At 57.8% G+C, this 47,517-nt stretch carries 35 protein-coding genes and 6 pseudogenes; 11 read left to right on the top strand and 30 right to left on the bottom strand.

Translation table 11 applies throughout. The annotated features are described in order from the left end of the window. From EOA79_RS00995 to EOA79_RS34220, 11 genes and pseudogenes are all read right to left on the bottom strand, one after another. Window positions 1–182, bottom strand: a 182-nt coding sequence (locus EOA79_RS00995) for a M24 family metallopeptidase (protein WP_164750689.1), incomplete at its 3' end; no start/stop codon positions are given. Between the two features lie 301 nt (window positions 183–483). Continuing rightward, entirely contained in the window at window positions 484–1,257 is a 774-nt protein-coding gene (locus EOA79_RS00990; RefSeq protein ID WP_127217158.1) for a hypothetical protein, read from the bottom strand. 514 nt (window positions 1,258–1,771) lie between these two features. Continuing rightward, on the bottom strand, window positions 1,772–3,535 hold the full coding sequence (locus EOA79_RS00985) for an ABC transporter permease subunit (RefSeq protein WP_127217159.1): 1,764 nt from the start codon (window positions 3,533–3,535) through the stop codon (window positions 1,772–1,774). Between the two features lie 19 nt (window positions 3,536–3,554). Next, a complete protein-coding gene (locus EOA79_RS00980; RefSeq protein ID WP_127217161.1) occupies window positions 3,555–4,652 on the bottom strand; it encodes an ABC transporter ATP-binding protein in 1,098 nt (365 codons plus the stop codon). A 151-nt stretch (window positions 4,653–4,803) separates the two neighbouring features. Continuing rightward, a complete protein-coding gene (locus EOA79_RS00975) occupies window positions 4,804–5,898 on the bottom strand; it encodes an ABC transporter substrate-binding protein (protein WP_127214868.1) in 1,095 nt (364 codons plus the stop codon). A 61-nt stretch (window positions 5,899–5,959) separates the two neighbouring features. After that, complete coding sequence (locus EOA79_RS00970; RefSeq protein ID WP_127214870.1) at window positions 5,960–7,123, bottom strand: M20 aminoacylase family protein; 1,164 nt, start codon at window positions 7,121–7,123, stop codon at window positions 5,960–5,962. 839 nt (window positions 7,124–7,962) lie between these two features. Next, window positions 7,963–8,958 (bottom strand): succinylglutamate desuccinylase/aspartoacylase family protein, encoded by a 996-nt coding sequence (locus EOA79_RS00965; protein WP_127214872.1) that lies wholly within the window; start codon window positions 8,956–8,958, stop codon window positions 7,963–7,965. Between the two features lie 274 nt (window positions 8,959–9,232). Next, window positions 9,233–10,393, bottom strand: a complete 1,161-nt coding sequence (locus EOA79_RS00960; protein WP_128292696.1) for a Xaa-Pro peptidase family protein — start codon at window positions 10,391–10,393, stop codon at window positions 9,233–9,235. 225 nt (window positions 10,394–10,618) lie between these two features. Next, window positions 10,619–10,804: pseudogene (locus tag EOA79_RS34230) on the bottom strand (TOBE domain-containing protein); the annotation flags it as partial. Window positions 10,805–10,955: 151 nt separating this feature from the next. After that, complete coding sequence (locus tag EOA79_RS34225; protein ID WP_348627831.1) at window positions 10,956–11,234, bottom strand: hypothetical protein; 279 nt, start codon at window positions 11,232–11,234, stop codon at window positions 10,956–10,958. 592 nt (window positions 11,235–11,826) lie between these two features. Beyond that, window positions 11,827–12,090, bottom strand: coding sequence for a hypothetical protein (locus tag EOA79_RS34220; RefSeq protein WP_348627832.1), 264 nt, complete (start codon window positions 12,088–12,090; stop codon window positions 11,827–11,829). 1,259 nt (window positions 12,091–13,349) lie between these two features. On the opposite strand from EOA79_RS34220, the pseudogene EOA79_RS00945 reads away from it, so the two are divergent. Next, window positions 13,350–13,583: pseudogene (locus EOA79_RS00945) on the top strand (helix-turn-helix domain-containing protein); the annotation flags it as partial. A gap of 355 nt (window positions 13,584–13,938) precedes the next feature. On the opposite strand, the gene EOA79_RS00940 reads toward EOA79_RS00945, so the two are convergent. The 11 genes and pseudogenes from EOA79_RS00940 to EOA79_RS00885 form a co-directional block, all read right to left on the bottom strand. Beyond that, window positions 13,939–15,381, bottom strand: a complete 1,443-nt coding sequence (locus EOA79_RS00940; RefSeq protein WP_245456950.1) for an amidohydrolase family protein — start codon at window positions 15,379–15,381, stop codon at window positions 13,939–13,941. A gap of 467 nt (window positions 15,382–15,848) precedes the next feature. Then, the gene (locus tag EOA79_RS00935) at window positions 15,849–16,637 is read right to left on the bottom strand and encodes an ABC transporter ATP-binding protein (RefSeq protein WP_127214876.1); all 789 of its coding nucleotides are present in this window, start codon (window positions 16,635–16,637) and stop codon (window positions 15,849–15,851) included. A 277-nt stretch (window positions 16,638–16,914) separates the two neighbouring features. Beyond that, window positions 16,915–17,010: pseudogene (locus EOA79_RS00930) on the bottom strand (IS3 family transposase); the annotation flags it as partial. A 735-nt stretch (window positions 17,011–17,745) separates the two neighbouring features. Next, window positions 17,746–19,128, bottom strand: a complete 1,383-nt coding sequence (locus tag EOA79_RS00920; protein WP_127214880.1) for a PLP-dependent aminotransferase family protein — start codon at window positions 19,126–19,128, stop codon at window positions 17,746–17,748. Between the two features lie 60 nt (window positions 19,129–19,188). Continuing rightward, a complete protein-coding gene (locus tag EOA79_RS00915) occupies window positions 19,189–20,622 on the bottom strand; it encodes an NAD-dependent succinate-semialdehyde dehydrogenase (protein WP_127214882.1) in 1,434 nt (477 codons plus the stop codon). Between the two features lie 228 nt (window positions 20,623–20,850). After that, window positions 20,851–21,750: a dihydrodipicolinate synthase family protein gene (locus EOA79_RS00910; protein WP_127214884.1), complete on the bottom strand. Its 900-nt coding sequence runs from the start codon at window positions 21,748–21,750 to the stop codon at window positions 20,851–20,853. A gap of 6 nt (window positions 21,751–21,756) precedes the next feature. After that, window positions 21,757–22,602: an amino acid ABC transporter ATP-binding protein gene (locus EOA79_RS00905; RefSeq protein ID WP_127214886.1), complete on the bottom strand. Its 846-nt coding sequence runs from the start codon at window positions 22,600–22,602 to the stop codon at window positions 21,757–21,759. Further along, window positions 22,602–23,255, bottom strand: a complete 654-nt coding sequence (locus EOA79_RS00900) for an amino acid ABC transporter permease (protein ID WP_127214888.1) — start codon at window positions 23,253–23,255, stop codon at window positions 22,602–22,604. The genes EOA79_RS00905 and EOA79_RS00900 overlap by 1 nt, the downstream gene beginning before the upstream one ends. 11 nt (window positions 23,256–23,266) lie before the next feature. Beyond that, window positions 23,267–24,238, bottom strand: a complete 972-nt coding sequence (locus EOA79_RS00895; RefSeq protein WP_127214890.1) for a proline racemase family protein — start codon at window positions 24,236–24,238, stop codon at window positions 23,267–23,269. Between the two features lie 2 nt (window positions 24,239–24,240). Then, on the bottom strand, window positions 24,241–25,014 hold the full coding sequence (locus EOA79_RS00890; protein WP_245456952.1) for a transporter substrate-binding domain-containing protein: 774 nt from the start codon (window positions 25,012–25,014) through the stop codon (window positions 24,241–24,243). Window positions 25,015–25,179: 165 nt separating this feature from the next. Beyond that, a complete protein-coding gene (locus EOA79_RS00885; protein WP_127214893.1) occupies window positions 25,180–26,415 on the bottom strand; it encodes an FAD-binding oxidoreductase in 1,236 nt (411 codons plus the stop codon). 892 nt (window positions 26,416–27,307) lie between these two features. Between EOA79_RS00885 and EOA79_RS00880 the strand changes: the two are divergent. The 7 genes and pseudogenes from EOA79_RS00880 to EOA79_RS00850 form a co-directional block, all read left to right on the top strand. Then, window positions 27,308–28,956: pseudogene (locus tag EOA79_RS00880) on the top strand (MFS transporter). A 1,193-nt stretch (window positions 28,957–30,149) separates the two neighbouring features. Continuing rightward, window positions 30,150–31,109: a hypothetical protein gene (locus tag EOA79_RS00875; RefSeq protein WP_127215275.1), complete on the top strand. Its 960-nt coding sequence runs from the start codon at window positions 30,150–30,152 to the stop codon at window positions 31,107–31,109. 123 nt (window positions 31,110–31,232) lie between these two features. Beyond that, complete coding sequence (locus tag EOA79_RS00870) at window positions 31,233–32,198, top strand: ornithine cyclodeaminase family protein (RefSeq protein ID WP_127215274.1); 966 nt, start codon at window positions 31,233–31,235, stop codon at window positions 32,196–32,198. 120 nt (window positions 32,199–32,318) lie between these two features. Continuing rightward, complete coding sequence (locus tag EOA79_RS00865) at window positions 32,319–32,669, top strand: hypothetical protein (RefSeq protein WP_127215273.1); 351 nt, start codon at window positions 32,319–32,321, stop codon at window positions 32,667–32,669. A gap of 171 nt (window positions 32,670–32,840) precedes the next feature. Next, the gene (locus tag EOA79_RS00860) at window positions 32,841–34,100 is read left to right on the top strand and encodes an acetyl-CoA carboxylase biotin carboxylase subunit family protein (RefSeq protein WP_127215272.1); all 1,260 of its coding nucleotides are present in this window, start codon (window positions 32,841–32,843) and stop codon (window positions 34,098–34,100) included. A gap of 248 nt (window positions 34,101–34,348) precedes the next feature. Further along, window positions 34,349–35,572, top strand: coding sequence for an acetyl-CoA carboxylase biotin carboxylase subunit family protein (locus tag EOA79_RS00855; protein WP_127215271.1), 1,224 nt, complete (start codon window positions 34,349–34,351; stop codon window positions 35,570–35,572). 1,634 nt (window positions 35,573–37,206) lie between these two features. After that, window positions 37,207–37,352, top strand: a pseudogene (locus EOA79_RS00850) (transposase); the annotation flags it as partial. A gap of 303 nt (window positions 37,353–37,655) precedes the next feature. On the opposite strand, the gene EOA79_RS33365 reads toward EOA79_RS00850, so the two are convergent. Beyond that, the gene (locus tag EOA79_RS33365; RefSeq protein WP_245457022.1) at window positions 37,656–37,961 is read right to left on the bottom strand and encodes a transposase; all 306 of its coding nucleotides are present in this window, start codon (window positions 37,959–37,961) and stop codon (window positions 37,656–37,658) included. Window positions 37,962–38,247: 286 nt separating this feature from the next. Between EOA79_RS33365 and EOA79_RS33360 the strand changes: the two genes are divergently transcribed. Further along, window positions 38,248–38,466, top strand: coding sequence for a hypothetical protein (locus EOA79_RS33360; protein WP_245457020.1), 219 nt, complete (start codon window positions 38,248–38,250; stop codon window positions 38,464–38,466). 73 nt (window positions 38,467–38,539) lie between these two features. On the opposite strand, the gene EOA79_RS00840 is transcribed toward EOA79_RS33360, so the two are convergent. The 3 genes from EOA79_RS00840 to EOA79_RS00830 all read right to left on the bottom strand — a co-directional run bounded on the left by EOA79_RS00840 (window position 38,540) and on the right by EOA79_RS00830 (window position 42,409). Next, on the bottom strand, window positions 38,540–39,379 hold the full coding sequence (locus tag EOA79_RS00840) for a hypothetical protein (RefSeq protein WP_127215270.1): 840 nt from the start codon (window positions 39,377–39,379) through the stop codon (window positions 38,540–38,542). Further along, window positions 39,372–40,628 carry a diaminobutyrate--2-oxoglutarate transaminase gene (gene ectB / locus EOA79_RS00835; protein ID WP_063169362.1) on the bottom strand — a complete coding sequence of 419 codons (1,257 nt, stop codon included), beginning with the start codon at window positions 40,626–40,628 and terminating at the stop codon, window positions 39,372–39,374. Before ectB ends, EOA79_RS00840 begins: the two co-directional genes overlap by 8 nt. Before the next feature lie 1,064 nt (window positions 40,629–41,692). Further along, window positions 41,693–42,409 carry an SPASM domain-containing protein gene (locus tag EOA79_RS00830; RefSeq protein WP_224571099.1) on the bottom strand — a complete coding sequence of 239 codons (717 nt, stop codon included), beginning with the start codon at window positions 42,407–42,409 and terminating at the stop codon, window positions 41,693–41,695. Window positions 42,410–43,128: 719 nt separating this feature from the next. Here EOA79_RS00830 and EOA79_RS00825 point away from each other — a divergent pair. Then, a pseudogene (locus EOA79_RS00825) lies at window positions 43,129–43,364 on the top strand (transposase); the annotation flags it as partial. A 16-nt stretch (window positions 43,365–43,380) separates the two neighbouring features. Here the strand turns inward: EOA79_RS00825 and EOA79_RS00820 are convergent. Both EOA79_RS00820 and EOA79_RS32555 read right to left on the bottom strand, forming a co-directional pair. After that, entirely contained in the window at window positions 43,381–44,127 is a 747-nt protein-coding gene (locus tag EOA79_RS00820) for a LuxR family transcriptional regulator (RefSeq protein ID WP_063169365.1), read from the bottom strand. Window positions 44,128–44,481: 354 nt separating this feature from the next. Further along, window positions 44,482–44,784: a hypothetical protein gene (locus EOA79_RS32555; RefSeq protein WP_127262113.1), complete on the bottom strand. Its 303-nt coding sequence runs from the start codon at window positions 44,782–44,784 to the stop codon at window positions 44,482–44,484. On the opposite strand from EOA79_RS32555, the gene EOA79_RS00815 reads away from it, so the two are divergent. Continuing rightward, window positions 44,764–46,566: an ABC transporter ATP-binding protein gene (locus EOA79_RS00815; protein ID WP_128292694.1), complete on the top strand. Its 1,803-nt coding sequence runs from the start codon at window positions 44,764–44,766 to the stop codon at window positions 46,564–46,566. The two genes, EOA79_RS32555 and EOA79_RS00815, sit on opposite strands and share 21 nt — an antisense overlap. A 597-nt stretch (window positions 46,567–47,163) precedes the next feature. Here EOA79_RS00815 and EOA79_RS00810 read toward each other — a convergent pair. Both EOA79_RS00810 and EOA79_RS00805 read right to left on the bottom strand, forming a co-directional pair. Further along, window positions 47,164–47,370, bottom strand: a complete 207-nt coding sequence (locus tag EOA79_RS00810) for an exopolysaccharide production repressor protein (RefSeq protein WP_082826584.1) — start codon at window positions 47,368–47,370, stop codon at window positions 47,164–47,166. Further along, window positions 47,367–47,517, bottom strand: a 151-nt coding sequence (locus tag EOA79_RS00805; protein WP_164748146.1) for a 4Fe-4S binding protein, incomplete at its 5' end; no start/stop codon positions are given. The genes EOA79_RS00810 and EOA79_RS00805, both read right to left, overlap by 4 nt.

Here is a 47,517-nt window from a genome sequence, read left to right as displayed (position 1 = left end):
CCAAGGCCGATGGAGTAGCCGCTCCTGGATTCCTTTCGCACGCCGTATGGTTTAAAGGCGCGCTGAAATGCTTGCGAAACTTCAGAGCACTTAACTCCCGGCCGTAGCGTTTCGACCTGCGCGAGGATGCCGTCCAGGGCGGCTTGATGCAGGTGCCGGGCCCGAGCCGTTGGCTCGCCCAAAAATACCGTCCGTGACAGGGCGCAGGCATAACGGTGTCAGAAGGCGCCAATCTCGAAATTGGTCTGACAGCCCATCTTATAGCTCGCGTCAGACACGAAAGATGCGGCGCATTGGTCGGGAGAGCCAACCGGCATGGTTGGGAATGGGTTCCCACCTTGGTCGAAGCCCGTTGCTTGATGGACAGGTTCCATTCGATGGTCAACAAGCGCCGCGACAAGGATTCGAGGCTGACATCGATTCCGCCGCCACAGTCCTCTACGCCGCCTACATCATACTCCTCGTAGGGCAATGGCCAAGCCCTCAAGAGTTTCGAACCGATCCTCTGTTGAATCCACTGAATGGCCTTCGAAACAACCCTTGCGCGAAGAACTCGATCATCGAAGTGAAGTCGTAGACTGGAAGATGGGTCGCCCGCTGCACTGCGGCGGCGAAAGGCGGCAGCTCGGAGCACTCCAGGAGCAGCATTCCTATGTCCGGCCTCTTCTTGACCAAGTTAACCGCCGTATCGACGGTTTCCTTCTCGACGGCATCGTAGTCGAAGTCCCGGCTCATGGTCAGCCACGCCCCCGCGAACACGGGGCAACCCTCGAGCCCGGCGATCGCCACGCGCTCGGAGTTGGAAGGCAACCCGGCTATCTCCAGCAGATCAGGCGTCAGCGAAGACGCGCTTGCCGTCACGATGCCCAGCGCCTTTCCTTGTGGAAGCACCCGCTCGAGAAATGGACCCAGCACAAGGCTAGACAGGAGCACGGGCACATCGACGGCGGCGCGAACCGCATCCTGGTAACGGATCATGAACCCGCAGTTGGACGTGATCAGCTGCGCGCCCTCGCGCACGAGTTCGGTCGCAGCTTGCACAATCACAGCTTCCGCTTGCACCGCCTCCGGCCCAATGATCCGGCTGAAGTTGACACCCGGCATCGTCATGTAGCGCGCCGGCACGGTCCATGTGCTGGCGTTCCCGACGCTACCCGGAACCAACGGCCGGTAGAAGGCGTCGCGGGAACGCTCGAACATCAGGATGCCTACTGGAGCGCCCTCGTAAGGCGGTTTGGGCTTCATCGCAGGCATCATGATGTCTCTTACTCCTTCATGAAGGTAAAGAACCGGATGCGCTCGCGCGCAATTGAGTTGGCGTAGCAGCTGCACAAGGCAGAAAATTATAGAGTTGCTCCCGCGTTGAACTACTGCAAAACCTGCACGTCTAGGACTTCGGCGCATAGTTGCTACGTTTCCGCAGATTACGATGAAAGCGGTTGACCTGCCTCCAGACATCGGATCGTTCTAAGCTGGAATTTTGCAACATGGGATCCCGCTTCTTCCGATCTTCCGACACTGGTCTCACAAATGGTATCCAGCTGCTCACAACGGTACGAAAATGCGGGGGTAGATCATGTTCCTCTCAAGGGCTGCTGCTATTGTCACGTCTCAGGTAGCAAAAGAGTAAAAGGACTGTCGCTCCGTCCCATCGAAGCCGAGCCATGGTGCTCAGGACACGGACGCGAGCGTCAGCCGACGTAGGTCCGTGATGTCGACCCTTATCGTGATGCATGGGTTACATGCCGATCAACGCATTAAGGATAGTGGCTTATCCCACTGGAACGGGCAGGGCGCTCGCCTTCGGCCTCGTGAGATAGAGGACGATTAGGCAGAGCACCGGCAGAAGAATCATTAGCGATGCCACTGCGGCAATTGTCGGATCGATCTGGTGGCGAATATCCTCCCACATCTTCATAGGCAGGGTGCGGATCGAGAAGCCGCCCACCAGAGACGTAATGACGACCTCATCAAACGAGTGAAGGAACGCGAACATGGCGCCGCCGATGATGCCAGGCCGGATCAGTGGCAGCGTCACCCTCATGAATGTCTGCAGCGGACTAGCCCGCATGCTCTTAGCCGCCTGCTCCAGCCGCAGGTCGAAGTTCGCTAGCGTAGCGGAAACCATCACCACGACATAGCCGATGGAGCCGATGGTATGCGCCAGGACGACGCCGGTCATCGAGCCGAGCAGCCCGAGTTTGACCAGCCCGAGATAGGTCGCGATGCCAACGACAATAACCGGAAATGTAATCGGCGTCAGCATCGCCATGGTCAAGAAGCTGCGCAGCCGCGGATTGGTGCGGTTAAGACCGTAGGCCGCGAGGGTGCCGACGATGGTCGACAGGATAACAACCACTATGCCGATCTGGATGCTGGCCCAGGCGGCTTCGTACCAGCCCGGATCGCCGAAGAAGGAGCGGTACCACTGCAGCGAAAGGCCCGAGGGTGGGAATTCCAAAGACCTTCCTGCGCTGAATGACATAATGACGACCAGAAGTTCCGGAAACAGCAGGTAGATCATGACGAGCGCGAGGAACACCGTGCCGACTATCTTCGACCAACGGCTATCACCGCCGGCCTTGTAGAGCTGTGCCGTCCAGCGCTTCGCCCGACGGGGAGCGAGAAACTCACCGATAACGCGTTTCAGCACGCCGAATGAACGCGACCGACCCAACCAAGGCTTCCGCGCTGGTTGAGCCGTGCGGCCCTGCGTACCAGAAAGATCAAGACCAAGCATGGAGAGCACGACGATGGCGACTGCCAGGAGGATAAAGGCCGAGGCGGCGACGCGCGCCATGTCAAAGGAGGTCTGGACCTGCGACGCGATGAAGGTCGATAGCATGGCGTCTCCCAACCCGCCAAGGGCGGCCGGGGTGATGTAGAAGCCGAGGCAGATCACAAAAACCAACAGGCAGCCACTGCGCACGCCCGGCATGCTGAGCGGGAAGAAAACGCGCCAGAAAGCGGTGGACGGCCGCGCCCCCATACTGCGAGCCGCCGCCATCAGCGATTTGTCGATGCCCATCATGACACTGACCAGAGGCAGGATCATCATGGGCAGCATGATGTGCACCATTCCGATATACACGGCCATGCGGTTGTAGATGAGCAGCAGCGGACTGGAGATAAGTCCGTAGTCGAGCAGCAGATTGTTGATCAGGCCGCGATCGCCAAGAATCACGATCCAGGCATAGGTTCGCACCAGTCCGCTGGTCAGATAGGGCACAAGAACGAGCACAATGAGCGCCATTCGCAGGTGCTTCGAGCCGGCCACGATCAGATAGGCCGTGGGATAGCCAATAAGGAGGCACAATACCGTGGCCACCACACTAATCTCAACAGTCTGGAAGAGAACGCGAACATTCGCCGGCTGGCCGAAAAACGTCTGATAGTTGACGACCGAAAACGCTGGTGCGTTAAGGCTGGTTAGGAATAGCAGGATAATCGGAATGCCGAATACAACGAGCAGGACGACGAGGGCAGGCCCAGTGAGCACGATGGGCATTCGGCCCAATGTCTGAAGCGTCTTCATCTGCATTCCCTCTCAGGCTTCACGCAGTGACAAAGCGAACGTCGCACCGCAGCCACTCGAGGCGTACCTCGTCGCCAGATCGGAAGATCGGCTGTCCCGCCGCGACGTGCTCGCGCACAATCAGCACACTGCTTCCGGCGCGCACATAATATTTCCGCAACGGGCCAGCATAGATCATGTCTTCGACAATGCCGGTGACGAGCTGGCGCTGGTCCGCATTGGCGCGATTCGGAGCCGTGGCAGCAGCAACGTAGATACGCTCCGGCCGGATCATGGGTACGGTACCGGACGGCGGCGTGACATCGGATTCGACCTTGAACCCGGGATTTTCGAGGATGTTTGCTTCGCCTAAGAAATTCGCCACGAATCGCGTCCTGGGCCGGTCGTAGAGGGCTTCCGGCGTGTCTGTCTGCTCGATTTCACCGGCGCGCATGACCACGATACGGTCCGATAGTGTGAGCGCCTCCTCCTGGTCGTGCGTCACACATATAGTGGTTTTGCCAAACTCCCTGTGCAGGCTCTTGAGTTCGCCTTGCATCTGCTCGCGAAGATTGCGGTCAAGGGCGCCCAGTGGCTCGTCTAGCAGGAGAAACGGAGGATCGGCGATCAGGGCTCGAGCAAGCGCCACGCGCTGTTGCTGGCCACCGCTCAGTTGCGATGGCATGCGGCTGCCAAAATCCTTGAGGTCGACGCGCCCAAGCATTCGATCGACCTGTGTTGCTCTCTCGGCGGCCTTCATGCCGCGCATTTCGAGCGGAAATTCTAGGTTCCGGCGCACCGTGAGGTGCGGAAACAGCGCATAGCTCTGGAAGACAATGCCCTGGTCGCGCCGGTAGGACGGCACCGAGCCGACCGACTTCCCAGCAATGAGGATGTCCCCCTCGGTCGGCGCTACGAACCCGGCGAGCAGCATCAGAGCTGTGGTCTTGCCCGAACCGCTTGGCCCGAGAATGGTCAGGAACTCGCCACGACGGACTGCAAGTGACAAGTCCTTGACCGCAGCGACCGCCCCATACATCTTGGTGACGCTGCAGAATTCAATCTGCGGCGGACTCGGAGTTTTCTCCAATGCTTCATCCTCGATCGGCAGGGTGATGTTTTTGAGGTGCAAGGTCACGATAGATCCTCGAATACGACCGGGACTCGGCCGCCAGACGCACTGCATCCCAATCGCTAGGGCGCGGACGGGGCGGCTCCAAAGGTTTCGAGATCGGGAAGGCGGTCGACTGGTTCCTAGCCGCCTTCACCACATCTCGGTTGATCGGGGATTACCGTAGAAGCCACTCGTTCCAACGCTGGTTAACCCGCTCGTTGTTTGTCATGCCGTCTGATCCCACCTCAGCGTACCACTTGGCGTCTATTCTTATGCTGGACGCCAAGTAATCGGGGTGGCTAGCGAATTTTCGTCCGATATTCTCTGGCACCAGTTTGTACGCGTTTCGGTTCGTTGGACCGTAAGGCATGAGCTGCAAAAAGGCTGCCTGCCTGTCCGCGCGGGTGATGAATTCAAGGAATCTCTGTGCGTTTTCCGGATTTGGGCTGCCCTTCGGGATGCACCAGCTTTCCCAAGTCATTTTTTGCTGGTTTCGATTGATCTCAATCGGCGCGCCTTGGTCGATCAATGCAGTCGCCCGGCCATCGTAGGAGTCCGCCAGGTCGACAGCCTGATCGTGCAGCATCTGCTGGAGCTCGGACCCGGTCTCATACCATTTGCGGATATGCGGCTTGATCTTGTCCAGACTCGCGAAAGCTCGATCCAAATCCAAAGGATAAATTGCGTCAGCAGGCACACCATCCGCCAGCAGAGCTTCCTCCAGCGGAGGCTGTACCAAGCCGGGCAATGTACGAACTCCGGGATACTTGGTCATATCCCAGAACTCAGCCCAAGTAGCTGGCCGCGGTTTGCCAGCTGGGAACTTCTCGGTGTTGTAAACCATGCATAAGGCGTAAACAATCGACCCGATACTGTACGGAGTTTTGGCGAAGTCCAACATCGCGTCCAACTCGTCTTTTTTATAGATGGAGAAATCAATTTTTTCGAGGTAGCCCTTCCGTTCAGCTTGGAGTTGCGTGGAAGGGCCAATGGGGATGACATCAACCGAAACGCTGTTGGTCGAAACCATCAGCTCAACCTTGGCCATGCTGGCCTCTTCGAGAATCGGGGTCACTTTAATTCCGGTCTCGGCTTCGAACGGCTTTACATAGGCTTCAATACATGCCTTTCCGTAATCGCCACCATTAAGTAAGGGTCTCAGTTCGCCCGGGGACTGAGCAGCTGCGCGGCGGGACTGGTAAGACATCGCACCTACTGCGATGGCGGATGCCGCATGGATGAAACGTCTGCGGTTTATCGACATGCTCATTGTTGTTCCTCCTCATTGTTCCCGCCACTGGACGGGAATGTGTTGTTGTCGCGGTGTCGTCTCAAACAGGCAGCGCTGTCTCGACGAGGCTTACCCAATAGCCGATGCCATAAGGCAGGGCTTCGTCGTTGAAGTCATACGCCGGATTGTGCAATGCGGCGGTCGCGCCATTGCCGAGATTAATGTAAGTGCCAGGTCGCGCCTCAAGCATGTACGCGAAATCCTCCGCGCCCATGCTGGGTCGCTTCCTATCGTTTACGGACTGAGATCCAACGAGACCGCATGCCGCCTTGATCGCCACATGAGTTGCTTCCGTATGGTTTACCATGGAGGGTTCGAGCCGCCGGTGTTTGAACTCAATTCCCGCGCCGTAGCCTTGCGCGATTCCTTCGAGGCATTTCCTGATCTGTCGTTCAGCATAGTCTCTGAGCTCAGATTTGAGGGACCGTACGGTGCCGGATATCTCCACATTTTCTGTAATGATATTGTACGCCGCACCGGCTTCTAATTTGGTGACGGAAACAACGAGCGACTCGAGCGGGCCCGTGCCACGCGAGATCAAAGTCTGCAGGCAGACGATGATTTGTGCGGCAATAACAGCGGGGTCGATGGTTAGATGCGGGCTGGCCGCATGCCCTCCCCTGCCCTTCATCACAATGTCGAACTCATCAAGAGCGGCAGCGGCAGGGCCATCGCAAATCGCGAAATTGCCAACTTCCAGGCCCGGCGCGTTGTGCATCCCAAAAACCTGGCTAATCTCGAACCGATCCATGATGCCTTCCTCGACCATCCTTTGGCCGCCCAGTCCACCTTCTTCCGCCGGCTGAAAGATCAGGGCAACGGACCCCTTGAAGTTGCGCGTGGTTGACAAGTGTTTCGCCGCCCCCAGCAGCATGGCCGTGTGACCGTCATTGCCGCATGCGTGCATCTTGCCTGGTATTTGCGAAGACCAGGGCTTGTTCGAAGCTTCTCGAATCGGCAGGGCGTCCATGTCAGCCCTCAGCCCGATCGTCGGTCCGTCTCCGCCCTGGCCCTGAATCAGTGCGACAATACCGGTTTCAGCAATCCCCGTTTCGATATGATTGATGCCGAATGAAGCCAGCTTCTCGGCCACGAAACCAGCTGTGTTATGTACTCCGTAGTCGAACTCGGGATTGTGATGGAGGTAGCGGCGCCACTCGGCTGCCTCATCCTGAAGCTCCCGGAAAGTCTCAACGCAGTGCATCTGTTGTTCCCATATGACAGGCCTTGCGCCGACTTGGCACTTTCATCTAAAATCAATCTCCTGGCCCCCTCCGTCAAATGCAGTTTGTATATCTGCGTCATCTAGAATCGAGATGATCCATAAACGCACCGTCGACCAAACGGATATTCGAGACGGCGCCGCTTATCCGTGTGTTCTATCATTCGCTCCGCGCACTCCCTGATCTGCGATGCTCGTCATGCCAAGCAGCGCTCGACATGCCTGCGAACAAACCCGACGCGAGTGATGCTGACGGTTTTAGCAAGTCTTGCGGCGGTGCTCTGATCGATGAAAACTGGATCGTTCGAAAGCGAAGTTTTCCGCGGTAACATGCTTTGGCTGGGAGGAGCGGAAGACAATGAAGGCACCGAATTTCTCGGACGCACAGAACGCGGAGCAGGGTCGGACGGAATCCCCCGTGGCGGAGATCTGCCGTGGGGCCGATTCATCAGCCTCGCGACCTGCTTCAACTGGAAGCAGAATACGACGACGGCTGCCGACCGAGATGAAGCGGTTAAAGCAGAACGGCAAGCTCCGGAAGTTGGTCGCCGATCTGTCGGTGGACAAGTCGATGCTCACCTAAAACTGCGAGGCTAGTCGCAAAACGCGAGTTGGTGGCGGGGAACGTGTGGCGAGTGGGACGTGTCGATCCGGCGGGCCTACCGGCGTTCTGGAATTCGACACGTCGACCTACCACTACAAGTCCCGGCGTCGCGACCAAGCCGGTCACGCATCTAGATGAGCGCTCTCGGATATATAGTCGGCCGTAGGAGGCCGGTTTCAAGGCACCCGGCAGCTTGATCTTCGTCGATTCCTGAGGCTTAAGGGATTAACGGCCGCCCAAGGAGCGCTACCCCATCGTTGGCGTCCACATGCAGTCCGGATTTTACAGCGCAAACGATTGATGTGGTAGGCGCGCGGATATCAACGGAACCAGCCGACAGCGAGTCCATCGGATGCAGGATGCCTATGAGATCACCCTGCTTTACTTCGTCCAGCACCGAGCAGCGAGGTTCGAAGATGCCCCGGACGGGCGATTTCAGCCAGTCAGACGAGAGCGTCTCAAGTGTCTGGCTGGACTTCCGTTGACGGAAGGTCGGATAATCCGCTTTTCCCTCAACGAGTCCAAGCGCGATGAGGGCATTGCGTACTCCAGCTTCATAGATCCCGAGATCTTCGGCTCCGACCGTGCCACCACCGAGTTCCACGCAAACGAATACCTTGCCTTGATTTTGAGCAAAAGTATCGAACATTCCAGGCGTGTCATCGTGCTCCCAAACCAATGTCATGGGTAGTTTGAATGCCTCTGCCATTCGGACCGTTTTGGCCATGAGGTCGGTGTCAGCAATGGGATGCGTCGTGGTCGCCGGTGGAAATTCCCACAGTGGTCCGAAGCTATGCAGATCCAATACGGTGTCGGCCATTGGCAACAACAGGCGGGATACTGCATCCGCGATGCGTTCGGTTACCGATCCGTCGGCGCGGCCCGGAAACACTCGATTGAGATTGAACCCGTCGATCGGCGTGTTGCGGCTCCAAGCCTGCACGGCCAGTGGATTGAGTTCTGGTAAGATGATGACCGTTCCACAGGTTTGCGCTCCTGGCAGCCAGTCAATAATCCGTCGCGCGACAATTGGCCCTTCCAGTTCATTGCCATGACATCCGCCTGTGATGAGGAGGCGCGGTCCCTCCCCTTTATTGAGACTGAAGACCGGAAGCGAAAGAGCTTCGCAGTCGGCGCCTTTGGCGACAATAAGATGCCCTGTGCTCACGCCAGGCTTGTCGAAATCGAACGTAAGATGTGATGTTTTGCTCATTTCTTCAGCCGCCGTTTATAGAGAAATAGCTGTTCCCAGATACGGCTTCGCCCTCGCCTTAACGAAGCAACGATTCCGGTGTGCGCTATTCTGGTTTTAATGGGATTGATGATTGATTCCGAACGAAGCCAAACTTTTAGTCACGGATCTACCGTCCTGTGTACCGGATACCCGAGCTCGGGATTTTGATGGAGGTAGCGGCACCCGTCCGGCTGCCGCTCTCCGCAAATCTCGAAATTGTTCAACCCGGTATGGAAAAAGCTCCGCCCCTCTTTCATGCATGATAGAGCGTGTGAGGTGTACGGCTGAGTATTTCCGCGCCTCGCTCCGTTACTAGGACGTGCTCACTGGTCCCAATCAGATAACCACTTTCTCCGCACAAGATGATTGGCATATGTAAGGTCATGTTTAGCTCAAGTATGTCCTCAGCACCAGGCTCAAGACTGATGTTACCACGCTCCACCCATCTGATGCCGGTTTGGTAGCCAACCCTGTGGTTAAGTAGCTCAGGACGCCCATGTCGTTTGAGCACTTCTCGTCCAGCGTAATCAACTGCACCGGCGGTCGCACCAGGCTTAATCGTAGCGATAACTGCCTCCAGAACTTCAATCGAGAGTTCGTGCAGAAGTTCAGTCTCGGCATGTCGACCAAGTACGGCACTCCGGACCAGCCCAAAGGCGTAGCCGTTCTTCACGCCACCAATTTCCAAAAAGGCGGGCTGATTTTTTCCGATCGGATGCTGCTTGGGACTACCGTGTGAAAGTTTCGTCCGTTCGCCGAACAGCAGAGTTGAGGAAGTCGCCTGTACTACACCCCCGGCCTTCTCGACTTCGCGGTCAATGTTCCCAGCCACTTCCGCTTCCGTAATACCCTCCCGCAGGGAAGACTGAAATGTCCGAACGGCCACGTCAGTCATTTCCATAGCAAACCGCATGACCTCGAGTTCCATCTCCGTTTTTACCGCTGCCACTGTCGCTACGAGACGAGTCGCGTCAGCGATTTTCATATCTGGAAGTTGCGCCTGAAGAGCACTAACGTCCGCTGGCGCAAGACCCCAGCAGCCGAGCTCAAGCCCAATCCTGCCCCCCTTCGACCGGAGACGCCGAATAGCATCGGCGCACGCCGGCGCAAAATCAAACTGCTCTCTGTAAGTAAGTATTTCCTGGACGCAGCTGCCTGCTCGGACGCCACCCAGTTCATACTCTCGGACGACAAAGGTCGGCTTTTGTCCCGGTACGAGAATCAATGGGAACGGCATGAAGTATGCCCCGCGCGCGTCATATCCGCTAAGATACTGAAGATGGCCTTGAGCGGTTACCAAGAGGGCGTCGAGGTTGGCTCGTTCCATAGCCTCGAACACTTTCTGATGTCGCCGTTCATACTCGGCGTATGGGAATGGAAGGCCCGCGTGTAGAGCTTCTGATCTAATGGTCATCGATCACCTCAATTGCTTGCTTATTGTTTAGAGGGCGCGCGCCGGTCAACTAACTAGAGATTCGGTGACAATCCGAATGCATGGCCAATTCACGTCTTTTCTCATCGAAGATTCACCAGTAACAGCGGCTTGCGTCAAATAGGGTTTCTGTATCATAGCCATCTGGCCACGCGATGGATGGGCATCCGGCCGAACGTCTGAAGCGTCTGCATTCCCTCTCAGCGATCAGGCAATGACAAAGCGAACGTCCGACCGCAGCCACTCGAGGCGTACCTCGTCGTTGGGACGGAAAATCTGCTGCCCTGTGGCGACATGCTCGCGCACGACAAGCATGCTGCTCCCGACGCGCACACGGTATTTCCGCAGCGGGCCAGCATAGATCATGTCATTAACGGTGCCGGCAACGGACTGGCGTTGGTCCGCATCGGCTCGCTTCGGCGCTGCGGGAGTGCCAACGCAGGCGGTACCGGCCGGAGGCGCGACATCGGATTCGACTTGAAACTGGGATTTCGAAGATGTTGGCCTCGCCTATAAATTCGCCACGAAGCGCGTCGCAGGCCTGTCATAGAGCGCCTCCGGCGTGTCGGTCTGCTCGATCCGCCCGGCGCGCATTGACGAGGATGCGATCCAACAGGGTGAGCGCCTCCTCCTGATTGTGAGTGACGCAGATGGTGGTGATGCCGAATTCTTTGTGCAGGCGCTTCATTTCCACTTGCAACTGCTCGCGAAGGTTGCGGTCAAGCGCGCCGAGCGGCTCATCGAAGAGCAACGGCGGTTCGGCAATCGGCGCGCGTGGAAGCGCCACGCGCTGTTGCTGGCCGCCACTCAACTGAGATGGCATGCGTCCACCCAAGTCTGTGAGGTGAACGCGCTCAAGATTCGACTACCCGCGTTGCTCTCTCTGCGCCGTCATGCCGCGCATTTCGAGCGGAAACTCCAGATTTCGCCGGACCGTGAAGGTGCGGAAAGAGCGCAAAACTTTGGAAGACGATGCCCTTGTCACGGCGATAGGACGGAACGGCCGCGACTGAGTCGGCCAGAGAAAAGGATGTCGCCCCCATTGGGTGCCACGAAGCCAGCGAGCAGCATCAAAGCCGTTGCCCGAACCGCTCGGACCGAGAATTGTCAGGAACTCCCGCGACGAACTGTCAGTGACAGGTCTTGGACCGCTACCTGGCCGTGCAACTTGGTGACGTCTCGAAATTAGATCTGCGCAGGCGCCATACTTTGATCCAATGGGTGATCCTCTGCAAATAATGGCGCGGCGGCACAACTGTGGCGGCCGCCGCCGCGTTTGATAATGGCTGGATCGCCCGTAGGCCCCCCTGCTTCTCCACAACGAACACGTCCGACATTGTGGCTTCATCGACATGTTCAGCATCGGCAAGTCGACGGACTGGGTGGCCGCCTTGCCGATTATCTTGGAATCTGGCCTACTGAAGAATCCACTCGTTCCAGCGCTGAGCCAGCCGCTCATTGTTCGTCAAGCCATCCGATCCCGTTTCGACGTACCACTGCCAATTCTTGGGAATGCTGCTCACCATGTAATCAGGATGGTTGGCAAGTTTGCGGCCTAGGTCCTCTGGTATCAGCTTGGAAGCATTGAGGTTGCTAGGGCCGTAGGGGATGAGCTGTGCAAAGGCCGCCTGGCGCTCGGCGCGGGTCGCGAACTCGAAATTTCTGGGCATTTTGCGCATTCGGACTGCCCTTCACGATGACCCACAAGGACGACATATGTATGGCCTAGCTCCGATCGATCTCGATCGGCGCGCCCTCTTCGCTTAATGTAAGCGCTCGTCCATCATAGGATTGGAAAAGGTCGGCAGTTTTATCGTGCATTAGCTGCTGGATCTCGGAGCCGGTCGCCCACCATTTGCGGACGTGGGCCCTGATCTTTTGCAAGCTCGCGAAAACGCGATCAATGTCCATTGGGCAGCGACCCCATCCGCGAGCAGAGCTGCCTCATACTGACCTTCAGCGTAGTCACTTGCGAATATGCGAACGCCTGGAAACTATTCACGTCCCATAACTCGGCCCAAGTGGTAGGTCGTGGCTTACCAGCCGGGCACGTCTCAGTGTTGTAAACCATATTGAGGGAATAGAACAGCGATGCAACGCCGAACGGTTGTTTGCTAAATTCACGATTCCGTCTAATAGCTCCTCCTTCTTGTAGATCGAGTAATCGATCTTTTCGAGGAGGCCTTTCTCAAATGGGGGAATCGCCGTTCCTGAGCCTAGGTCTGCCACATCGATCGTAACGTTGTTATTGGTTACCATCAGTTCAAGCTGGGGACTGGTTAGCTCGTCGGTGATATTATCACCTTGATCCCAGTCTCAGCTTGGAACGGTTCCATAGGCGTCCATATTGGCCCTGGCCCAAGCGCCGCCGCCAACCACAACCGTTAACTCGCCTGATGATTGCGCTGAAGCCCGGCTAGCGACGGAAGACAGCGCGCCGACTGCGATAACGGACGACGCCGTCTGCATGAAACGTCTGCGGTTCAACCCAAAAGCTCATGTTTGTTCCCTTTTCTAGTTGCCTTGACCGACACCGGGCAAGATGTTTTGCTTACTCAACGCGATCTCAAAATTCCGATTTCAGGCAGCGAGCGTCCTCTCGACCAGGTTCACTCGATTGTCGATGCCCCGTGACGGCCTCTCCCGCACTCTAACCTCAGGCAATGCACGCCAGCGTCATGCGGTAGAGGGTCCCTAGGTTGTAGGTGGGCAGCCCTGTGATGCGGCGTGCCGGCGCCACCGCCGGAAACCACGTACACTCAAACAGCAACGCTGCGACTTCCGGATGAGCGGCTCGCATCCGCGTCACGCAGGCGGCGACATCTGCCTCAAGATCGGACTCCCTGATCGGCAATTTTCGGGAGCGGATTTAGCGGTCGGTTCTTGGCTGCGCCGTTCTGGCAGTTTTGGCCTCTCACGATGATGTTGAGAGGGGGCCATGCCGAGACGGAAGCAAGCGAGACGAACGAGCGTGAGGGATATCCAAGCGATCTTGCGCCTCACCCATGAGCAGGGTCTTTCGGTGCGTGAAGTGTCGAAACGGCTGAAGATCAGCAAGACGACAGTATCGACCTATTTGCTACGGGCGCGGGAGGCCGGGCTGTCATGCTGGCCTCTGCCGCCGGGTGACGACGGGAAAATCGAACGTCGTGGCCTGTCGGATCGAGCCGGTCACGCCGGTTACTGACGGTAACGTGCCGGGCGCCAATCTGCATTCGAGTTGTTCGAGTTGCAGGAGTCCCGAGAGAGCGTGATATCTGCGATGACATAGACGAAAGCTCCTTTGCCAGGCTTTAGGCATGCCGGATTAGCAATTGCGCGCGATAGAGCGGGTGTGGTTTACTGTGCCGTGCTCCGTCCCCACGAGGTTCTCGGCGACCGTGTGATGAACCCGTGACGCAGCTTATCGCCAGCCAGAGGGAGCTGGGCGGCGATTGCCTCGTTTGCTCTAGCCAAGCACAAACAGATCCCGAGGCGCCTTAGTCAGCCTGTCGGAACCGGGATCATCCTCGCCACGTGGTACACTACTATACCAAATCAAGGTTGTACACAGCCCTATTATTTTTATAGAGGATCATTCGGGCAGCCTCGACTGCTTCTTCGATACTGAGACTTCCGCCCACAACATAGTCTGTAAGCGCTTTCGCTAAGTACCGCTTTCCCCACCGACCGGAAAGCCAATAAAGCTCGGGAACGTGAAATGCATCACTGGCGAAAAGGATTTTGGAAAGGGGGACTGCCTCCATCACCTGCATATACCGCTGATACAGATTCTGATGAACAAGCGGAGTCATTATTGACAATTCGAAGTAGCAATTGGGATAGAGGTGGCTTAGCCACGCAGCCTTGCCGACGGAGGGATAACCTGCATGAAGCGGAATGATTTTTGGCGCTCGCATCATTTGGCCTTTGTCAAACCTGCAAACTTCTTCTAGGTAGAATGGGTCTTGATTTCGAAGTGTTACCCAAGGCGCTTCCCCATCACCGGTATGGATCTGCATTGGCATGTCCCGTTTTAGGCACTCCTCAAGGGCGAGAGTGAAAGTATAGCGGCACAGATCCTTAGTAACTTGCGCAGCTTCTTCTCTGTCCATATCCGGGCGCTTATCAAACGAATTCCTCAGCGCCTGCCAAGATAACTCAGCGGGTCGGCGATCATACAAGGGGCGGATCAGTCCGATATCTGGCAGGAGATAAGATTTCATCCCGAAAGAAGGCTTGCCGAAGTTTCCATTTCCGTCCAATATTTCGTGCAGTCTCTCGATGTAACGTTTTTCGAAATCATCAAACGGGATATTGAGGTGGAAAAATTCTTTTTGCACTTGCTCGATGCGGCTGATGCGGTGCGATTGGCAGGGTAAGATAGCTTCTTCAAAGCGCGATATTGCTTCGGGGCCGCGACCTTCAAGCACCCCGGTTTCTAGCATTATGTTCTGAAAATTCGCGTCACCAAACAAACTGTTTACGTACACCCAATAGTCTTTTCCTCGGTCATTGCGGGCCTCAATGACTGCCTCCAGCGTCGGGTCGCACTTTAAGAATTGCGCCAGTTCTTTCACCAAAAATTTGATAAAAATGCTCTGAGAAAGATTATAGGTTATTCCATCAACCTTGTTCTGTATGTCAAACCTTTTGTTTAGATCATATTTGGCTGCTTCGTCACCGTTCAGCCACTGAGTATAGACGCCATTTGGAAAGTAGCTCGGTATTGGAAAACCCGCCAGGGATATACGCTCAAGATACCTTTGCGGCGTTGTGAAAGCATCTTGATCGGTAATAAGATGGCAGTGGGTGTCGTCAATCGGCAAGTCATTTACTGCCTCGAAAATTTGGGAGAACTCCGGCTGTTGCCTAGAAAAAAATATTGACAAGTGTTCCGGGACTTTTTGGCTTGCCGAAGATGCAAGATTGCTTGCTGACGCTGTGCTATTCATATCCATGACTTCCTTTTGCCAATCTTGATTTTTCAAATTGCAGCGCTTCCTTCGGGCGCGCCTGCGGCCGTCGGGGGAGATGACGTGGCATTATCGCCAGCACGCAATGGTTATGAGTTATCAAGATCACGCCAAGACATGCGACGCTGAGAACCAGTAGGAGGGATCAGCGCGCTCATTGTCTCCGCTGAGATATTCACGGTGGCCCTTGCGGACACCGGAATCGCGTCCAGCTTGTTCCACAAGCTCGATTCTGCTGACAGCGGCCCTACTCGGAAATCCGAAAATGGAAGGCCAGTCAGCGGGATCGCCGAAGAGAGCGCTTTCAAAGTTGCCGCAACGAAATTCCTCAACTGTTGAGGGAGCGCTTCCCCAGGAAGGGGCTGCAATCCAAATGCGCGACTAAATTCACGCCGTTCGTCAAGTCGGGATCGGACCACAATTACACGAGCTCCGCACGTACTGAGCGCACCGACCAGAGATGCAGCTCTTGATCACGCCGATTAACAAATGCCCTGTGACGGCATAGGGCGGCTCAGTCCGCTGGCATTTGATACCCGTGCCGCTCTCCGGCCCAACGCCTCGTCGAGAGTTGGAGCAGAGGCAAGAAGCTGGCGGGTATAGTCTTCGCTGGGCCTTTTCAGAACATCGCCCGGCAACCCGGCTTCGATGATACGTCCCCCGCGCATAACCGACACGCGATCGGCAATGGCTGCGGCTAGATGAAAGTCATGCATAATGAAGATATAGGCGAGTCCCCGCGAGGCCCGAAGTTGCAGCATCAGCTTGATGATCTCAGCGCTAACCGAGACGTCGAGCATGCTGACCGGCTCGTCGGCGATCACCAGTTCGGGCTCCATGACCAGCGCGCCGGCGATGACGGCCCTTTGTCGCTGACCGCCGGACAGTTCCTTGGGATAGCGCGGTGCGAATATCTCAGCAGGACGCAGGCCTGCAGACGCCAGGGTGCGTTGCACTTTCTCGGCCAGGCTCTGCGCGCGGCCGTTCATTCCGTTGACGATGAGTGGCTCGGCGACATGGTCGAAGATCGTCTGCGAAGGATTGATCGACGAGAAAGGATCCTGGAAGATCATCTGGACCCGCCTCCGGTAATCGCGCAACTCGGCGCGTGACCGCAGGAACGTTACATCCTCTCCGTTCATCAGCATTCGACCATTGGTGGGCACCTGAAGGCGCGTGGCGACCCGGGCCAGTGTGGATTTGCCGGAGCCAGATTCGCCAACGATTGCGTGGATCTCGCCGCGTTCGACAGAGAAATTAACATGGTCCATCGCGTCGAATGAGCCACGAAACGCGTTGTGTTATCTACCAGATACCCGGACGCGGTATTCTGGTCGAAGTAGCGGCGCCAATTCCTTGCCTCGTTCTGGAGATCCGGAAAGTCGCAATGCTGAGCATCTGTTGTTTATGGCCGATTGGCATATTTTTCTTGGCCGACCGACTGGCGCTTGCATTCACTCGAATATCAGTTGCCCGGCGGCTTCGGTCAAATGCAGTTTGTATATTGACATCATCTAGAAGCTAGATGTCAGCGGCAAAACCCTAGTCGCGCCGTTCGCGGTTGAGCAAGGCCGTGATGCGCCGATAGCCATAGTTCGGCCGCTGGTCGACTAGCCTGCGGATCCTGGGCAGTACGGCACCATCGCCGGGCGGCGCATGCTTACGCGTCGCAGGGCTTTCGAGACGCTATGCCAAAGTCTCCGCGTGAGCGCCCGTCCCTTCACCGGCCCAGCAGGGCACAACCCACGCCGGAAACGAACTCAAAACTGGATAGAAACTGGGGGCAAGGTCACCGCGCGCATATTTGCCCATCACGCACCAACTGAGCCTTGCGACGAATAGCACAGCCCCCGTATCGCCGAGGCCTAAAAAACCAGGACATCCGATGCTGACAAACCAACGCCCACCGGTTGCCCAGGCGCGATTCCAATCCCTTTGCTTAGATTTTTCTGGATTAACAGAAACTACTTCTGTCCGCTAACTCAACGACTACGTGTACGTCCGATCCTAGCGCCACGACGTCAAGAACAACACCTTCAATAATGTTTTGTTCTGGCTCACGACCCATGCCGCTTTCGGTATGACCAAACAGTGCGATGTGCTCTGGCCCGACGCACAGATCAGCGCTGTCCTTCTGGCTGTTGGGCCGCTCCTCTAGTGTGCACTTCGGTTCTGGGGTTACGAACGTGGTGGCGCCACCCATCGAACGCACGCGGCGCGCTCCATGGAACCAATTGGACCTACCCACAAACTCCGCGACGAACTTGTCGATCAATGCGAAGACGCGCTCGGCATGCGAGCTAGGCGTCCATCGTCCCGAAAAAGTGTGTGCTTGGCGGCCAACAACGTTGAGCTCACCGGAAGCAGAATGACCAACGGTTATGCGACAGAAGCGACTCTTATTGGGTGGCGACCCAGGATGTCGCGCAGAATCTGAAGCACGGTGGAGAGTTCTCTAGGATCCTTTGGCGCACCAAGGCAGATGCGGATTCCGCCGGGGTCACCCTCACCCACCGCGGAGGCTATGGGTGGTGTCACAAGTATGCTGCGCGCTCGCGCAGCGGCGGTTAATTGATCGGCCGACCACTCATGCGGCAATGGCAACCAGGCGTAGAAGGCTGGGAACTGCAATTTTGGGGCCTTGGGAAAGATGTCGAGGAACACACCGTAACGCTCCAGCGCCTGCTGGCGACGCTCACCCACCAGTTCGTCCAGCTTGCCGTTCTCGATCAGCCGCACCAACACCTCGCTTAGCATGGGAGCCACAAACCAGGCCGAAGCGTGCAGGAGGAGCTCGGCCTGAGCGATGTAGGCCGTCGGGACCGTCAATGTGCCGAGTCGGAAGCCTGGCGCGACGCATTTGGAATAGGAGGTGACGAAAAAGGTGCGGTCCGGTGCCAGCGAGGCAATCGGCACAGGACGCTCGGTGAAGAAAAAGCTGTACACGTCATCCTCGATGACGATCAGATCGAACTCCTCGGCCAGTTGAGCGATGCGGCGACGCCGGCCAAGGTTCATGGTGCGGGCCGTCGGGCTCTGCAGCGTTGGCATGCAATAGAGCACCCGTGCGCCGGACGTGCGGCAGGCCTGTTTCAGCGCCTCTGGATCTACTCCCTCCTCATCCATCTCCACAGGCACCAAGTTGAAATGGCAGGCTGCAGCAATAGCCTTGAAGCCGGAATAGGTGAAGGCATCGACCAAGATGCTGTCGCCGGGCTTTGCCACCAGGCGCAGGGCGGTGTCGATGGCGTGCTGGGCGCCGTTGCACAGGAATAGCCGTGCCGGCTCGACGGTGAAGCTGTTGTCAGACAGCGAGGCGGCGATGATTTCGCGGTGCCAATGGATGCCGCCGTGGGGGTGATAGCCTAGCAACGGTGCAAGATCACGCTCGCGGATCACCTCGCCAAACAACGCGGACAGAATGTGCGTTTCGCTCCCCTCGGCGGGCACGTTCAGCGCTAAATTGATTTGTTCTCGTCTTGCCGCCGTCTCGGCGCGGGCGGCGGAACGGCGACGAACGAAAGTGCCCTGTCCGACATGGCCGCTGACGATGCCGCGCTGTTCGGCCTCCTGATAGGCTTTGCTGACGGTGCCGACGGAAAGACTAAGCTCTCGTGCTAGGTCACGGTGCGGTGGCAAGCGGTCGCCATCGGACAGCCGGCCGTCGGCGATATCTTGCTCCAGAGCATCGACCAAGGCAAGGTAGCGCGGCCCCTTAGCGGCTAGCTGCCGCGGACGCCAACCCGACAGTGTCTCATCCATGCTCCGCGCCCCTTTTCCTTTCCGTCTCATCCTCTGCTAAACATTCCGTCTCATCCTTTGCTAAACATGAAGATGGCCAACATACTTTCGTACAGTGTAGGACTCTAGACCCTCGATGCCGCCTTCGCGGCCCCAGCCGCTGTCGCCGATTCCACCGAAGGGGGTTTCGGGGATCGTCACCACCATCTGGTTAATGCCGATAACGCCCACCTCCAGCTTCTCCGCTATGCGGTTGGCAGTCGCGGCGGAGCGGGTGAAGGCATATCCGGCCAGACCGTAAGGCAATGCATTCGCCCGTGCGAGCGCCTGTTCTATGTCATCAACAGGTTGTACCAGCGCAAGCGGGCCAAATGGTTCCTCTGTCATGGCCCTTGCCTGGTCGGGAATGTCCGCCAAGATGGTGGGTCTGTACAACAGTCCCGTCCCCTTCAGTCGTTCACCTCCGGCTACTAGCCGGGCCGAATGGGAGAGGGCGTTGGCGATTAGGTCATCCATGGCAGCGATGCGGCGGGTATTTGCGAGGGGACCGACCGTGGTGCCCGCTCGCAGGCCGTCGCCCACTACCTGCTTCTCCACGAAGGCACGCGCGTGTTCAAGGTACTCTTCGTAGATCGGGCGTTCGACGAAAAAACGCGTCGGCGAGGTGCAGACCTGGCCAGTATTGCGCAATTTGATGGCCATCGAGAGCTCCGCCGCTCGCTGAATGTCAGCATCTTTCGCGACAATCACGGGCGCGTGGCCGCCCAGCTCCATGGTGGCCACTGTCAGGGTCTCTCCTGCTAGTCGAGCGAGGTGACGTCCCACCGGAGTCGATCCGGTAAAGGAGATCTTGCGGATCACAGGTGAACGAATGAGGTACGCGGACACGTCTGCGGGCACACCGAAGACCACGTTCAGCACGCCCTTGGGCAGCCCTGCATCGGTGAGCGCCCGCGCTATTTCTAGCGTTGTGCCCGGCGTTTCCTCAGCCGGCTTTATGATGCAGGTGCACCCAGCGGCAAGAGCAGGAGCGATCTTGCGCGCGGGCGTCACTGCAGGGAAGTTCCACGGCGTGAAGCAAGCGACGGGGCCAACCGGCTCCTGTGTAACCGTCTGGCGCAGATCGGGGACGCGCGCCGGGATGACACGGCCGTAGCTGCGCCGTCCCTCTTCTGCGAACCAGTCAAAGAACTCTGCCGCGGCGGTGATCTCACCTTTCGCCTCCGCCAGGGTCTTACCTTCCTCCAACGTTAGCAGCGTAGCAATGTGGTCTAAACGCTCGCGCATCAGGTCAGCGGCTTGGCGCATGATCTGCCCACGCTCGTAAGGCGAGGTGCGCTTCCAGCCGTCAAAGGCCCGGTTTGCCGCCGCGAGTGCGCGGTCAAGCTCTGCCGTTCCGGCGTGCGGCAGCACGCCGAGGGGCTGTTCTGTGGCAGGATTGAGAACGACTTCACTGCCAGCATTGGTTTCCTCGATCCATTCACCGTCGATGAGCATTGCCAGTTTCGGATACATACTTTAGTTCCTTGGACAGAGTACGGTGCGCTCAGACGTGGGTAGAAGTCCGATTGGAACGGATCCTTCGAGTCGAAGCAGTTCTGAAGCGAGTCGTTGATGTTGGCTCAGCTGCCAACTGTTCATGCAATTATTTGCATTGCAGCCGCTGGTTATATCTACATCTGACAGCCGATGCTTTTATTGGTGGCTCCAGCATGATAGAATTAGAAGGCATGTTGGCTCTCCTTAGGCGGTGGCCCAACGAGCTAGGCCGGCTTCGGCGATGATCTTGGCGATGGCCGCTTTCTGTTCGTCTGCCAATGGCAGCAGCGGCAGGCGCGGACCACCGGCGTCGCGGCCAAGCTGGCTCATGGTCTCTTTGATGGCCGCGTAATAGGCCCCGGACTGGAAGCACCGGTAGAAGGCGAAGACGTCGCGGCCGAGGTCATCCAACGCCTTATGGCCAGAGAGCGCCTTGTCCCAGTAGTCGCGGATCAAGGGCCCGGCGATCTGGTGCGCCATAGCGACGACTCCATGGGCGCCAACGGCGCGGGCCGGAACGATCATGGTTTCGTAGCCGACGAAGACACGAATCCTATCGCCGACGCGCTGCACAAGCTCACTCACCTGAGTAATGACGCCCGAGCTATCCTTGATGGCGACTACGGTTGGCAGGGCGGAGAGTTGCTCCACCAGGGCCGGGGTGATGTCGATACCCGCGCGGCGCGGGCTGTTGTAAAGCATCAGTGGCAGCGACGTGCTACCGGAGATGTGCTCGAAGAAGGCCACGATCTCACGCGGGCTCGGCATGGCGTAGATGGGTGGCAGGATCATGCCGCCCGCGCAGCCCGCCGCCACGGCGGATTGGCACGCTTCCAGTACATCTTCGACACGCAGGTCGGCGACGCCTGCCAGGACGGGTACGCGGCCGGCCACATGGTCTACCGTTAATTTGTAGAGGCGCGCGCGCTCGGTCTTGGTGAGAGCATAGAATTCGCCAGTGCTGCCAGCCGCGATGATGCCCTTTGCGCCATTGGTAATGGCGTCGTCGATGAGGGTCTTATATCGGGTCTCATTGAGCGAGCCATCGGCTCCGAAAGGAGTGACGAGAACGGGGAAGATACCGCCCCAGTTTGCATCGGCCATGATCTATTATCCTCTGTTGCGAGATGTGGTTGAAGCTGCGTCCGCCGCGGCCGCGAGGGGACCGAGAAGGCGGGCCTGTTCCGTGAAGCGTCCGACGAAAGCCGCGAGCCTTGGGTTGACACCCGACAGTAGGAGTTCGCGCGGAGCGCCGCTGGCGGCGACCACGCCCTGGTCCATGAAGACCACCCGATCGGCCAATTCATAGGCGAAGCCGATCTCGTGGGTGACGATGACCATGGTCATGCCTTCGGCAGCGAGTTGGCGGATGGCGGCGAGCACGTCGCCCACTAGTTCCGGGTCCAGTGCCGATGTCGGCTCGTCGAACAGCATGATGGTGGGCTGCATGGCGAGCGCACGGGCGATGGCGATGCGCTGCTGCTGGCCGCCCGACAATTGTGACGGGTATTTGTGCCCGGCGTCAGGAAGGCCCATGCGGGTGAGAAGCTCGCGAGCCCGTGCCTCGGCCTCGGCACGAGGCACCTTCTTCACCACGAGCGGGGCTTCGATGATGTTCTCCAGCCCCGTGCGGTGGGGGAACAGGTTGAAGTTTTGGAATACCATGCCGGTCTTGATGCGCACCGCGCTAACCTGCGCGCTTGACAGCTTCAGCCGTCCGGTCCTGGTGCGGCGGAAAAGAGGCGCGCCCTCGATGATGATCTCGCCCTGGTCGGGTTCCATCAACAGGTTCATGCAACGCAGCAGCGAGGTCTTGCCCGAGCCGCTGGCGCCGATCAGGCAGACCACCTCCCCGCGATGCACCTCAAGATCTACGCCGCGGAGTACATGCTGCTTCCCGAAGGACTTCTCGATGCTGCGTACGCTCAGTACTACTTCGGTGGACGTTCCGGTCATCACGCGGCCTCCTTGCGCTCGAACCGGCGCGAAAGAGCGCTGAGGGGGAAAAGGATGAGGATGAAGATGGCGCCGATGACCGTGTAGACCTCCATTGGCCGGTACGTGAAGCTGGCTATGTAGCCCGCCTGATAAAGCAAATCGGGGATGGTCAGCACCGAGAGGAGCGTTGTGTTCTTGAGCTGCATGATGGTCTGGCCCACCAGCGGTGGAACCATGCGGCGCAGTGCCTGCGGCAGGATGATCCGCTTCATGCGCTGAATGTATCCCATGCCCAGCGCAACGGCGGCGTCAGTCTGGCCACGGTCGATAGACTGGATACCGGCGCGCAGGATCTCGGCATAGAAGCCGCTGGCATAAAACCCGAGACCGAGGATGCCCGCCGTTTCCTTGCCAATCTGGATCTGCAGGAAGATGGGCAGGGCATAATACACCCACATGAGCAACACCAGCAGTGGGATGTTGCGGAAGAACTCTACCCAAATTCGGCCGGTCCAGCGCGATAGTTGCCAGGGAGTGAGTTGAAGCAGGGCCACCAATAGACCGATAGCTAGGCCGATGGCACAGGTATAAAACGTGTATTTCAAAGTGATGAGCAGGCCGTAGGCGAGAATATCCCAATTCGCAAGGACGACCGACGGGTCGAATTTCATAGCGCTCTCCGTCAGTTGGGAAGGAAACCAGCGGGCAGCGGATCGTCTGCTTCCAGCACGAGGGTGGAAAATGCGCTGATATGAGCCATGCCCCGCACTTCGGGGATCACGGCGGGCTGGCCGCCCTTGCCCTGAGCCACATCCACGACCTTGGCCGTGAAGGGCACCCCGAGAATGTTTTCGGCGCGGTAAGGCGCGCCGATCATCAACTTTCCACGCGCGTGGAGCTGCGCCAGGCGCGCTGAGGTACCAGTGCCGCAGGGTGAGCGATCGAACTTATTGCTTGCCAAGATTACCAGATGTCGGGCGCCGCCCTCGATGGCGTTATGGAACAGCACACTGTCAACTTGAGGGTGGCTGCTGGCGGCGTTGAGCGCCTGCTTGATGGCTATGCCCGCGCGGCACCAGCGGCTGGCGTGATTGAGGTCGAAGGGGAGATCCACTTGGCGCGCGTCAACCAAGGCGTATGTGATGCCACCATAGGCGATGTCGCAGGTCACTGTGCCGAGATCCTCAGCTTCAATGGTCACGTCGGCGGAGGCGAGATAGGAGGGCACGTTGCGCAGCACCACTGAGGTCAACTGACCTGCCTCGAACGTGCCGGTCACATGAATGATGCCTGCCGGGGTCTCGATGGACATGCCGGTTAGTTCAAAGCCTGCAGGGAGCGCACCCGTAGCAGCCAGGCTGGCGATGTAGCCAATCGTGGCATGACCGCACATGTCGGCGTACATATACGAAAAGATGAAAAACAGCCCCTGATCTGCCTCGCGGGATGGCACGGGCACCGCCGCCGCCATGGCAGCATGCCCGCGCGGCTCGTGAAGCAGCAGCCCCCTCAATCCATCATGGACGGCGCGGAAATGGTCTCGCTGTTCGCGCACATTGCGCCCGCGCAACGGAGGGATCCCAGCGGTAACCGTTCGGGTGGGGTGCCCTGCGGTATGACTGTCGATTACGGTGAAGAAACGGCTGGTGCGCATGGTCAGCAGTACTTTCCAGACTGGGGAACCACCTTCATGTCAATGCCGCGCTCGAGCATGTAGCGGGTGATGCGCGAGCATGCGAGACCTAGAGAGTTCTGCTGCGACATCCAGTTGGCCAGAAAATTGGCAAACCCAGCATTGCCTGGCTCGCGGCGGATGCCGATGGTGGACGGATTGCGCAGCACGGGCATTGGTACCACGGCCTTGCCGATCCCCTTGGCGTCGAGGAAGGCGGCGTCCTGGTCGGCGACTATCATGGCGTCGACCTTGCCCGACTGAAGCTCCAGGATGGCTTGGTCGCGCGAGGGGACGACGACGATGGTGGCATTGGGGATGACCGACTCGGCGATCACTTGCATGGTACCCCCCTTCTGCACGGCGATGCGAGCTTCCTTGGTGTCCATCTCGCGCCAAGTCTTCGGTTCGAAGCCCGGACGGGCAACGAGCGCCCAAATGCCCTCGACGATGGCGCCAGGCACGTAATCGACGACGAGGCCGCGGCGGGGGTTGGGGTTCAGTGCCACCGCGAGGTCAATCTTGCCGGCCTGGAAGTCCGCTGCGAGGTTGCCCCAGGTGGTCTCGTAATACTCGATTTGAACGCCCAGCAGACCGGCAATATCCTTGCCCCAGTCTACGAAGAAGCCGCTCCATTCGCCGGAACGCGGGTCCTTGATGTAGCCCGGCTCCTCCGCGACCATAACTGGAAAATGCAACTTGCCGCTCGCTTTGATGCGATCGAGCACCAGGGAGGGGTCTTCGGCTCGAGCCGGCATGGAGGCCGGCCCGATTAGGGTGGCCACACTCAGGGCTGCCGCGACAATTCCTCTTATCCAGCGTCTCAATGAAGTCTCCTCCGGTCTATTGTGCTATATCATTTGAAAAATGCACTATAGCATTTCTAGAGGCGGCGCAACATTAAACCTTTTGCTCGGCTCACGTCACCGCACACGATAAGGAGCACAGGAGAGTCTGGGGGCGCGTCCAGCGACAAGGTCGCAGACAATGGCCGCCGTCATGGGGGCGCCGCTGATGCCCATGTGGCCATGGCCAGTGGCGAACAGGATGGCTGCATGCTTAGGATGGGGACCGATGATCGGCAGGCTATCAGGCGTCGATGGCCTTACGCCCATCCAGTCAGTCACCTGGCTGATAAGTATGTCTGGCAGCATCGCGCGCGCGCACGCCTGCAGCTTGCTGCTCTGCTTCGGATTGCGTGGCGCATCCGGTGCATCGAACTCCGCGATACCCACGATGCGCAGCCCTTCCTCCAGAGGCGTGGCGACAAAGGCCGATGCGGCGTCGGTCACTGGGCGGCTGATCACGCTGGAAATCCCGGGCACAGTGACGTGATAGCCACGCTCACTGACCAGCGAAAGAGAAATTCCCAGGGAGCGCGCGAGGTCGCGACTGGCGATACCGGCTGCAATGACCACTATGTCGCAGCGGTGACGCCCCGTATTTGTCTGGAGCGTCACCCCGTCGATGCCGGGCTCGATAGCCAAAACCCGAGCCGTGCGAATAGCAACGCCCAATGCGCCGGCCCGCCCCATCAGGCTTTCCACTAAAGCGAGCGGCGAGGTCACGTGACCGCCGCCAGGAAAGAAAATCCCGCGCTGATAGTCGCGGGCTAAGCCGGGCTCCAACCGGCGTAGCTCTTCGGCATTGAGCCTCTCGAAGGCCACGCCATGCGCGGCTCGCAACCCGTCCACAACACCGTCGAGTGGGCCGAGTGATACGTCGCGCCAGACGTGCAGGGCACCGTTCGGCCGGAACACCCGCTTCCACTCGACGTCTCCGAGCATATCGCGATAAAGCTCCGCACAGGGGGCGTGGAGAGCGTGCAACGCCGCATAGGCTGTCTCCCAGGCATTCGGGCGGCCGGTTCGCAGGAAGCGCACGAGCCATGGGAGGGTGCGAGGTAGCTCACGTGGTGCGAGCCGCACCGGGCCGTCGGTGTCGGCGAGCCAGCGCAGCGCACGCCACAGGACCCCGGGGTGAGCCATTGGGAAAGACGATCCCGCAGTGTATTGGGCGCCATTGCCCCAAGAGCAGCCATGGCCGATCCGACCTTTCTCAACCACAGTGACGCGGTGCCCTTCCCGCGCCAGCATGAGAGCGCAGCTCACGCCAATTACGCCCCCTCCAATGACGGCCACGGTACGTTGTTCAGCCATGGGATATCACCTCTTTGTAGCTGCCCTTAGGTCAGCATAATTTCGAATACACGGGGATGCAGGCGATCTTCACCTCTATCCTTCTCCCAAAGATTGTTATAGGTCAATGCTAGGCGAATATCACTATTGACCTATCACAGACATAACTTCTTGCGGGGTTCAACGGTATTTTCGTTGTTTCCAATATCCTCGATAAGACGGCACTGTCGGTACCGGATTTGTCCCGCAAGTAGGGAATCATCAGCGACGTGACCTTCTACGCCTGGCGCAGGAAGGACGGCGGAATGGAGGAGGTGCCGGAAACCAAGCCCTAGGCGCTTGGGGGATGAGAACGCTCGATTGAAGAAGCATCTGGCGGTGTCGATGATAACGTGACCACGCAGCGCTTGGCTTCCGCCCCTGAGCCAGACGTCCGGGGAATTCCGGCCCAAGCAATTAAGACCGGGCTCATTTTCGTTGAGCACGCAGAGGTGCGATCGGTGAGCATTTTCCGGCCGTCAGAAGCATGTCACCCCAACGCCAGATCGGGCCGCGTAAGCCTAGACGAACCCCGTTCCGCTCAAGGTGAAGCTCGAAGCCAATCGACAGCGCATCAAGCGATCAGTTCGACAGGACGTAGACGCCGCATGGGTCGGGTGCGGGGCCGCCTTACGGCAGGAAGCTTAAAGTCATCTCGGTGCTAGATGGCGACAATACGAAAACTGGATTTGACGCCTACCACACAATTGACCCTTGATAAATGAAGTTGCGAACCTGCAGCAAACTGCGTACCTGCGGCGTTTCGAACTCTGGTCCGGCAAGTGCAATCAACGGAATTAGCGTGAGGATGCATGCTTCGCCCTCTGCGCAAGCGAGCCTGTGCGAACCATTAGACGGAGGCGAATGCTGCAAGATGAACGGGGCGGAGAGCGCAGACGGGGATCCAGGGTCGTCAGCGACATTTGCGCCGCTCAGGAAACCGGTCTTTCGTTCGATCTGGCTCGCCACGCAGGTTTCGAGTCTCGGCTGGTTGATGCAGACCGTCGCCATCAGCTGGCTGATGGCGACGGTCTCGACTTCCGATCTTATGGTCGCGCTGGTACCGGCGTCATCGACGCTGCCCGCCTTCGTTCTATCTGTCTTCGTCGGGGCCATCGCCGACAATTTCAACCGCCGCAAGGTCATGTTCGCCGGCCGGTGCATTATGGCCATAGCATCTGCAATGCTGACCGCGTCGGTGGCGCTGGGCTTTGTCGACCCTTGGATGATCCTCGGCTTCAGCTTCTTGATCGCATGCGGCGGTGCTCTGAACGATCCCGCCTGGCAAGCTTCGGTTGGCGATATCGTGGACCGACGCGATGTTCCCGCTGCCGTCACCCTCCTCTCCGTCGGCTTTAACACTGTCCGGACGGTAGGCCCGGCACTCGGCGGCATCGTGGTTGCCTCGTTCGGGCTTGTGACGGCTCTCGCCGTGACCACACTCACATATCTGGTCCCTTTGGCCACCATATGGCGCTGCAAATGGAAGGTACGCTCTTCGCCTCTGCCGCGCGAGCCGATGAGCACGGCGATCTATGACGGGCTCCGCTTCACGGCGATGTCTTTGGAAATCGAGACGGCGATCGCTCGCGGAACTCTCTTTGGCTTGGCGGGCATCGCCATACTCGCGCTGCTGCCCCTGATCGTCCGGGATCAGCTGGGAGGAGGACCGCTCGCCTATGGCGCCCTCATGGCCGGCTTTGGGACAGGCGCTGTCTTCGCAGGCGTTTCCAATGGCGTATTCAGAAGGCGTTTGTCTCAGGAACGGCTGATGACGCTCGCCTGCATCGCCTGCGCGGCCTGCTCCCTCTCCCTTGCACTGACCTCCTCGATTGCAGTGGCGGCAATCGCGCTCGCCTTGGGCGGCGCGGGTTGGGTCATCGCCTGGTCCGGGGTTGGTGTGAGCGTGCAGCTGGCAAGCCCGCGCTGGGTCGTGGGGCGCACCATCTCGATCTACTATGCATTGGCGGCATCGCCGCCGGCAGTTGGTTGTGGGGCACAGTGGCCCAGAACCATTCCCTGGCCTGGGCGCTGGAGGGTTCTGCTGTTGCTCTGTTGCTCGTCGCTGCGGCCGGCGTCCTGTTTCCCGTTCGGGAGCGCCACGAGTCCGAGCCGGATCCTTTGGAGCAATTCAACGCCCCAGCAGTCGCCCTCAATCTCAAGCCAAGAAGCGGTCCCATCGTCGTCAAAGTCGAATATCTGATACCCGCGGAAAACGTCGATGCTTTCTTGGACCTCATGCGCGAGCGACGGCATGTACACAGCCGCGTCGGTGCTCGGCAATGGACGCTGCAGCGCAACCTTCAGAGGCCTCTGGAGTGGACAGAGACATTCCACACGCCGACCTGGACTGACTACCTTCGCCTCAACCATCGCCTCACGACAGAGGATAGGCAACTGGGCGAAAAGGTCCTCCTCTTGCACGAGGGAGAGCTTCCACCTCAAGTGACGCTTTTGATCGAGCGACCGACAGGCCCCGCTCGCAAAGCCGAGGACTCGACGCGTTATGTTCCCAATCGTTGACCTCTTTCAAACAGTGAGGGACCACGACATTTGGCCGTGCAAGCGCTGGCAGGAGCATAGCTGACTACGCTGACCCACGACTTCTTCGCTCACGGCAAGTTCTTGCGGCCTTCCCGATCCAGATTGTCTTGCACCGTACTTGGGACGATCCCGAGTACTACCGCAACTCGCGTACGCTTGTCCGCCGGCAGAGAGCCGCAGCATCTGTTGTATGTGTCGCATGGCAGCCTTACCTTTGACGGCATGAAAAAATTCCCTCGTGGACACAGAGGAGCTTCATGCCAAGGTTGCTGACCCGAAGGCATGGTCAGGACGGAAAAACCATCCGCTAGTCGATCGGAATGCTGTCCGGCTTTAGATCCAACGCTGTCCGGATTTTGATTGCAATTTAGGCCGGCTAATTCCTGGAATCCTCAACATGGGGCACCCCTTTTAAGGAGTTGGTTCGAACAGCGCCGAAAGATGCCACCCTCGTCGCACGTCCCTAGCACCTAATCAGCGGGGCACGACCGCAGAGGGCCAAACCGTGAAGCTGTGGTGGCACCTGCCGGAGCCTCGTACGAGACGGAGACGGCGGCATGTACAACGGCGTTTGGGCCGGTGCTTCAGCGCCGAACTCAGCATTCTCACCGTCCGGACTCCGCATTGAAGTGCGACCGGCGCGGTCGGATGGCGCACGATTTCCGCTTTCCCGCTGAGGAGCCCGTCCGCCATTCCGGGGAGAAGGCGAGGAAAACCGACACAACTGTTTGGTTTGTTGAGTCCACGACGCGGTGGTGTTCGGCCGGTGTCCTGCCACGAGCTCATCTAAACCATTGAGACAAGCGATTTCTGAGCTCTTAGCGCGGTTGGCTCGATCTTTGCGGCACCTCGCTGGAGGGCGCAGGAACTGCCACCGGTAAGGCATCGCTCCAGAGAAGGACGGAAATGAACATGTCAGGTCTGCGTCAGGTCGCATTTCATGGGAGCTATCGGCAGATCCGTCGGCTCGCAAAAAACGCTCGCCGCCCTGGGCACCTCGGGCAGATCCTCATCGTCCCGGTGACCCAACCCCGAGTGCACCCTGATTCTGAACTCGAAAGCACGGGAGAGAATCTGCATCTCGGGCAAAGCACAATTCGGTGCAAGCCCTCGAACTCGAGTGCGTTCCGGGTCAACTGCCCCTTGAGCTCAATCAACTTGAGGAAGGAACGATGAGAAAGCTTCTTGGCCTTTACGTTGATCACCAGATGACTGCGCCTCTCGCAGTGGCGCAGCATTCGGCGCAGATGAAACCACTTGCAACGGACCTTGCGAGATTTGGAATTCTAGTCGTCACAACCTGCGCACGAGTCGAGGTCTATGGTGAAGAGTCCGTACTCAGAAATGTAGATAGCACGATTTTTTCGGGTTTTTCATACGCACGCATTGAAGGCGCGGCCGCAATTGCTCAACGTATCGCCGAAATTGCATCCAGCGCTCATTCCCAGATCCTCGGTGAGAGTTACATCAGCGATCAGCTCGCCAAGGCCATCGAATTTCTAGATCCCAACCTCCCGATTGTCCAGATCGCACGGCTGGCAATAGAAACAGGTCGTGCCGCGCGCGAGCGACAGCGTTTTATCGCATCATTCAACTACGATCAGATCGTCCGGGACATTATAGCTGATCGATTTCCGTATGGAGAGATACCCGACCGCCTTTACATCGTCGGGGCGGGTATGCTGGGTCGCGGGCTAATCAGGAGTGGTGTCGGAGAGCGATTCCGTTCCACGGTTGTCGTAACGCGGAACCCCAAGAACCTTCGCAAACGTCTGCGGCGTTCGAATGACATTCGAGTCGCGTTTAAGCGCCCGGCAGAGATCGGGTATCCACACGAACCGCGCTCCATGGTCGTTATCGCAACCGCGGATGTCAATGATGAATACGAAGCCACTCTGCAGGAAACCCTTCTTCGGTTGAAGCCGCGCTCTATAGTTGATCTGTCCGCTATCCCAGCACTTTCCGGGAATTTCGTCAAAAATCTTAATTATATTAACATGTATGATGACGAATTTCTCCGGTTTATTGAAGAAAACAATAAACATCTGGCTCCAAAACTGCCGATCTTGTTATCCGACATAAAGGAAACACTCCATACGGCACAGATATTATCTCCACCGATGGCAACGTAGCCCTGCATCAGCAGCACCAACCTGCAAGAGACTTAATGAACAACGCGTCGCACTATTCGTGACATCCAAACCGAAGGGCCAGACTGTTCCAGCGCCGGTCTCAACACCAGGAGCCAAGGTAATATGACGACGCCTACTGTGAGATGGCTGAGTCGAAATGACGTTGCACAGACGCATCTGCCATTCTCCTCAGCATTAGATATTGTCGAAGCGACGTTTCGTGATCACGGCAACGGCGCATTCGAGAACCCGCCAAAGATCGGGATCCACCCGGGGCACGACGCATTCATCCATGCAATGGCTGGCTGGCTTCCCAGGCAACGCCGAGCCGGCCTTAAATGGGTTGCCAGTTACCCCAGCAATTATAAAGTTGACTTGCCAAACATCACAGGTCTTTTGGTGTTAAACGATCCGGATACGGGCCTACCAGTCTGCGTGATGGATGCTGCTTACCTGACCGCAGTTCGCGCAGCAGCAGCGTCTGCTATTACCAGTAAGTATTTGTCGCCGCGTCGCGTGGACAGGATTGCGGTAATTGGCGCTGGTCTTCAGGGCCTCTACCACGTTAACATGTTGTCGTTGATTCATCCAGCTGCCGAATTCCAAATCGTGGATATCAATGAGAATGCGGTGAGCCGCCTGGCTGAACAGACTTGTTCCAAAGCTACAGTGGTTCATGTGAAAGACGCCGAGGCCGCGATCCGCACCGCTGACCTCGTAGTCACCGCAACAAGTCGATTGGAAGACGTGGCATTCCAGTTCGGATGGGTCAAGGAGGGCAGCTTGGTTCTGCCAGTCCATGTCCGCGGATGGTCACAGGACATAACTACGGCTTCGGATGTATTGTTGACTGACGACGTTGAGCAGTTCAAAAACTACATCATTGCTACGGGCTCTCCTTATCGGGATATTTCCCGCGTTCTTGGGTCTGTCAGCGATGTCATCGCAGGACGGGTGGCCGGCAGAGTTCTCAACGCTGATCGCGTTGCAGTGTTCAATGTCGGCCTCGCAATGCATGATGTCGCTATAGGTTCTGCTATACTCGACATCGCAGCGCAGCACGGATTAGGGACGATCATATCCTACTAGATGCCGTAATGGGCCGGCGCTATACCCATGGCCGGGAAGGCGGCTGTCCCTCAGAGGGATGATGTTGAACCGGGTCCGATTGCAAGCGTTTGCACAGGGGATTCATTGGGGCAAGATCGCGTGAGAGACGAAGCCGGCGAGCAGCCAGAAGCGCTGGCGGAGCATTTTGCCGATCTGCGATTGCGGGTCATCCGCATCGGCCTCGAGGCAGGGCCTCTGCCCCAGTGGTTGCGCGAGGGTCTGGTCGACGCCGACTTTGAGGTGGTGTTGCTGGAGACACGGACAGCGGCGAAGCGCGCCGAGAGCGGTTCCGGATCAGTCTTGAATTTTGGCGAGAGCGATGCGCCGCTCGCGCCCATCATTCGAGATACTGAAGCCGGGGACCTTCCGCTCTCCGATGGAAGTTATCTGAAGCCGGTGGACGTGAGGGACACCTCGTCAAGCGGCAAGTGGGGGCTGCGGGGCAGATGAGCGAAGCATGGAACCAGACAAGGCACTTCTAATAGATTTACAAAATCTTCACACCGCAAATAGCTCGACAATAATACATTCACCACAAGGTCTGAGGTCAAGCACGGCTGAAAAGCTGATGCCGACCTATTACACCCGCGGCACGGCACGCAACGAAGGAGTGAAGAGCCAATGGCAAGAAGAGCGCTCATCCTGATTGAAGGTACAAGGAATGCTGGCCCGCTATACGTCCAAGCGGCTCAAGATCATGGTCTTGATCCAATCATCCTGTCGGCTGATCCAGCTCGTTACGACTATCTTGCGGCGGAAAGGGTTGAGGCAATCCGTGTTGATACAGATAGTCTCGATGCGCTGATCGGCGAATGTTCGCGGCTAAGTGCGACCTACGACATTGCTGGCATTACATCCTCTGCCGAGTCCTTCTATGCGACCGCCGGCAAGCTCTGCCGGTATTTCGATCTACCGGGTCCGAATCCCGCATCCATTGAACGATGCTGCGACAAATTCACTCAACGTCAACTCCTTGAGGAGGCCGGTGTTCCAATGCCCGCTTATCGCTTGGCAGTGAACGCGGCGGACGTAGAAATCTCTGCCGCGGAGATTGGCCTACCGGTGATTGTTAAGCCAATCGTAGGCAGCGGCAGCCGCGGTGTCCGATTGTGCCGCAGCATCGATGAGTTAGCCGAACACACAACCCATTTGTTAGGCGGGAAGCACATCTGGCGGTCTCCGCAGAGGATACTTGTCGAAGAATTCGCCCAGGGCGTATACTATACAGCTAGTATAATGGGAAATGAAGTTATCGGGATTGCCACCGCTGAGTTCGGCCCCCCACCGCATTTCGTCTTTCGTGAGACGATTCTTCCGGCCCCCCTAACCGCTGACGAGTATACGCGCATTGCCGATGTTTCGCTGAGCTGCTTGAAAGCTCTCGGCCTTGGCTGGGGGCCAACGAGCATTGAATTCCGGTGGACGAAGAATGGACCAGTGGTGATCGAAGTAAATCCGCGTCTTGCTGGTGGGACCACTGCTCAACGGTTTCAGCTGGCTTTCGGTATCGACCTCATCACCGAACACATCAAGCTTGTCGTCGGCGAGAAATGGGATTTGCGCAGAAGGCATTCACACACCGTGGCTGCGCGGTATCTAATTCCCGATCGCGATGGCACCCTCGACTGGATCGGTGGCGACATTCAAGCGGCTGCTGTACCAGGTGTCGCCGAGGTCAAATTTAATGTTCAGCCCAAGACCCCGATCGTCAGGAGAGGCGATTACACAGACAGTCTCGGATATGTCATCGCCGCTTCACCCAGCCTTGCTCGGACCCAGGAAATACTTCAGCATGCCGTCGGTTTAATCGGCTGGTCGATCACACCATTTTCGACCCTCAACGAACAGGAACAAGGTGCGGCCGATTACCTCCCGGACTGATGGAAGGAAAGCGCTTTACGCTGGGCGACTGCCTCTTCAACAGCGCCAGCTCCGATTCGTCGAGAGGCTCCGTGCCACAATGCCTGCGACCAAAATGCTGCAACAGATTGTTCAAACAAATTTACATTAACTTTGCGAGCGCAAACCGCCGAGGCTGGTACGTTCGCAAGGTCTGGGGTCATACGTGGCTGAAAAGCGGATGCGTGTTGACGCTCAGGCCGCAAAAAAGTGCAAAAAGGTCGATGCCAATGGCAAGAAGAGCGCTCATCCTGGTTGAAGGGCATAGAGGTATTGGTTTGCGATACGTCCAAGCGGCCCAGCGTCTTGGTCTTCATCCAATTACCCTGTCTACTGATCCAGCTCGGCACGACTATCTTGCGGCGGGAAAGCTCGAGGCAATCGCTGTCGACACAGACAATCTCGATGCGCTGATCCACGTATGTCGTCGGCTAGGTGCGACGTATAACATTGCTGGGATTACTGGTTTCACGGGCCTCGACGAGTCGCTCTATGCGACAGTGGGCAAGCTCTGCCGGCATTTCGATTTACCGGGGCCGAACCCCGCTTCAATTGAACGATGCTGCAACAAATTCACTCAACGTCAACTCCTCGCGGAAGCGGGCGTTCCAATGCCTGCTTATCGCTTGGCTATGAATGCCGGGGATGTTAAAATCTCTGCCGCGCAGATTGGTCTGCCGGTCATTCTCAAACCGGCCGCAGGCAGCGGCAGCAGCGGTGTCCGATTGTGCCGTGACGTTGACGAGCTAGCCGAACATACGGCCCATCTGTTCGGCGGCAAGCACACATGGGTGTCTTCGCCGAGGATACTGGTCGAAGAATTCGCACAAGGCCCATTTTATACCGTTCATACTATGGGAAATGAGGTCGTTGGGATTGAGGCCGCTGCCTTCCACCACCCACCGCATTTCGTCTTCCGTGAAGGCACCTTCCCGGCCCAGCTTAGCGATGACGAGCATAGGCGTATCGCAGACGTTTCACTGAGCTGCTTGCGAGCTCTCGGCCTTGGTTGGGGGCCATCCGCCACCGAAGTTCGGTGGACCAAGCGTGGTCCAGTCGTCATCGAAGTCAATCCTCGCATTGATGGCGGTCCTCAACAGGTTGAGCTGGCCTACGGTGTCGATCTCATAACCGAGCACCTCAAGCTTGTCATCGGCGAGGAATGCGACTTGCGCAGAAGCCATTCCCTAATTTCGGCCTGGCGGTCGCTACTTCCTGATCGCGACGGCACCCTCGACTGGATTGATGGTCATAGTCGTGCGGCTGCTGTACCGGGGGTCGCCGAGGTCAAGTTTTATGTTGAACCGGGGACGCCGATCGTCAGGAAAGGCGATTTCCAAGACTCTTTGGGATATGTCATCGCCGTTTCGCCCAGCCTTGCTCAGACCGAGGCGATACTTCAGCATGCGATCGACTTCATTGGTTGGTCCATTACACCATTTCCGACCGAATAGGAACAATCAGCGGCCCCCTCCTCCGCACAAAGGCAGGTGCCTCCCGTAGATAAGGGGTGATCGCCGCGGAACATTGGTGCAATTGAGAGGACGCGATGATACTTTTTGCCGCGTTAAAATCCCAATCGGGTTGATTCTGGCTGAGCCGGAAATCCTGTCACTCGCCATTGGCGGCACGATGACTGGCGACGATTTCAAGGACAGGCGTCGACTGGTACGTAATGGCTGTTCTCAGGCCAGGGCCTTGAGGTCTGGGTATGGAAGCTCTCCGCCGTGCATTTGGAGGACATGTTCGTCCAGTCCTTATCTGCTGTCGAGAGGCGACGGTACAGGCGAAGACAATCCGTTTCAGGTCAGCGCGCGGTGTGTCTCTGTCCATTTTGTAGGGTCCTGAAAGTTGCTTCACCGTCCAATGAGGTTACCGACGCGACACTGCTCGTGCTGGCGTTCGTGGATGCGGGTTAGGAACTCGTCGACATTCCTCTCAGCTAACAGATTCATTCTTGACGACAATGGGACCGCTTCTCGGCTCAGGTCCCAGGTGACGACTGGGGCATTGAACTGTTCCAAAGGATCGGGCTAACGGCTTCACGAAGAGGAAAACAGAAACCTGCTGCAGCCAGGACCAGCGGAGCCCTCCAGTGCCTAGGTCATCGATGGTTCCGGGCCACAGTGCCTCACATCCCTGCCCGGCCGTTAGGGCGACATTTCAAAGGCCGAAGGGTGCGTGCGATGCTGTCGGCCGACAGGCGCGCGCTCCTCGCGTGCCACCGCACCGTCGTCAGAGCGACAAGACGGACGTAGGCGCATGTCCTTCGGGATGGGCCGGTGTCTAATCGACGCTTGGCGTCCTTGGGGTCCTCCATGAGGAGCCACTGCTAAAGATCGTGGTCACAATGGGCGGCTCGGACACATACAACGAGGAAAACCAGCCATTACGCGGAGCCCTGAGCGGGCGGATGTGCGGCCCCATCGACATGTTACGGGCGAAAACGACCACGTAGATACGCTCGGTCTTGGACAGCCGTCTCGTGGCCTTTGCAAAGGCTCGGTGTGCTGCGGGGGGGGCCAGTTTGACCACTGCAGGCCGGCATCCCGCAGCATCGTCTCCAAGGAGCGATGATAGCGGCCGCCGCCTCGGCCCGGCGCAAGTGGCCTCATCCGGCCCTTGAGTTCGCGCAGACCTTCCGCGTCGTTCGTAAACTGCCGGTCGATGCGATCGGCAAAAGCTGGAGGTCATGCGACCGCGACGCACAGCCGGCGCTCGCTGGGCAGGTCGCAAAAGTATGGACCGCTGCTCGCGGGCAACTCGACCCATCTAGAATGCAGCTACCACCCCGAGACGTGGTTCAAGAAAATCGCCGAGCAACCGTTGTCAAGGCACCGGCAGTCATAATAACTCGTGCTTGATCCGGAGGTATACCGATTGCCAAACACGGCGGAGTTTTTCCAATCTGGCTATACCTCGATGTTCGTAGGTTTTACTGCTTTAATAGCAGCGACTGCTATGCTGGCCGTATCCAAATTCCGCATCACATTCCTTCAATGGAAATTCACCGTATTTTCTGATATTCCTAGGGATAGCTCCTATTTCCAACGACGATTTGCCTCGCGCCAAAAGAGAGGACCAGAACATGAAGTGCAGCCGCTTCTCTGAAGAGAAATTCATCGGGATCTTGAAGGAGCATGAGGCGGGGGTTTCGGTCGCGACCTTCACCGCAAGCAGGGGGTGAGCGATGCCTCGATTTACAATTGGAAGGCTCGCCTCGGCGGGATGGAGTCTCTGAGGCTCGGCCTCTAAAAGGGTCTGCCCCGTCCGTGCAAGGGTTCGCGACATCATCGACGACAGTTCCAGTTGCATGATGTATCCGGCCTCTCGCGAGTGGGCTGCTGTTGCAGCCACGCCATGATGAGATCCGCGCACGCCGTTCCCAATAAATGGTTCGGGCACGAAGCCAGCTTTTTTGCAGAGGGCTTACGGCATGCTGATCCACTGTTTCGTCATCACTATTCCCGAGCCTTGCAAATCGACCCGTGAGCGTCAGGTGAATGCAGGGTCCCTTCGTTCGTAGAGCGCTCCAGGCTAGGTCAGGATACCCCGGACAATGCGCGTGATCTTGGCGGCGAGTGCGACAACGGCCTTGTTCGGGTGCATCCGGCTTTGCAGCCCGACAAGCCAGCCTCCCGGACGATTCCGGGTTCGATCCAGATGACCGAAGCATGATCGCGCGCCATGAACGAGAAGTTTGCGGACATAGCGGTTCCCGCGCTTGCTGATACCGAGGAGCTTCTGCTTGCTCCCGGTGGAGTGCTCCCGCGGGACAAGGCCCCAGCCATGCGGCCAGTCGCCAGCCTTCTGGAACTGGCGCCCGCTGCCGACGGCCGCCAGAAGCCGTGGCTCTCTCCCAATATTCCGATTCCCGAGATCGTCATGAGCCGGCGGGCAACATCTTCTCGATCTGCGATCGCAGCGATCTCCCTCGTCACATCGCTGATACGCTGCTCCAATCGGCGCAGGTCGGCTAACAGATCCGTAAGCAGCCTGCGCATTGCCGGCGAGAGATCATTCGACACGCTCGTCGAGGACCTGTAGCAGGTCGAGCTTGAACAGGCCCGCTCCCTGTGTCAATGCAATGCCATATTCCAGGCGGAATGCTCGCATCTGGGTTAATGAGATGCGTTCGCGTGCCGATCATCTGGTCGCGCACGCGATGCAGCGCTTGAAGATCGGCCTGCTCCTTGCTCTTGATCTCGCCAAACCGCTTCATCGGCCGCGCAGCGGCTCGGCGATTGCATTCATCGTTATGTCGCTCTTGTTCGACACGTTGGGCTTCACGAACTGCGCCGGGATCAGGCGAACCTTGTGCCCAAGTGCCTGCAGCCAACCCTACTAAATGGACCTCCCGTTACGAAGGATGTTGATGCTTAACTGCCGGCGAAAGCCGGCAGTTGCTGCCACATCCGACTTCAGGTCCACCAGAGAACAAGATCCGGCCGTGCGAAGCCGAAAAAGCAATTCAGCACTAGGCGACGCTTTCCGTCGCCTGATTGACCGGTAACCCCGTGAACGAAGCCGCCATCGATTAGGGCGATATCCCCGGTTTTGAGCTCGAACTCGCGGCAAGGGACGGCCTCCAGATAGGCTGCCGAATAGGGATATCCAGTGGTCTCCACACCTTGCGATATCCGGTCCGCAACCGTCGGCTTGTGGCTCCAGAGCTTCAGATTGCCGCCTTCCTCAGGCATGCTGGGATAGAGGTTGAGCGCTGCGACCGTATTGTGCGCCACCGCAGAAAGCTCGTAATCATCGCCAGCACGTAAGACTTGAGCGACGTCGTCGTGGGGATCCAAGGAAAACGTGCCTGTGCCCGACCAACTGAGGCCGCGACAAACATTGGCCTGGCCGTGTTCGGAACGGGCTAGCCGCAATTCGATTCCCTGGTTGTGAAGCTCTCGCTTCAACGCCCCGAATACTGCTCGAACCGGGTCAACCAAATTCTTAAAAAGGGCATCGACGTACGGCCGCGCGTTTTCGGCGTCTGCGAAATAGGTGGCTGCATCCTTCCTGTAGTGAGATGCGCCGACATATTGTCCGGGCACACCATCTTTACGCTCTCTGAGACCAGAGCTTCCAATAAAGTTCGTAGTGATCTCCTCGGCTACTTCGGTGCTGAAAGCTTGCTTGATGTGCAGAGCGGTGAGCTCACCTTTCAGGACCGAGATGATCTCCGCCGTGTTGATCGACCCGGTCCGTTCTTTGATCGAAACCGGCGAGATGGCTGGCACTTGAGATATCTGACTAGGCATTGTCTTGCTCCTGTAGTGCGTGTTCAAGGATGGTGATGCCACGATCGAGTTCGGCATCGGTGATGGTTATCGGTGGGAGGACTTTGATAACGTCGCGATTTGGCCCCGAGGATTCGATAAGAAGGCCATTTTCGAATGCGACATCGTGCACGCGGCCGACAACTGCCGGTGAACGGCATTTCAGGCCGGCCATCAGACCGCGGCCGCGCTTCTGTTCGATGTATCTTGGAAATTTCGCAACCAGGCGATCGAGGTGCGTTTGCAGCCTGACGGCTGTCCGCTCGACACCTGCAGTAAATTTCCTATCCGACCACATCTTGCACATGGCTCCTGCCGTCACGAAGGCGAAATTGTTGCCTCTGAAGGTCCCGCTATGTTCTCCGGGCTTCCATATGTCCAAGTCGGGTCGAATCAGAACGATGGACAACGGACTACCTGAACCGCTTAGGGACTTGGAAAGACACACAATATCCGGTTCGATTTTCGCGGACTCGAATGAGAAGAAATCGCCAGTTCGGCCCGCACCCGCCTGAATATCGTCGACGATAAAAACAATGCCGTGCGTACGGCAAATGCGCTGAATTTCCGTGAGCCAAGCTGCGGATGCGGCGTTCATGCCGCCTTCGGCCTGGATGGTCTCCAGAATGATTGCGGCAGGCTTTTCTATGCCGCTCCCCGGGTCGCTCAAAACGCTGTCGATGTAACTGGCGGAATCGAAAGCTTGGCTCGGATAGCCGTCATAGGGAACACGGATCACATCGTGGCGAGCGACGCCTCCCAGTTCCCTGGTTGAGGCCGAGCCCGACACCGCTAGAGAGCCGAGCGACATGCCGTGGAACGCATTCGTAAAGGCCATGACGCTCGAGCGGCCGGTGTATTTTCGCGCCAGCGCCAGCGCCGCTTCGTTGGCGTTCGTGCCGGTCGGCCCGGGAAACTGAATCTTGTACGAAAGGCCTCTGGGTTTCAGGATCCAATCGACGAACCCTTCAATGAAGTCACGCTTTGCCGCCGTATGCATATCAAGCGACAGAAGAATGTTCTCACCGACGAGATATTCAATCGCTGGCGCCATAATATCCGGATTGTTGTGCCCGTAGTTGAGTGCGCCGGAACCCACCAGGAAATCGATAAAGGGCTTACCCGTCTCGTCCCAGATCGTCGCCCCAAGGGCCTTCGTAAAGACGGTGGGGAACGCCCGGCAATAACGACGAACGTTAGATTCATGAGCCGTGAAAGCGTCGGTGTCCATATCAAGTCCTCTGCACATAGTCTTTCAAAGAAGAGAGCTGTTTAATGGCTAGTGGTTTGCGGCAGATGTTCGTCGCTTAACGTTGAAGCAGAATGCCGGAGGCAGCTTTGTTTGGTCTGGGTTTGGTCTGGTGATGCCGGCATCCTCATCAAATATTGTTGGGTTGCGTTGCCCTCCATTCGGATGCTTTCGAATGTGCTGCAACAGGATGGCTTCTAAAGCTTCCGCGAAAGCATCGCTACTATGGCATCAGGTAGTTGACGTACCCACCCTTCGCTGCCCATAGCGCTCCGGACAAATGAATGAGTCCAAGGAGATCAGCAGGGTCGCGTCGCCAGAGGTTGTGTCGCTCGGCGGTAGCGAAGCCGCTCGCGAGCGCGCTCCTCAATAGCGCCGTAGCGAGCGAGCGGCTTCGCGGCGGTCATCAATATTCGCCGTTCAACCTCGGGCTGCGGACACCAACCTGATTCAAGAAACTATTTGATGACCGATGACACAGCGAAAGCCACGCTCTCTTTGAGAAGAATGCGGATTCCGATCTCTTGCGCGATGACTGGCCCGAGCCGCCGGATCAAGAGGGCGGGGCCGCCGTGGACCCCCTTGACGGAAAGCCCGTTCGTAGGCCAGGCGGAAGCAACCGGGAGACGCGCTGGCGAAGGGCCGCATCGGTTTCGAGAACGTCCACTACCGCGACGGCAACCATCCCCGGCCGCAGCTGGGCTGCTGCCTTCAGGCGAGTCGAAAAGGAGATCGTCCGGGAGGGTGAAGGCGTTGACGAGGTGAGCCGTGAGTAAGCAATCAAGCTCTGATCGGGATCGACTAACACTGTTTCCATCCGACCGATGGTTGACCTGTGATCGGCGTTACCTCAAGCTAGGCAGGCCGACAAGCTCGGTTGGAAGGCGAAGACCTTTCGATGAGCTCGTCTCCGAAATGCTCGAGGCCCACTGCCGCGCCTACAGGAACATACTGGCGTAACGTGAAAACACGATGGCGTCGCGGGCAGGTGCATCTGTCGTGGGGCCATCCGCACTGCCAGGCACGCCCTCTCGGCCGGCATGCACTCAGGTCCGGTCGTTTGGGTCGGCGAATTCACACATCCTGCAAAGCAGAAAACCATCTGCTCCATTCATGCGGTCGACGATTTCGCGAAAAACTGGCTTTTCAAACAGAGCGGAGTAACCCTCATATAGAAGGTTGCCCAATACGTGACGCCGTTCAAAATCCATAGAGCACAGGGTAACGTCGCCGTTTGGAAGAAGAACATTCCGATACTGTCGTGCGTCCACGCAGGTTAGGGCTCCGACCACTGGCTGACGTGGTGCAACGATCTTAGGGTCGACGCTTCCACCCCTACTGCTCACCGGCCGCGCTTTTATCAGGGCTTCGGTAGGAATAATGTCGGCTATATCTGGGTGGGGCTCGCCCAAGGCCACGAATCGGATCAAGGGGATGTCCGCGTCGACGAGTTGACGAACCAGATCGCGATACTTGTCTCCGACCAGGCGGCTGTTCATGTAGGTGCCGTCATCGAAAACATGGACCACGAATACGCCCAAGCGCAAGGCTTGCAATCGCTGCAGGTCCTGCCCGTTCATTCCCACCAGCGTCGTAAAAATCCTGATGCCATGGCCTTTGGCGAAGGCGTGCTCCACCATTTCGGTACAGTCCGGATTGAGCCAAGGTTCGGAGTATCCCGCAAAACCAATGTCGACGGAAGTCGGTACGCGGGCCAGACACCGCTTGAAATCTTCAAGATCCAGATGACTCGCATGAGACACTTTTCTTTGCCGGACCGCGAACTTGTCCTGGGGACAATATGAACATCCTACGACGCATCCCGTGGTCGTCGTTATCTCCAAAACCCTGCCGGCTGTGTTTGCTGAGCGAAGTTCCGGTAAAATCACTGGTGATTACTCCCATCTACTTCCTGCGAAGCGCCACGATGGTGTGCGTGTGCCTTTGGCTTTCTGATACCGCCTGCTGATCTACCGAGGCAACGCAGACATCTACCCTTTTTGGCAGCCTAAGCCGCCCGGTTCACCGATTTGCCGGGCCGACCCTTCACAAACTTCCAGCGCGTCGGACCAGAGACAGCATTGCATCTTTCGAGGCATCACTCGCTCCGGAGATGTAGCCTCAACCGTTGGTCGCTGGCCCGTCGCCGAGATGCGCGCGCAGCACCCTCGAACCCGCCGGAGAGAAGCTTTCTGGATGCCGTCGATCATCCTTCATCGAGCGAGTTCCGTGTTCTCATGCGGGTCAGCCCTCACACTATATTGCCGCACATCGACCAGCAAAGGCCGAGCTAGTGCGCCTGGCGCGCAGTTACTGCGAGATAGGCTTCGAAAAGCCCGACAGGGCTAAGACGCTCCGCTGTATTGAACCCGAAATGTTTTCTGACAGCTGTCAGATTTTGGACACACATCACTCATCGTCAGTCGCTTAATACGGATGGTAATTTCTTCCAGGAATCGGTGACATTGAACACCACCCTGTCATGACCGCCCAATCTCAGCGAAGCGAACTCAGCATCGCCACCAGGACCAAGCCTGAAGATAAATCCGCCGTAGCAGCGTCAACGACATTTTGCTTTCGAAGCCGGATGGATTGCACGAGGTGATTCGCGCCGTGATGCAGGAGGTGCTCGAGGCCGAGATGGACGAGGCGCTGGGTGCTTCGAAGAGCGAGCGCACGCCGGAGCGTCTCGGCTATCACGCGCGCTACTACGGGCGGAGAACTAGCTGCGCACCTACGGCGGTTGGATAATCCCAAGGTTCAAAGCTTTTACAACAGCTACCGTTCTGCTGGTCGCATCCAACTTCCGCATTACATTTTTTAAATGGAAATCTATCGTATTTCGTGATCTGCCTAAAATAGTTCCTATTTCCCAAGATGATTTTCCTTGTGACACCAAATCAATGCACTCTATTTCTCTCGGAGACAGGTTATGAGCTCGTTCCGACGCAGTCGTAGTGTCGAACTTCGTAACCATCCGATGAAACCGCAGCGCGGCCATTTGCAGGTAGGTGATCGCTCTATTCTGCAATTCGCAGTCCGAGGATTGAGCAAAACTCACAAACCTAAAGCTGCCACCAGGGCCATGTAATGGGACGGTAACGCCTGACCTCAAGCCGAATGTTGCTGCTTCGTCCAAGACGCGGCGTCCATCTTCAGTTATGTTTTCATCAGTATACACCTCGCTCCATCGAAAGGGTCCCGCCTCCTTTCGACCTTTCTTGATGAGGGGGTCTATTTTGGCATAGCCCATTCTCGAGTAGCGCTCCTGCCATTCAGCAGGATAATTCCACATCACCACAGAACCCTCTCGGTTCGGCTTGAAAGCCCTCTCTGATGCGAGCGGCCCATAGGCAATCCACGGGCAATCGAAATTCAGCGCAAACGCAGACAACAGTTCGAACAACTGTTCGGATTGAGCGACATCATCAGTCATCTTGAGGAATAGGTCTAACTCCACCGCAATCCGCCGGAGTTCCATGATGTCTCCTTCATTGCGTTCTCATTGGTGCACAGTTTGCTCCAACCCAGCCTCGCAACATCCGAAGTCAACGGGACTCGAGCCGGAGTTCCTTCCGCCACCTGGAGTACCCTCAAGAGTCGTGCCAGCTTGCGAGCGAAGCTTCTCCTTCAGGTCGTCAATCGACGGGGGAGGTACCCAGGAGGCGAACCGACAGCACTGTGTCGGGGAGCGCACAATCCGACAGTCGAGCATTCGATTGACGGAATATGGGCAGGAAAGTATTCGCGGCGCGCTTTTGAAATCAGCACCTAAGTGCCGGGCCTGAGAAAGCTGCATTGCAACTGTACTTATTTGATCGAGGCAAGAACAAGCTCAAAATTCAATCGATACATCGACCTTCTTTTCCAATCTCCCGAGTTGAGCAGCCGTAGCAATCGTATCGACTGGATGGCGGCTGACTTTCTCCAGGCTCGGTAACCTGCTGAATTTGTCCTTCGGATGTTCCCGCTCAGTTGGCACGACTTTTGAACTCACCGTCGTGAGGCGGCAAGAGCTGCCCGCCAAAATTGATGCTGTTATGGGGGAGGTCGAAATTCCAGTTTTGTCTTTTATCGTCTTTGGGACCGAGCGTGTTGATGCGCCCGCTTGGAAACTATGAGACGTTTCCCCGTCCATGGGCGCGGCGCCACTTGTCGCGACGTTTTCGCCTTCACTGTTCGCCTCTGGAACAGGCAGCCGGCCCGGCTCGCGATCATCATGACCGCGATGCTCGCCTCCACGCTGGCTGACGTGTTGATGCCGCTCTATTCTGGCCGACTCATCGACGCTGTTTCTCGTGCTGCTAATGCGGCAGCACCAGCTTCGGATTCAGCTGTTGCAGCATTCTCTGTACCGATTGCATTGGCACTCGGTGGCATTGCCATGCGCCACGTCGCCTTCATTGGCCTGAGCGACCTGGTGTTGAAAATGATTTCCGACGTCGCGACCGAAGCGTTCCATCATGTGCAGCGCTTTTCGACAGACTGGCATGCAAACAGCTTCGCCGGCTCGACAGTGCGCAAGATAACGCGCGGCATGTGGGCGCTCGACCTCCTCAACAGCACGATACTCGTCACGCTGCTCCCGTCGTTTGTCATCTTGATCGGCTCGACGGTGCTGCTCGGCTGGCACTGGCCGGTCATGGGCGTGATCTTTGCTTGCGGCTCTCTCGTCTACCTTGCGTTTTCGATTTCGCTGTCGCTCGGCTATGTCGCGCCAGCGGCGAGCCTTGCCAACCGATGGGACACAAGGCTCAGCGGCGCGCTTGCGGACGCGGTCAGTTGCAACGCTGTGGTCAAGGGCTTCGGCGCAGAGGTTCGCGAAGACGAGCGGCTTGCAAATATCATGACGAAATGGCGGCACCGCGCGCGCCGGAGCTGGGTGCGCGGAACGATCATCGGCTCAACCCAAGGCGTAACTTTGGTTGCGCTCAGGGTGGCGGTGGTCGGATATGCCCTGCTTCTGTGGTCGCATGGACAGGCAACGCCGGGCGAGATAGCATATGTTCTCACGTCCTTCATCGTCCTGCAGGGCTATCTGCGTGATGCCGGCATGCATGTCCGCAACGTGCAGCACTCGGTTAATGATATGGAAGAACTGGTGGCCATCCACAATCAGCAGGTGGATGTTGCCGATCGTCCAGAGGCCAAGCCGATCCGGATCACGAACGGCCGTATCGATTTCGAGAACGTCCACTTCCGCTACGCCAACCATCCCCTGCCGCTCTATAGCGAATGTTCGCTGTCGATTGAAGCTGGCGAAAGGGTTGGGTTGGTTGGACCCTCCGGTTCCGGCAAGACAACATTCGTGAAGCTGATCCAGAGACTCTACGACCTGAGCGGCGGCCGGATCCTGATAGACGGTCAGGACGTCTCGGAGGTGACCCAAGAGTCCCTTCGTTCGCAGATCGCGATCGTGCAGCAGGAGCCGATCCTGTTTCACAGGTCGCTTGCCGAGAACATCGCCTATGGCCGGCCTGGCGCGAGCCAGGCCGAGATCGAGCAAGCGGCACGACTGGCAAGTGCCCACGAATTCATCGCGCCCCTGCCGAAGGGCTATGGGACATTGGTCGGCGAAAGGGGTTTGAAGCTCTGCGGCGGCGAGCGCCAGCGCGTGGCGATCGCGCGCGCCTTCCTCGCGAACGCGCCGATCCTTATTCTGGACGAGGCCACATCGAGCCTCGATTCGGAATCCGAGGTGCTCATTCAACAAGCGGTGGATCGGTTGATGGTGGGCCGAACCACACTCGTCATCGCACACCGGCTGTCGACGGTCCGCTCGCTCGATCGGCTGCTCGTCTTCGACCGTGGCCGCATCATGGAGGACGGCGATCATGCCGCCCTGATCAATCTCGATGGTGGCATTTACCGCCGCCTCTTCGAACGGCAGGCGTTGGAACTCGCGAAGGGCCTGGCCTGATCGCTAAACCGGCTTGCGCGATGCGCCGAGCCGTTGCCGGAGAGGGGTGTGGCAGTGACGAGCGGCGGGCGTTAGGCGGCAAAACCAGCACGGCCGGAACTGTCCGCCAAACGGGCGAGCGGGAATGCACCACGTCTAAGCTTCGGCGAATGCGCGCAGTTACACGCGGGCACCGAATTGTCGCGCCTAACGGCGCACGCACCAAAAGGGCGGGAATGTCGACGGCCCGGGAAGAGTGCGGCCCTCGCCGTTACCCACATTTCGCCAAAGGAAGCGAAGTCAACGCACATTGAGAGGGCGGTGCTTCCCGGCCGGCCGGGATCCCTGTCGCTGGCCCAACCTACCGCACGCTGGCCACGTCAACGGTTCAAAGTCCCTTCGGTTCGCAAAGTCGTCCCCTTGGAGACCCGGAAGCGCAGGAGCTCCGACCGCAGTCTTCGCTCAACTCTGGCCATCTGCTCCGGGATTGGATTCCGTTCCCTTGCTAGCACAGTGGCAGCTGAGCACGAACTCGCCGGCCCCGTGTCTTTCGATTACGGCCAACGGGCTTAGGAAGAGATTGGATTCGCCGGCCCTCTGCGGAGCGAATGAACAGTTCTACAGATCATCGACGTCCGCGAAAAAGAGCACGCAGCCGAAATAGCAGGCCTGAAGCAGCAGCGAACAGGCCAGCGTCGTGACGACTGCCACACGGATCGAATCCAAAGCGAAGTAAACCATCGACGCATTGCTGCACAGGACCAGCCCCACGAGCCGACAAAAAGATGAAGTGCAACGCCGTTCTCCTGGTTTTCGCCAGATCATGTTGCGAGCTCGTCGGCCGCAACATGCGTCTGGCAGTTCTTGGGGCAGACGCGGCCGCAGGCTCCGCAGCCTATGCAGCGGCCGGCATCATCGACAACCATGATCATGCGATTGAGCTTGCCGTCGAAATCGTCGTCCTCGTCATCG

Source organism: Mesorhizobium sp. M1A.F.Ca.IN.020.03.2.1 (assembly GCF_004023205.1).
GTDB lineage: Bacteria > Pseudomonadota > Alphaproteobacteria > Rhizobiales > Rhizobiaceae > Mesorhizobium.
The sequence above is the reverse complement of the archived record's forward strand: the minus strand, read 5'-3'. Positions and strand labels throughout refer to the sequence as shown.

Coding starts and splice junctions, on each gene's coding strand:
- EOA79_RS34220 (WP_348627832.1), bottom strand. CDS start 12,090: ATGCGCAAAATGCCCAGAAATTTCGAGTTCGCGACCCGCGCCGAGCGC.
- EOA79_RS00905 (WP_127214886.1), bottom strand. CDS start 22,602: ATGACCGGAACGTCCACCGAAGTAGTACTGAGCGTACGCAGCATCGAG.
- EOA79_RS00970 (WP_127214870.1), bottom strand. CDS start 7,123: ATGCACTGCGTTGAGACTTTCCGGGAGCTTCAGGATGAGGCAGCCGAG.
- EOA79_RS00885 (WP_127214893.1), bottom strand. CDS start 26,415: ATGGCTGAACAACGTACCGTGGCCGTCATTGGAGGGGGCGTAATTGGC.
- ectB (WP_063169362.1), bottom strand. CDS start 40,628: ATGGACACCGACGCTTTCACGGCTCATGAATCTAACGTTCGTCGTTAT.
- EOA79_RS00920 (WP_127214880.1), bottom strand. CDS start 19,128: ATGGATGAGACACTGTCGGGTTGGCGTCCGCGGCAGCTAGCCGCTAAG.
- EOA79_RS00870 (WP_127215274.1), top strand. CDS start 31,233: ATGACGACGCCTACTGTGAGATGGCTGAGTCGAAATGACGTTGCACAG.
- EOA79_RS32555 (WP_127262113.1), bottom strand. CDS start 44,784: ATGGACGGGGAAACGTCTCATAGTTTCCAAGCGGGCGCATCAACACGC.
- EOA79_RS00820 (WP_063169365.1), bottom strand. CDS start 44,127: ATGGAACTCCGGCGGATTGCGGTGGAGTTAGACCTATTCCTCAAGATG.
- EOA79_RS00810 (WP_082826584.1), bottom strand. CDS start 47,370: ATGATCTGGCGAAAACCAGGAGAACGGCGTTGCACTTCATCTTTTTGT.
- EOA79_RS00840 (WP_127215270.1), bottom strand. CDS start 39,379: ATGCCTAGTCAGATATCTCAAGTGCCAGCCATCTCGCCGGTTTCGATC.
- EOA79_RS00975 (WP_127214868.1), bottom strand. CDS start 5,898: ATGAGCATGTCGATAAACCGCAGACGTTTCATCCATGCGGCATCCGCC.
- EOA79_RS00985 (WP_127217159.1), bottom strand. CDS start 3,535: ATGAAGACGCTTCAGACATTGGGCCGAATGCCCATCGTGCTCACTGGG.
- EOA79_RS00965 (WP_127214872.1), bottom strand. CDS start 8,958: ATGAGCAAAACATCACATCTTACGTTCGATTTCGACAAGCCTGGCGTG.
- EOA79_RS00990 (WP_127217158.1), bottom strand. CDS start 1,257: ATGATGCCTGCGATGAAGCCCAAACCGCCTTACGAGGGCGCTCCAGTA.
- EOA79_RS00890 (WP_245456952.1), bottom strand. CDS start 25,014: ATGCCGGCTCGAGCCGAAGACCCCTCCCTGGTGCTCGATCGCATCAAA.
- EOA79_RS00960 (WP_128292696.1), bottom strand. CDS start 10,393: ATGACCATTAGATCAGAAGCTCTACACGCGGGCCTTCCATTCCCATAC.
- EOA79_RS34225 (WP_348627831.1), bottom strand. CDS start 11,234: ATGCCATCTCAGTTGAGTGGCGGCCAGCAACAGCGCGTGGCGCTTCCA.
- EOA79_RS00875 (WP_127215275.1), top strand. CDS start 30,150: ATGAGAAAGCTTCTTGGCCTTTACGTTGATCACCAGATGACTGCGCCT.
- EOA79_RS00855 (WP_127215271.1), top strand. CDS start 34,349: ATGGCAAGAAGAGCGCTCATCCTGGTTGAAGGGCATAGAGGTATTGGT.
- EOA79_RS33360 (WP_245457020.1), top strand. CDS start 38,248: ATGCGTTCGCGTGCCGATCATCTGGTCGCGCACGCGATGCAGCGCTTG.
- EOA79_RS00915 (WP_127214882.1), bottom strand. CDS start 20,622: ATGTATCCGAAACTGGCAATGCTCATCGACGGTGAATGGATCGAGGAA.
- EOA79_RS00935 (WP_127214876.1), bottom strand. CDS start 16,637: ATGGACCATGTTAATTTCTCTGTCGAACGCGGCGAGATCCACGCAATC.
- EOA79_RS00895 (WP_127214890.1), bottom strand. CDS start 24,238: ATGCGCACCAGCCGTTTCTTCACCGTAATCGACAGTCATACCGCAGGG.
- EOA79_RS00900 (WP_127214888.1), bottom strand. CDS start 23,255: ATGAAATTCGACCCGTCGGTCGTCCTTGCGAATTGGGATATTCTCGCC.
- EOA79_RS00815 (WP_128292694.1), top strand. CDS start 44,764: ATGAGACGTTTCCCCGTCCATGGGCGCGGCGCCACTTGTCGCGACGTT.
- EOA79_RS00860 (WP_127215272.1), top strand. CDS start 32,841: ATGGCAAGAAGAGCGCTCATCCTGATTGAAGGTACAAGGAATGCTGGC.
- EOA79_RS00910 (WP_127214884.1), bottom strand. CDS start 21,750: ATGGCCGATGCAAACTGGGGCGGTATCTTCCCCGTTCTCGTCACTCCT.